This window comes from Microbacterium sp. NPDC091382 (assembly GCF_044757025.1).
Lineage (GTDB): Bacteria > Actinomycetota > Actinomycetes > Actinomycetales > Microbacteriaceae > Microbacterium.
In genome coordinates this window covers 473884-530380 of the sequence record NZ_JBIVUD010000003.1, presented here as the reverse complement: position 1 = coordinate 530380, position 56497 = coordinate 473884, and the positions used below count along the sequence as shown (strand labels likewise).

The window sequence follows — 56497 nt, the reverse complement described above, 5'->3', positions numbered from 1 at the left end:
CATCGGCTACGGCGTCGGACCCGAGGAGTTCGCCGGGATCAAGATCATCGATCCCGGCCTGTCCGACGTTCCGCCGTCGGCCCCGGGGGGCATGCTCGCCCGCGGGCTGACCCTTCACAATCGACTCTTCAGCGGTGACGCGACGGCCAACGGGACCGTGCTCACCGATGTCCGACTCCTGCTCACATCGCTCGCACGGAGCCGCGCGGGCTGATGATTCCTCGAACTGCCACGGCAACGGCGCTCGTCGGCATCCTCTCCCTCCTGCTCGCCGCGTGCACTCCGGCGCCCACGCCGACGTACGCGTCGGTGCGCACCGACGCCGAACAGGCCGTCGCTGACGTCGTGGCCGCTCTGCCGGACGGCACGCGATTCACCCGGAGCGGCGACGTCACGTCGACTCCGTGCGAGAGCGACGCCGGCGCGCCCACCGGTCCCGATGGGGCCGCCTTCGCCACGGTCCAGGGCGCAGCGGTTCTACCCGACGCTCAGGACGCCGCCGCGGTGGTGACCGACCTCCCTCTCGCTCTCGGTGAGGACTGGGCGGTCGAGCCCGCGGGGATCGACACCGCGGTCGCGACCGTTCGCCTGAACCGAGCCGGGACCGGGGTGTCGGTGGACGTGACCGAGCAAGCCGGTGACGGTTCGGCGACGCTCGACATTCTGGCCGTCTCGCCCTGCGGCCAAGTCGACTGACGGGTCGCGCCGGCTGTCCTCTGGGCAGCTGAGCATCCGTCGTGTAGTCAGGAACAACCGAAAGGGACGCCATGCGCTACATGATCACGATCTTCACCGACGACGACGCCCGGAGCCAGTGGGATGCGGACCCCTCGGTCTTCGACGACGCGCACCGGCGGGTCTTCGAGGACCTGCGGGCGTCCGGCGAACTCGTCGACGGCAACGAGCTCGACCCCGACGACGCCGTCGTCATCGGGACGCACCGAGGTGAGTCGGTGTCCACCCGCGGACCGTTCACAGAAGGCGTCGAGATCATCGGCGGCTATTACATCGTCGACGTCGTGAACCGCGAGCGGGCCGTCGAGATCGCCGAGAGCCTCGGCGAGACCCGATTCTCGCCCGTCGAAGTCCGTCGGTTGATGCACTGAGCGAGATCTTCGCCACGAAAGTCCTCGGGGGCGCCGTGCCTGCGTCGTCCCTGACAGATCGACCTCGAAGGAGACAACCATGGAGTACTTGCTGTTCATCGTCAGCGATCCCGCCGCCCCGACGTACGTGCCGGAGGAGGACGACATCGAGGACTGGGCCGCGGACCTGGACCGTCGCGGCGCGGCCCGCGTGGGCAACCGCCTGCGACCGCCGTCCGACGCGACGACCGTCACCGTCCGCGACGGTCGCACCATCCTCACCGACGGTCCCTTCACCGAGACGAAGGAATGGATCGCGGGCTTCGATCTGATCGACGTCGCTGACCTCGATGAGGCCATCGAGATCGCGGCGCGGCATCCGATGGCCCGCTTCGGACGTGTCGAGGTACGCCCCGTGTGGCCACTCGGATGAGCGTATGACCGGAGATCCGGCGGCCGTCGCGGTGGGCACGGTGCTCGCCGAGACGGTCGCCGCCGAGCGTCTGCGAATCGTCGCGAACCTGATCGGTCGCACCGGCGACTGGGAGCTCGCGCAGGACGCGATGCAGGATGCCGCGGCCAGCGCCCTCACCGCGTGGGTGCGCACCGGCATCCCCCGCAATCCGGCGGCGTGGCTCACGACGGCCGCGCAGAATGCCGCCATCGACGGTCTCCGCCGGGCATCGACGCGGCGGACCACCGCGCGCAGAGCCGCGGTCGAGGCCGCGGTGGATCTCGATCAGGCACGCACCGCCGCGTGGGAGGACCCCGACGCGCACACCGAGGCGGCCGTCGACGACGATCGCCTTCGCCTCATCTTCACCTGCTGCCATCCCGCGCTCTCGATGGAGGCGCGGGTGGCGCTCACCTTGCGCACCGTCGTCGGGCTCGATGTGAACGAGGTGGCCCGGGCCTTCCTCATCTCCCCCGCCACGATGCAGAAGCGGCTCGTTCGCGCGCGAGCGAAGATCCGGGATGCCGGCATCCCCTACCGGGTACCGGCACGGGAACAGTTGCCGGCGCGCACCGACGCCGTCCTCGCCGTCCTGTACACGCTGTTCACAGAGGGGTACTCCAGTGGCGGGGACCTCGTGCGCCCCGCTCTGGCAGATGAGGCGATCCGTCTCGCGGGACTTCTCGATGTCCTGATGCGGGACTCACCGCACCTTCCCGAGGTGCGTGGACTGCTCGCGCTCATGCTCTTCCAGCACTCGCGCACCGCGGCGCGACTCGACGCCGAGGGCGACCTCGTTCTGCTCGCCGATCAGGACCGCACGCGCTGGGACGCGCGGATGATCGCCGACGGTGTCACGGCGCTCGCTGCGGCTCGGTCCGTGCGGCGCCGCATCGACGGCGTCGAGGGGCCCTACCTGCTGCAGGCCGAGATCGCGGCGCTGCACGCGACCGCCCCGTCGCCGGCCGAGACGGACGTGGCGCGCATCGCCGACCTCTACGGTCGCCTCTCGCGTGTGGCGCCGTCACCGGTCGTGGACCTCAACCGTGCGGTCGCCGTGAGCTTCGCGGAGAGCCCCGAGGCGGGGCTCGCCCTGCTCGCAGAACTGCGGGGCGGCGCACTCGACAGCTATCACCTGCTCCACGCGACCGTTGCGGACCTCTTGCGTCGGGCGGGCCGGAGCGGTGAGGCGGCGGCCCACTACGGGCGCGCAGCGGACCTCGCTCCGACGGACGCCGAGCGCCGGTTCCTGCGACGACGGGCCGCCGAGTCCGCATGAGGCGAGGCACTCGCCCTCGCTGACCGTGCTCCGATGCAATGGATCCGAGGCGACACGCCGTTCCCCGCGCCCGCGGGCCGGCGTGTCACGTGCGATCTATTGCATCCGTCACCGGGGCAGACTGCCGGAACGAGAAAAGACCCCCGGCATCCGCTCGTGTGAGCAATGCCGGGGGCCCCGTCGGGTCTCCGTGCTATGGGGCGTCAGACTACTTGATCCCGATTTGACTTAGTTGAGCCATGCAAACCCTAGCTCGTGGTCCGCCCCCACGCGCTGAACGCGTCAACTTACTTGACCTCGTGCGCAGTGCTTAGAGATTGCGTTCAACTCAAAGGCCACTCACCCGTTCAAACGGGGCGTAATCCTCTGATGAAAGGCGCCTCCGTGATCGCCACGCACCAGGCAACAAGATGTCGCCCGGTCCGCAAGAGTTCGGAGTGACTGCTTGATGGCGGCTCTTGTCTCCGCCCTCCGAGTGCATATCGCCGAACCACGGGCCGCCCTCGTTTCCCCGAACCCATAGCCAGCGCCTTTTGGCCCAGTACACGAGCAGCGCCGGGCGAGGCGGATACCAGAGCACGCCCGCTTGCGATGGATGAAGGAGCGGTGCGTTCCTTTCCCGCCGCCGAGGCGTATTCGTGATCTCCAGGTATCGGAGTGGTTCCTCGAACCCGGCATAGAACTCCACCGCAGCCCAGTAGGACACCGCCCCCTCGCGCTCCTCGAATAGCGCGAGCGCCTCAACGGTCAGATCGTCGTACTGTTCGCGAACTCGAGCTAAAGGCTCTGAGGTGTTGCTGATCCACGCTTCCTCATAGAGCCCGTCTCGCACGGCGCGGACAACGAGGTTCTCGGCGCGCCCCATCAGGGTGACGATCTGCATCCGTCGCCGGCGACGAGAGGCGATCGAGCCTCGGACCGCACGGAACGCCTCCGCCGCTAGCCACAAGCCCACTCCGACCGAGAGCGGTGCCCAAAACCAGCTGATCAGGTTCTCAGAAAAGATCTCGCCCATGCCCCGGACGATAGTCGGTGCCACCGACGCCGTTGAAGCGCAGCCCGACGCCGGCGCGCGAGCCAGCGCTCAGCTGGCAGGACTTAAGGATGCTGCTAGACGTCGCCCCCAGGGATATACGCCGCCAAATGACCTCTGACAAACTCGTCCCTTTGCGCGTCGGTCACCCAAGGGGACGGCAAGTCGTCGCGGGGGACGTGCTCGCCCGTAACTTCAGCTTGCGCGCGGGGAGCATGTCTTTCACGGACGGCTTCGGTGACCGCCACCTCCAGCGCATTTCGGTTGAATGCAAGTTCCCAGGTCCGAGTGCCGCCTAGCACCTCGGTGAACATGACAAGGGACTTCGCGAGTGAAAAGTATCGCTCGTAGTCGTCTACCTCGTCCGAGAACATAGATCGGACATGGTCGTCACCACGGACTCGTGCGATGAGTGCGATCAGATTCCCCAGACCGTTGGGGTGTGCCTCGATCGTCGCCCGGACCGCCGCGAACTCTTCAAGCAGGACGTCCACAACCATCCGCTCGATCGCGGCGCCGCGTTCCCCGTCTTGCAGCAGCGTTTTCGCACGAAATGCAAGGAAAATGAGCTCGATATCCGCCATTCGACCACGAAGGTCGCCCACTGTTAACACCCGAGATTCGAGAGCGATCGTCACTTCCCGATTGGCCCAGTTTCGCAAGACTGCTGCCGTCGACGTAACACCGCCAGCGCCGGCTTTCGCGACCCTATCGAGCACGTAGTCGACCAGCTCCTTCGAAGTCCCGCCCTCCTCGCGGCGGAACGCGTAGGCGCGATTCAAAGCGACGACGGACGCCTCGCTACCGGCGTCGATGAGCGCTGCGAGTTCTCGGGTTCTCAGAGAGGTTGATCCGTCCCGCAGTTGCCTCACAGCGTCCTCGATCAACTTGTCGCTGACATCATCCTCAGGGAGAGCCAAGAGCAAGTACCGACCTAGGTAGCCCCGCTCTGAGACACCGCGAGCGTGCGGAGTAAAGGCGGAGAACAAGCTCGCCTCTACGCCCTCGAACATATAACCGAGCACTTGCAGCACTTGAACGCTCGGGCGCATCGGTCGAGTCGTCTCGATGCGGGCCAGCCATTCATCGCGAGTGATCTTTGTTGACTCGAGGATGGCAGTCTGCGAAGGTGTCGTGCCAGATCTGAGCTCATTCTCCCAACGCGGAAGCATCTCCCAGACCCCGTGCGCGTGAAGCCTCAGCCACGTGAGAGCGAGGTAGTCGAGGACGTCGAGTTCTGCGGTACGAACGTGGTCTGCGAAGGTCAGTGCCTGTGATCGGAACCGTTCGAGATTTCGAGGCGTCCGCATCGTTGGCGCGATTATCCCGATCAACTCGGCTTCGCGCTGTTCGATTTCGTCGAGGAGGTTGAGCCCGGTTTCTGCCAGCACTTCCCGGACGATCACTCCTGTGCGACGAAGTGCAGCGGCGTGCGAGACCGGCGGGATCTCGAACGGGTATTGGACGATCTTCTCCATGAACGAGCCTGACCGCCCGACGGCTCCGCTGGCTCGCAACATCTCGGCCACGGTCGATTCGTCGTACGCGAGGAGGTAGTGCACTCCTCTGAATCGCCCCAAGAGCCTCACAATGCGAAGCAAGCTCGTCAGCTCGTCGCCATGAAGTCGATCGACATCGTCCACAACTATGAGAACCCGGACGCCGATACCGGAAACGAGGCTCGCGAGTTCCTCGAACTGCTGGTGCCACGGGGGGCGAGCGGCCAGCAGTTCAAGCGCCGCGGATGCACCACCGGCCGCAGCTGCCCCGACTAGCGGAACTGCGTTGAGGAGCGGCGCAGCTAATCCCGCGTAACGCGCAAACTTCTCTCTTCCGGCACCCCCCGGCTCGACCCCGAGCGCGCTCGCTAACGTTGAGGTGAACTCGGCAGACATGGCCGCGGAGTCTCCGGCAGACCACGGAGTGAACCACGCGATGTGCCACGTGTCGTCGAGGTCTCTCTCGATCTGCTCGATGATCGAAGTTTTCCCGGAGCCCCACTCCCCGACCAGCGCGAAGACTGTGCTTGGATCGGCGCTGGTCGCCCGTTCGATCTGCGATGCGACGGTCCGAACGAAAGGACCGCGCCCGTACTCATCGGGTCTTCCCTCGGCGATGGGGTTGTCGGACCATACGGAGCGATCGTCGTTCACCTGATCCACTCTGCCAAAGCATGACCCGCACGAGCGCCATTGCCTCAAGTTCTTCGCTGGTGAGAGCGCGCCATTCATCGGCGAGCAACGGTACAGAAGTGGATGATGGCGTCGAGCATGAGTCCGACCGTTTAGTCGGCACCTCTGCCTAACGCGTTGGTCATTCTCTCCTATGCGCGACGGTGCGGCTGCCTGGACTCAGCTCAAACGCACCGCAGGTCACCGCGTTGCGATGCAGATAGGACAGCCTCGACCCCTATTCGCTCGCGCGTCTCCGGTCGACTGCCATTCGTGGCCGCAGACGCCGCATTCCCAGTGAATATTGTGCCCCGTGCCGGCAACGACGTTGGCGGGTGACTTCGGCCCGTTCTTGCTTCGACTCATCTCGGCGGCGAGGTCCGGGTGGGTGGTCTGCATGTCGTTCCAGCCTGGCCACACCTTCTTGTTGGAGCAGAACGGACATCCCGTTCGCGACCTGACACGGTTGTCCCCGGTCGCCATCCACTCATGAAGACGCTCGCACTGCCACCACAGCCTCTTGCTCGTCCCGGCCACGAAGGTGTGAGCGGTAACGCCCGGGTTCTTCGTGGGATGCAGTTGGGCAGCGAGTTCGGGGTGGGTGGCAGCCATGCTGTTGTGACCCGCGACCCCTCGATTCGAGCAGAAGCGGCAGCCGATTCCCTTTGCGACGCTCGAGATCGCTGCGTCGTAACTGTGCCCGGCCGCTGAACAAACCCACCACGCCGCCTGGTTCGACCCTGCCATGACGACCTCGGGGGTGAGGTCGCCGTTGCGGGTGTAATCCCAGAGCGCTGCCACATCCGGATGCGTGGCCGCGAGGCAGGTTGATGGGTGGGGCTTCTGCCTCGTACAGACGTGACAACCTCTCCCCCGCGTTCGGTTGACCGGGGCGGTGACGAACGGGTGACCGTACTCTCGGCAGCGCCAGGCGACAGCTCGTTCGCTCCCCGCGAGGACCTGGTCCGGCTTGAGACTCCCGTTCGCTCCCCAGTCCCATTCCGATTCGACCAGGTCCGGGTGCGTTGCTGCCAGCGAGTTGACGTCGGCCGACAGGACCTTGTTGCTGCAGATGCCGCACCCTGACCCCTTGGTCGTTCGAGTGTTGGGGGTGGCGGAGTACCGATGGCCTGCAGCACAGATCCAGGCCCTCTGCCTACCGGACCCTGGGAACACGTCGCGCGGTGTCACACCGTCGTTCCGTTCGTAGTCCCACTCGGCCGCGAGGTCGGGATAGACGTCCGCCAGGGTGTTGTGACCGAGGAGCAGCCGCTTGTTGGCGCAGTAGCCGCACCCGCCGCGTTCCCCGCCGGCCGACACCACGCTCACGGCCGCCATGAAGCGGTGGCCGTTGAGGCACACGTAGTCCGCCTTGTCGTTGGACCGAAGAGACTGCGCGTAACGCGTCTGCCCTCGGTCGATACCGACCAGCTGGAGCAGCTGCTGATGGCGGGATCTCGGATAGGTGCTGGAACGCAGCTGCGAGAACCAGGGCCCGAGTGCTTCGGCACTCTCCTCCAGCGGGATTCCCGAGAGATCATGCGGTCCATCCGAGGGCCGCAGGGCCGTGGACCGGAGGAGCATCCACAGTGCGTCCGTGAGGACGACCGCGTCGGTCTCTTCAGAGAGGCGTGCCACGCCCGCCCGCAGCGTCTCATATCTCTTTTCGAGGGGCACGACGCTATCGAAGTAGGCAGGTATTTCCCGGGGATGGAGCAGGGTAGCCAGGACGCGAATGGAGAGGACGAAGACCCTGGCGTCGCTGTCACGGCCGTGGGCGTCCGGGCCGAGTGCTGCGCGAACACAGTCCGACACTTCTGCGAGCCGGTGCGCGTCGGCTGAGCCGTTTCGACGCAGTCGCCGGTGCTTACGGTCAGCACGAACGACGTCCATGCCGACAACGAACTGGTCACCGGTCACGGTGCCGGGGCCGACCCACATGCGGTGACGAGCGCAGACGCGGGGCCCGTCATGAGCGCCCTCGTCGATGACCTGACCGCGAGCGCAGAGCCTGCACGCGAAGCGGTCGCCGAGACCGGTCCAGCACTTCGGGCACGTCGTACCATCGCCGTGGTGGGCGGCGCGAGCCTGCTGGAAGTGGTTTTTGCGAAGTGCGCCGAGCTTCTCGAGCAGGCGTTCGCGGTCTCCATCCTCCTCGAGCTGGTGGTCGCGGATGACCGCATTGATGAAGGTGTTCCAGGCCCGCGCCGGGTAGGCGTTCGCTTCGCGAAGACGTCCCTCGAATGATGCGGGGACTTCGAACTGGGTCGGTCGCACGCGGACGAGGAGGGGCGCGATGTCAGGCAGCATCTTCCGCCTCCTGCTCGGAGCGGGTTTCGACTGAAAGTGCACGATTCAGGTTGCTTTCTGTTGTGAGGTCGAGCGAGATGGTGTCGAGAAGCTGCTTGGTGATCTGCTCGTCAGCAGGTTTGCCGGCGTCGATTAGGTCAGTGGCGGCCGTCGTCAGCAGGCTCGCGAGCGCGCCGATGGAGCCGCGGGTTCGCTTCCACAAGTAGTCGGCGAGGGGCAGCAGCGACTTCGGCTCGTGAGAAAGAAGACAGAGCTGACGCTCGAACGAGTACACGACTCCGCCCCACAGCCGCCTCTCGTCCGCCGTGCTCACCCCGAGCTTGCCGAGCCGCACCAGCTTGGAGCGGGAGGCGAACTGCGTCCCGAGTCCGTTCCCACCCAACAGAGACTTCTCGAGGTCGATGCCGACATAAAGGGGCACGCACGGAACCGCGTTCAGCAGGTTCTTGATGGCTTGCGATGCTTCGGAGTGGCCCCGGTTCGAACCGAGGTTCTGGAACTCGTCGATGCAGACGAGGGAAGTTCGTCCCCGGACCAGGGCCTCGGTGACGACCTGCGTTCGCTCCTCGAGCGTCATGCGTGGGTGACAGGGCAGGTCCATGAACCGCATGAACCGGCCCATGATGCTCTTCGCGGTCGCGCCGGGCGGTACCTCCAGATAGACCAGCGGCAGGTGGCCCATGCTTTTCCAGTCAGGGTAACGCCGCTCGTGACGGCGGAGGGCTTCGACCATCGCGTGGTAGGCGCCGGTGGTCTTCCCGGCCGTCGGTGGGCCACTCAGCACAACCCCTACCCGTCCGATGGGCCGGTGGGCGCGCGACGAGGCGCGGCCCACCTCTCGCAAGAGCTCGGTGAGAGCGGGGGTCTTCACGACCACGTCGGTGACCACGTGACGAAGGCGTCGCATGTCGTACTCGGCTCGCTGCTGCGGGCTGAAGGCTTCGTACTCGTCAAGGGTGACCGAGTCGAAGGCCGGGGTGACGAAGCTTTCGAGCAGGGGGATGAGGTTCGAGTGCCGGTCGAAGTGGCCGGCGCTCGCGTCGGATGACCAGAGCGTGTCCATCAGTTCTCCTAGAAGGTGTCGAGTTCCATGAAGTCGGAGTAGTCGTGGGGCGTCTTCGGCTTAGTCGCGCTCCCCCGGGTCTGCTTTCGCCGAGCGGCCGCATGCTGGGCGCGCGCCAGCTCGGCCTCGGCGGCGGTTCGCTCCCGCATCTCCCGAACGGCCTCACGACGCAACCGGACGGTGAGTTCGTCTGCCTCCCGGTCGGTGAAGCCGGTGTTCGCTTGTGACAGTCGGGCGGCTTGTTCGACGTGCTGTCGCTCGTGGGGGCGGGAGAGCCCGGCGTCGGACGACCACACGCAGGGGACCCAATGGTCGTCTTCCGTGTGACGCACCCAGACCTGCGAGAGGTCCTCCGGGTCGAAGTGCACGTCGTACTGCACCGGCTCGTCGTTGTCGTCGCGCTGGTTGCGCATGCCGGTCAAGTGGGGGCTGTCGTACTTGCGCCCCCGCAGTTCGATGCCGTCGGGGCGGATGGTCCGCTTGGCTCGGGGCATGAGGGTGATGAAGTCTTCCTCTTCGAGGGCAACGAAGAAGTGACCGGTGAGGTCGAGTGAAGCTGCGTACATGGAGTTTGGGGTGTGCCGGAGGGTGGGCTGATACGGGTCAACGAGGGCGGAGTGCTGCCTGTTCTGGTAGACCACCGCCACCCAGCGGTCGAAGAGCTGAGACACCGTTCGCAGGTCGAGGGGGCGCTCAGCCCACGCCTTCGAGCCGAGGTCGGCGATGTTGCTGCCCACGTAGGCGGGGAGGAACCGGGCGAACTTCTTGGAGATGGTGCCGAACAGCCGTTCCACGTGCGCTTTCGTCGTCGGGTTGTGGATGGGCGACTCGGTGAGGTGAATGCCGTACCGTTCGCAGGTCTCCCGGAGCACGACCGACCGGTAATCCGAGCCATTGTCGATGACGAGGCGGCGCGGGAAGATGTAGGGGCGGTGCGTATCCCAGTCGCCCTGCCTCATCTCGTCGTCGAGGTGCGGCGCCCACGGCATCTCTGGAAGCTCGAGCTCGGCATAGTGCTTGCTCCAGGGGCGCAACTTTCGCGGCACGAGGGTTCGGGCGATGAGGACAGCGTGGTCGGTGCCGGTGGGCGCGGACGCGGTGAAGTTGAACCCCATGATGGTCCGGGTCCGCTTGTCGACCATGACGGACAGGTGGGGACGACCGATAGAGCCGTCGGGGAGCAAGACCGCCGCATCGAACACGGTCGTGTCTATCTGGCACTCGTCGCCTGGGCTGGTGACGAGGCGGGGCCGGAACGGACGCTGCGGGGTGAGCGCCTCCTTCTGCCTCCGCGCGCCGCCTTTGGTGGGGTTCTTCTGGCCGGTAAGCATCGAGACGTAGCGTTCGATGCTCGACGGGGAGGGGAGCTTCGGGCGCTCGTCAGGGTCCGGGTAGTTTTCGATGAGCACCTCACGCAGCTCGGCTCGGATGGCGGAGTAGGAGGTCTTAGACCTGCCTTCGTAGGACGCCAGCAGCTTCGCGAGCTCCGCCAGCAGGTCGGGGTCGATGAGCTTCTCCAGCGGCTTGGCGTCTTTCGCGACGCGCCCGTCGACCAGCCCAGACGGGCCCTGCTCGCGATAGCGCTTCAGCTTCCGTTTCAGGGTCGGGAAGGACATGTCCAGGCCGAGCTTGTCGAGCTCGGCGAGCTTGCTCTCGAGACGCCGCTTCATGGGGAGGTGCGTCGCGTACTGGGCGCGGGGCTGCCCTCCGTCGGGGGCCGTACCATCGAGAATCTCCTGGAGGTGAGGGATGAGGATGCGGGCGTCTTCATCGAGGCGGTCCAGCTCTTCGGCGACCGAGCCGACAGGCTTTGCCGCGCTGGTCTCGAGCGGCTTCCCGGGAGGCAAGACACGGGCCAGCTCGGCGTGGTCGAGAACGATGTACTGGTTGGTGAATTGGTTGCGGAGCCGGAAGGCGCCGCTCGCGAAACCGACCAGGGTGTAATCGGCGTCGGGCAGCTCAATGGTCTGGCCGAGGGTGATGGTGCGGGGGGCGGTGGGCATGGTCTTTCCTTTCGGAAGCGAGCCGTCAGGCTGCTTCGATGAGGGTGTCGTCGGTGAAGGGGCGGTCGAGGGCGAAGATGATGTTCCTCTTCCACATCAGGTGGTAGATGGCCGGGAGCGCTGCGGCAGGGAACGGCCGATTCGCGGAGACACGGAGCTCTCCGAACGTGCGGCACGAGTTCGCGAGGGTGAGCAACCGACGCCGCTCCACTGGCGACGGGGCGAATCGGGGGTGTGCCCACCGAGCGAGTAACTCCAGGTTCCACCGCTCGGTGTTGGTAACGGCGTCGAGCAACTCGTAGCTCCAGCCCACGCGTTCGCAGAGGGCCGCGGTCAGCTTGAACTTCTTCTCATCCGACTCGGTGGTCATCGCCTTGATGTGCACGTCAAGGAGCCAGCGCGAGCCGTCAGCACCGGTGATGAGAAAGTCGGGGTGGTGGTGCGAGCCGTCGGCGAAGGTGAGCAGAAGCGGTTGCGCGAGAATCTCAGCGATTTCGTAGAGGTGGTCGACGAGCATGAGGCTCGTGAACTCCGTCATCGACTCGTGCCAGACGTGAGCCTGCATGCCGGCGCACCAGTAGTAGCCTTGGTGAGCCTGCTGCCCGACCCACTTACCGGCTCGCCGGCTCAGCTGTGCCGGTTTGATGTCTCGCACTGATTCCGGGCCAGCGACGCGGACGGAGTGGGTGCGGTGCTTCGCGTCGAGCCACTCGATGCGGTCGAAATCTGCGACTGTGCGCTTGATGTATCGGTTCTTCGTCATGATGTTTCTCCCATGCGTGCCGATTCGCGAAATCCGGGCCCAGAGCCGAAAAAGTCACGCCCTTGGCGGAAATACACGCCATTGGCTAGAGTCTTGTGGGTGCCCAGCCCGAAGTACGTGCCCAAACAGTTCCTGATCGACCCCGCGGACTTCGGGCGGAAGGGCGAAACACAGTGGGTCACCCCGGACGAGACGTGGTCGCGAGAGAGCCGTGGTCGGCTACGCGCGGCGCAGTTGCAGCACCGGGTGGCGCACTCTGTCCGGGTGAAGTTCCTGAGGAACCCGAAGGCTCCGATCCGGAAGATGTCGCAGCTCGCCGAGGCCCTTGAGATCCGTTACGGGAAGCTGCAGCCGATGCTGGCTGGCGATACGGTCATGCAGCTCGAGGACTTGGGGCGCTTGCTCGATCACTTCGGTCATTGGCTCGAGCCGGCGCTGCTGAGCGCGGACGCGGCGAAGGTCGCCGACGTGATCAAGCTCGCTCGGACACAGGCTGCGGAACGACGGCAGCCTACCCAGGCCACGCCAGCGCGCCCACCCCTCAGGTAGCTCGCCACCCGTCAGGGGGAACGGGATCGTAGAACTCGCAGTTTCATATGCGGCTTTTTACCCGCAACCGTGGTAGGGCGCAAGGGCTCCCTTGCGCGACAGGGCGGTCAGCCGATGACGAGTCCGGAGTCGTGGACCCTTGACAGGATTGCAATGCGCGCGGATTATTAGCCGCATTCGCCGTCGCGATAGCCGGCGATGGCCTCCCCTACCAAAGGCGGTCAGGCGAAACGACAGGAGCGAGCATGCTGGACAAAGTCTTCGAATCCGCCGCCTTCATGGACCTGCCCGACCGGAGGATCGCCATCTCTGGCGACTGGCACGGGAATCTGAGCTGGATCCGGACCGTCGCCCGTGCGATCGCGGTGCTCGCGCCCGACGTCACCACCGTGATACAGGCAGGTGACTGGTGGTCGGATGATCGCGACGTGGACACGGCGTTTCGTGAAGCCGGGGTGTCACGCGTCTGCACCGTGCTGGGCAACCACGAGCCTTGGGGCGCCATCTCTCCTCTATTCGCGCAGCACCCTGGAGAGGCGATCAGGATTTCGGAGCTGCAGTGGCTTCTCCCCCGGCCCTACCGACTCAACATCGGCGGGCGCAGCATCCTCTGCTTGGGCGGCGCCACATCGATCGACCGTCGTTACAGAACGGAGGGGGTCGACTGGTGGCCCGAAGAAGCCATCACCGAGGAAATGGTCGAGGCCGCGGCCAGTGGCGGCCCAGCAGACATCATGATCACGCACGAGTCACCGGCGGGGACCCCTGTCCGCGCTGTCCAGAACATCTTGCGGACCAACCCTCTGGGCATCCCCGAAGCGGAGCGGCTCGCATCGGCGGCGTCTCGCGTTCGCGTGAAGCAGGTATGGGACAGCGTCATGCCTAAGCTCCTGGCGCACGGTCATATGCACCAGCCCGGTGGTGGTGTTAGGGCCGACGGTCGACGAGTCGCGAGCCTCGGCTGCGATCTCCAGCAGGGCAACCTGGTCTTCCTCGACCTCAAGACTCTAGAACTCGAAGCACCTAGCCTGCGCGAGATTCGCGCCGCGGCGTTGTGATTCGTCATCAATGCGAGAGCCGAGGGTATCCGTGGTGAGCGCTGACCGCTACCGGCCCGTAGTCGCGATCGAGGTCGAAGGACTCCTCGCGGTCCTCAACGACACGGGCCGACTCCCGAGTTCAGACCGATGGCCCCTCAAGGTTGACGTCTATCGCGACATGATCCCCGAAGAAGCCTGGTACAGGCCGCGCTGGGATGAGGACGATCACTGGGTCCGCTGGTTCTGGATCTCCCGGACCGGCGTCGATTGGGTGAAGAGCCTTCTCGGCGACGGAATCGACGTCGTCTGGGCCTCACAATGGCACGGCGCCGCCAACACGTGCTTCGGGCAGCGGATCGGGTTGCCAGAACTCGACTCGGTGCGCCACCGAGCGCAACGCGGATTCTTTGAGACTTCCGAGTTCGAGACGTCGCCGCTGCGGGAGAGAAGTGACGGACGCCCTCTGCTCCTCATCTCTCGGATCGCATCGCGCGACAGCGGTGACGGACTGATGCAGCTCCGACGCCCCCGCGACAGAGCAATCACCGCCCTACGGACCATCAGCTGGGAGATGGGCCCCACGCCCGAGGTGCTCGCAGATATGGACGCGTGGCTCACCCTCGCCAGCGACCCCGCGGGACAGGAAGCCCTTCGCGACCAACGCCGCCGCGACCTTGCTCGCGCCCGACGCCGAGCAACGCCCTCGGACGCGATTCAGCATCGGCTCCCCCAGTGGGAAGCGGTCGAACGGATCATCGCGCGAGACCAGGCCATCAACGCGTGGGCCTTGGAGATCGTCGACTCGGTTCGGAAGGCGCTCTTCGACCTCGGCCTCGAGCTGAGTGACCTCGGCCCGCCGAGGCAGGCCGCCGATCAGATCGTCGACGCGTTGAAGACGGTCTACCGCCGCAACCACGACAATGGCGAATGACGCGAAGATGACTGAGCTGCAACGACCCGTCGTCGCCATAGACATCGACTACGTCGTCCGCATCCCGAACGCCAAGGCCGGCTTGGAGTTCCGTGAGGACGTGCGCACCGCGGAGATCGTCATGCGAGCCGGGGCCGTTCCGACCGTCCACCACAGCCAGCCCCCGTGGGGCTCCGATGGGCTCTGGAAAGCAACGCATTCGTTCTCAGGGATCGCCGTCGAATGGATCCTCAGCCTGCTCGCCCGGGGCATCGAGGTCCACTGGGCGTCGACCTGGGTAGAGTACGCGAACACCTACTTCTCGCCGGCCTTGGGGCTGCCTGCCCTGCCACTTGCCGTCGTCGACGACGGGTACCGGGACGAACGCATGGCTGTCTGGAAGGCAAGACAGATCATGGAACTTGCCCCCGGCCGACCGCTGCTTTGGGTCGACGACGCTGTGCCGCGACTCGACGCCGAGTACGTGATCCATCATCGGGCGCCCAGCCGACCCGAACTGACCCACTACCACCGCGTTCCCGACCGGAGTCTCGGCTTCACCCTGTCCGACCGTCGGGAATGCGACCGATGGTTGAGGTCGTGGATCACCCCGTAGGCATCGGCGAAGCTGACGTTCGTGTGCACCGAATCCCGCTAGAGACGGCTCGGAAATGGGGATACAGCTCCTGGCCGGGACTTTTCACAGCCGCGACCAAGACGGGGCGAGTCCTGCCAAGACGATGCCAAGCTGAAAAACGGCCTAATTCCCAGGTCAGGGGGCGTTTTGGCTACCACTGCCAAGATCGCCAAGTGCGGGAAGGTATGTATAAGGGGAAAGAGAGAGTACTTTCCGGCTCTCTACTTACTACTACTACTTTTTCTCATACATACAACATCTACTACTTGGCAGGGTTGGCAGGGGTCGCCGATCCCAGTCGACAACTGGCCTCCGACCTGCCAAGTACACCTTGGTCAAGCTTGCCCAGCTTGGCACGGGAGCGTTCCCAATGAACTGATCACGACTTATCGGGGCCCTTCTGCCTCGTTCAGGCGTCGGACCCTATCGAACTCGATAAGTCGGCCATGAGTGAAATGAGAGACCCGGTGACGCCCTCGAAGAGGGACATGAGGCGGAGCATATCGATCTCGATAAGCTCGAACTGTGCTGTCGATCACCGATCAAAGCTTCCTCGAACGTCGCCGGAGTGGGATATCCAAAGCTCGGGTAGCAGAGATGACTGGTGTCGCCGCTTCGAATGTGTCTGCCCACGAGAGCGGAGCGCGGAGACCGACGATTGCCACCCCTGAGACGATGGCTGACGCTCTCGACCTCCGCCTCCTGGCGTTGAACCTCAGGTCCCGGCGGACTGTGCTGGGCCATTCTGATGCTGTACGTCGCCAACCAGACTTTCTCGGGCTCCGACGCCTCCGCCGGGATCTCTCGTCCGTTGACCCAGCGACGGCGGTGCTGCTGGCGTTCACCGCACCGAAACACGTCTCTCCGGAATGGGACGCTGCGATCGCGGGTGTCGTCGAATGGTGCCTCGAGAACCACAACGCACCACTCCCCCGGTGGGTGAGCAGCTGGGGCTTCAGCCTGGACACCCCCTGGCACCCCGAAGGCACTTGCGAGCTCACCGATGGGGTAATTCCGGGCCCCCTACGTCGCCGGAACGTCTTTGTGACAGACGTAGAGCTGAAGGACGACCCGCAGCTCGAGGATCGGTTTTGGAGCGACCATCTTGCGGAGAGCGATCTGTGAGCTCGGAGGACCATCGTCTGGGGCCATGAGGAGGTTGCCCGATGGGATCGAGTGGCTGAATACGCCGGGGCCCAAGACGAAGATTCTCTTCAACCGACGACGACGTGTCCTCGATGATGCTCTCAACCGGGCCGGGGCCAGCGTCTCTGACCCGCTCGCTGTCAGCAGACGTTAGTGCGGACCGCGGCGCCATCACGGTCGACGTCGAGGTGGCAACACTGTGCGTTGCCTCTCCCCACCGCGAAAAGGGCAGGCGCTGAATCCCGCCCCCCTCCGCGGCATTTCACGAAGCGGGCTCAAAGTTGTACAGCGACGGAACAGTTTGGTAGGCCTGCGGCTCGACCTCGACCGACTTCTTGTACGCGTAGGTGCCGTCGATCCAATACCAGGGTGCGAACCAGCCGTTTTCGACGACCCAGCGATCAATGTCCTTGAAAGTCGACTCGGCCTCCGCCTCAGAGGCGGTGGGGATCGAGTCGAGCATCGCGGCGAGTTCGGGATCGGGGCTGCGAAGCGGGTTGAACACCGCTTGTTCCGCCAGGAGGGTCTGGCTGACCATCCAGTCCTTCTCGGCACCGAACTGTACCCAGGCCATGGGCCACTTCCCGGCGATGAGCTCGTTGAACTACTCCATACCCACGTCGGTCCAGTTCACCGTGATGTTCAGTTCGCCGAGGCCCTGCTCGATTGTCTGGACGACATCCCGCTGCATCATGGACAACGACAGCGGCAGATCAATCGTGAGCCCGTCGGCGCCACCCCGCCTCGCTCATCAGCGCCTTCGCTTCGTCGAGGTTGTACGAGAGATCATCGTTCAGTTCGGGCTGGTACGTGGTCGACGCTTCGTTGAACACTTGCCGGTTCGACTTGCCGAAGCCTAGCTGCGCCTTGTTCACCATCAGGTCGGTGTCGAACGCGTGCATGATCGCCGGGCGCACACGCACGTCTCCGAGTTCGGGAATGATGTCACCGGCACGGTCGAACATCATCAAGCCCTGCCAGTCGTGGCGGGTAGTCAGGATGGATAGATCCGATGCCTCGGCCTCGGCAACGTTCGCCTTCTGTGCAATGTACCCCGCGTCGATCTGGCCCGACTTGAGGGCGTTCAGCATGGCCCTCTCGTCGACGTAGAAGTTGTAGACGACCTTGTCGTACTTCTGGAGCTCGGGGCCCGGTAGTCCGGATTCTTCGTGAAGGTCCAGCTCGAGCCCGACACGGTCGCGGCGGCGTCCATGACGTACGGCCCGGTGCCAACTGGCACGGTCCTCAAGTCAGTCTCCGGCTACGAGGCCCACCGGGGTTGTGAGGTCACCGGTGGCGATGGGCCATCACCAAGAGAGCCGCGTGAACGGCCGCGATGACTGCTCCGCCGACTGCCAGAGCGATTGCTCCCCCACCCCAAGATGTTGAGACTCCGAGAACCAAGCCGATCAGGGCAAGGACGGCTCCAAGGGCGAATCCTGCCCACCTCTGAGTTGTAGTCATGATCCCAGGTCGTCGAAGCAGTAGAGGACGAGGCCCGCGCCGACCTCAACCGTGATCGGCGGCGCGGGTAAGAAGACTGTAGCGGCGAGGCTCGCATAACAACCACTAGCTGATCGTCTATTGGGGTCAGGGATGCCCTTTGCGTACACGTTTTCGCCCGTCTCGGGGTCTTGGTAGCAGCCGACAGACGACGAACGATACGCTCGACCGGTCGGGGCGTGTCGTTGATGGGTCGGCGCCGGCGAGGGCTGGCCGGCAGGAGACCCGCCGATACAAGAGTGATTATCGGTCTATGCGAGAAAGGGCGCGGAGGTGCCGCGTCCGTATGGAGTCGGCAGCCGCAGCCGGGGTCTACTGACTGCCCCGGCTCCCCACCGTCAGCAAGAGGGCACCTGCTACTGACGCGATCAGGGTCGGGATCACGATCGCCCACCCCCAAGCCTGGTCATTCGCGACCAGGATGAGTCCTGCAATCAAACCAGCGAGACCAAGTATCAGGCATGTCACGGCGAATGCTGCTCGCGTTCGCCGCGCCTCACCGCTTTGCGGTGCGCGAAACAGAGGCATCAACAATTCCCGTCCGATGCGAGGTAATAGATCCCGAGAGTAGCGGACGTCGCTCCACTGATGACCGATATGGCACCGAGCGCTCCAGCAGCAATTGGTATCGAGGCTCCCGCCGTAAATGGGGCTAGAGCAAATCCGGCGACCCCCGTTGCAAAGGAGACGAGCCCAGTAATTGCCGATGTCGCACCACACGCCGAGATAGCACGCCCCGTGGGGTCGATGTTGTTGATGGGGTCGGCGCCGGCGTAGGCGTATCGGTTGGCGTTGGTGGAGTCGAGGGGTGTGTCGAGGGTGTCTTGTTGGGTCCAGCGGCCGAGGGTGGGGTTGTACCAGCGGTTGCCGTAGTGGACCCATCCGGTGGCGCGGTCTTGGATGCCGCCCTTGAACACGAAGGGGTTGTAGGTCCATCCGTTGCCTTGCCCGCCGCGGGTGAGGACAGCGGTGCCGTAGGGGTCGAAGGTGTTGACGTAGGCGGCGGTGGCGTAGTCGGTGAGCATGCCGACGGGGGTGCCGAGTCCGTCGTAGACGTAGAGGGTTTGGACGCCGCCGGCGGTGGTGAGCATGAGGGGTTCACCGGTGACGGGGTCGTTGTCGATCCAGGCGAGGGCGGTACCGGCTTGGACCTGTTCGACGACGGGCAGACCGACTTGGTTGGTGCGACCGTAGACGAGTTTGTAGTCGCGGGCGCTGTATTCCTGGGCGAGGACTTCGACCTGACTGGTGCCGGCGTACCGGTAGTTGTACTCGTTGCCGCCGGGCTTGGTGACCTTGGTCATCTGCTGCGCACCGTTGTACGTGTAGGTGCCGGCGGTGTCGGCGGTGAGGTTGCCTGTCCCGTCGTACGTGTACCCGTTGGTGGTGAGCTGGTTGCCCGCATTGTAGGTCAGTGTCTGGGTGGAAGGTGAGGCCCCGCCGGTGACGTTGGCGGTGAGCCGGTTGCCTCGCGCGTCGTACGTGTACGCGAAGGTGGCGGGGTTGGTGCCGCCGGTCTGGGTGACGCTGGTCAACCGCCCGGATGTGTCGTACCCGTACGCGCTGACCATCCCGGAGATGTTGTCCTTCGACCAGTGCAGCTTCGACCGGTCGTTCGCCGTGGCCGTCCCGCACGTGGAGGTGCTGGCGGTGTTGTAGCAGTAGGACGCGTCGAATTGGACGGTGACAGTGCCCGCGCTGGTCCTGGTCTCACCGATCGCGCGAGAGACCCGCCCGGAAGTGTCGTACACCTGACGGGTGTGCGCGGTCCAGGTGGTGTGAGTGGCGTTGGACTTCAACCACGAGTCCGTCCGGCGGCCCTGATCATCCACGCCGAACAGGAGGACGTCGCCTGCCCCGTACGTGATCTGGGTGGGTACACCCGCGTCATCGAACGCGTTCGTGGTGGTGCCGCGGCTGTCGGTGACGGTGGTCAGGTTCGAGGATCGGTCGTAGCCGTAGCTGATCGTCCCGCCGAAGAAACTGTTCGCCCGGGCGACGAGGCGACCGAGCTGGTCGTAGGTGTAAGTAGTGGTCCCGTTCCCATCGACGCGCGTAGCGGGGAGCCCCCGGTCGGTGTACGTGTTCGTGACCGTCGCGGTCCCGTCCGAGAACGCCGTGGTCAGGAGCCGGTCCTGCTTGTCGTACGCGTACGTGGTGGTCGTACCCGCCCCGTCGGTCTCAGTCTTCAACCGGCCGAAATCGTCGTACGTGAACGCCCGCGCACCGAGGGATGAGCCGGTGACGGGGGTCATCGAGGTGAGCTGCTTGTTTGCGTTGTACCCGTACAGGGTTTTGTTCGACCCGTTCCCGGGCGCCAACGCCGTCGCCACCGTCCCATCCGAGTTGTACGTCAGGGTCGCCGTGGCGGCGTTCGCGTCGGTGCTGGTGAGCTGGTTACCCGCCCCGTTATATGTGTACGTCGACGCGTTTCCCGCGCTGTCCGTCGACGACGACGCCAGGTACTGCGTCGACGCGGCGGTGTTCGCGAACGCCTGCGAACTGGTCTGCCCGCCCGGTGCCTGCAGCGACGTTAAGGAGTCTCCCCCGTTCGCCCCGTACATTGCGGTCGTGGTGCCGGCGGTGGAACCGGTCCCGGCGGTTACCGTGGCCGTGTCCCCGTTGGGGGTGTAGGTCTTCGCCTTCTCCCGGCCCATCTCATCCACCGACTTGGTCACCAGACGGGTGGAACTGTTGATCGTGTACGTGATGTGCGGCACCGACGCGACCGAGGCTGCCTGGTCCGTGTTCGGCCGTGCCAGGTACCGGCTCGTTGACGACGGGTACGCGAACCGTGTCACGCTCGTCCCTGGCGACCCCGCGGTCGTGTTCGCCTGCGACACCGACACCACCCGGGACGATGTCGACGACTCGTACCCGAGAGTGACGACCGCACCGGTGGGGCCGGTGATGCTCGTCAGCTGCTGCCCGGTGTACCCGAACGCGGTGGTCTTGTTCTCCCCGTCCACGATCGAGGTCAGGTTCTGCGAGGAATCCTTCACCCACTTCACCGACCGCGACAACGCACCCGATGTCTGCGACGCGGTCAGGGTGCGGGTGGTGCTCGAGTACGTGAACGTCGCGGTGCGCGCCGCGGTCGGGCCGGCGCTGCTGACCACCGTCGCGACCGTGCCGTACGGGTCGTACGTGAGCGTCGTGGTGTTGCCGTTACGGTCCGCGATCGAGGTCGCGCGCCCGTCGCTGTTGAACGTGATCACCTGACGCGACTGGCGGTCGGTGAGCTTGTACCCGCCCGTGACCGACACGAGATCCGCCTTCGCGCCGGCGGGGCTGTTGAACGCGCTCCCGGTGCCGGTGGTGTACTTCCAGGTCGACCCGTCGCCGGCGGTGTAGGTCAGCCCTCCCCCGCCATAGGTGGTCGCGAGGAACCCCGCACCCTGCGCCGTGAACACCCACCGGTTCGCCGCCGCAGTGTTCGACGCACCCGCGCTGGTGCTCAACGAGTTGTACGTCTGCCCGATACCCACCTGACCGGTCACACTCACCAACGACAAGCTGCGGGTCGACACCCGGAGGTTACCGGTCGCGACATCAACCCCCACGCCGACCTGGTCGGAGACCTGGAAGGGGATCTCGGTGGCACCTGGACGAGAACCCGTTACTCCGACCGTGACCGGGCCCGCTGGGAGCGCGGCATACGCGGGAGCCGCAACGCCCACCAGCAACGCTGCGCTAAGCAGACCGACCGAAACAGCAGACATCAACCGCTTAGCCGAAGAACGCACCCAGGCCCCAACCTGTCGTCACGAGGCCGCAGCAACACTGCCCGCGGTTGCTCGAACCTTAGCGTTTCCTATGTCAAACTGAAAGATAAAGATTCTCGCCGCCCAACCGGAGGATTAGCGCTTAGTCCATAGACGACGGGTTCGACGACGCAGTTCAACTTCGATGCGAGCGCTGCGGGACGGTCATGCGGGACTGGGTCGGCGGCTACAAATGCAGCCACTGCGACGTCATCGTGCTGCGAACCGCGGCTCGCTGATCAGCCGGTAACCCTAAAGGGGCGGCCTACCCGCGAAGCTTGCTCGACAATCCGCAGCTCGAATCGGATGCGCGCTGCACAGACGCGCGGATACCTATTTCCGGGTGGTGACCTTCAGGGTCTGCGCCTTTGACAGAGTCTTCGACTTTGACCACACGGAGCCGGTGAGCTTCATCGATTTGGCCGTGACCTGCCCGATCGCTCCGAACTTCTCCCCGGCTTTCGGCGTGAGCCAGTCTTCGGCGAATGACTCGATGGTGAAAGCGCCGTTGGTACTCTGCCCGCTCCAGAACGACGCCCCATCGACAAACTCGTCCCACGAGCAGAGGTGGTCCAGATAAGAGTCTGCGTCGCAGTACACCCACTCCATGTCGACCGTGAATGCTTGTGAGCCCGGGAACTCGTCGGAAGTGCAGGCGATGGCCATGCGAGCTTCGACGACGTCGTCGGTGATGACCTTCACCACCTTGCAGTCGGCGAAGAACACCTCGTACTGAGCCAACGTGGTCGATCGGCGCTCTTTGACCTGGTACCTCACGGTCTGGGTGAGCTTGTACGTCCCGGCCTTCAACCTCAGGGACGTTTTATTCTTCAGGTTGACGCCCTTCGCTGTGGCCGTGAGCGTCTTGGAGATGATCTTCACGTCCGAGCCGCGCGCCTTGACCAACGGCTTGATGGCGACCGTTTTCCCCTTCGCCACCGTCTTACTCGCAACCGTCTCGATCACAACAGGAGGCTTAGCCGCGTTCGCAGCCTGGCCACCGCCGACCATCATTGCCGTGACTAGCGCGATCACGGCGAGAGTGGCGGGGAAGCGCCTCATCATCATCAGCTCCAACGTCTTGCGCAATCAGATCGCGCCGGCGGCTCCCGGTCGCAGATGAGAACTGTCTCATCTAAGTCCGAGGCCGGCAAGGAGCAGTGCGCATGGCGAAGCTCGACGGGAGATCATGCTCCATCGTTGGGGAACTCAGCGGACTGCCGAAACGCGGTTGACTGTCTCCATGCCCGCGTCCTCCCCCACAGCCCTCACGCTCCTTCGACGAATCATGCGCACCGTGTGGGTCCGGGCCGTCGTCTTTACGGTGGCCGCGGTGCTCTTCGCCCTAGCCGCCGGTGTTGTCGGATCCATCATCCCCTTCGAACTTCGCGTTGAGCTCGGGCAGAACTCGGTCGACTCGCTGCTGCAGATCGTCGCCACCGCGATGCTGACGGCGACGACATTTTCGATCACGGCGATGGTGACGGCATATTCCTCGGCCACCACGATCGCCACTCCTCGGTCGACGAAACTCCTGATCACCGATCCGACATCGCAGAATGCGCTCTCGACATTCGTGGGCGCATTCGTCTTCGCGCTCGTTGGGATCATCGCTCTGTCGACGGGGTACTACACCGAGCAGGGACGCACGATTCTTTTCTTCGGAACCCTCATCGTGATCGCGCTGATCGTCGTCACGCTTCTCCGCTGGATCGGCCACCTCGCCAGGTTCGGTCGGATGGCCGACGTGATCGACCGGGTCGAGGATGCCGCGACGCGCACCCTCGTCGCATACGCGAAGCATCCCACCCTCGGCGCTCGCGAGCTTCAAGCGGTACCCGCTGACGCTTTTCCCGTCGCCGCCCTCGAAGGCGAGTACGTCCTCAGCGTCGACGTTGCAAGGCTGGACGCGCTCGCGGCAAAACACCGGTGCGACTTTTTCGTCACCGCGATCCCGGGCACGATCGCGGACCGTCGGCACCCCCTCGTGCACGTACGCGGCGTCCTCACGGACGAAATCGAGAGCGGCATCCGCAGCGCGTTCGTCCTCGGGCGCCACCGCGACTACGACCAGGACCCGCGCCTCGGGGTGATCGCGCTGGCGGAGATTGGCAGCCGCGCGCTGTCCCCGTCCACGAACGACCCGGGCACCGCGATCGAGGTCCTCGCCGCCCTGCAGCGCGTGTTCACCGCCGCCATGAGGTCCCGCGAACGCAACGAATCGATCGATCATCAGCACGTGTGGATGGCGCGGCCTCGCGTGGACGAGCTGGCGGAGGATGCCTTCCGCCCCCTGGCGCGCGACGGGGCAGGACTCGTTGAGGTCCAGATTCGCCTCCAGAAGTGCCTTCTCGCTCTGCGTGACATCGCGCCCGACGAGGCCGACGCCTTCAATCGAATGGCTGCGGACGCATCGCGACGCGCAGCGACGAGACTCGACCGTTCCGAACGACGCGCGGTACGGTCGGCATTGTCGTCGCAACCGGTCCGCGATGTGAGCTCGTAGCGGCGCAAGCGCACGTCGAGGACGCCGCCGGCGCGATGTCGCATCCGGCGGCCCGGGTCGGCAATCAGGCTTCGTCGGCGGGGAACTCAGCAATCCCATGCTGGATGCGGAGCCAGTGCTCCGCGGCGGTACCGTCTCGCGCGAGGAGCGCGGCCTTGATGTGTTCGTATGCGACGAGCCTGCGATCGGCCGGCAACACTGTTACCCGGGTGTGGCGGATGTTCCTCTCCATCGCGAGGCCCGCTTCGCGGAGAATTCCGATCAAGACCGAGTTCCGAGCGCCCCGAGCGAGGATTCGGGAGAACTCGCGCGCTTCGGTGTACAGCCGATCGAGGTCGTCGTTCTTGGACGCCTCCATCATGTTGTCGAGCCGTTCTATCGCATGGGTCAGCTCGTCAGGTGTCATCCGGCGCGCGGCCATGTTGGCCGTGATCCCGATCTGATAGCCGGTGTACTCGAAGGTGTCGACAGCGGCAGTCGGTGGCGGCGTTGTCACCCTCGTCTCGCGCGAGGCGACGATCTCCACGAGGTGCAGTCGGGCTAGCCGTTGAAGAGCTTCGCGAACTGGGGTCCGTGAAACCTCCATCGCTTCCGCGAGCTCATTGATGCGGAGCCTCTCACCGGGCGGAAGTGAACCGTCGATGATGGCGTGCGCCAGCTGGTCGTACACGGCGTCCGCCAAACCCGCCGTGGATGCCGGAATGGGCATGAACGCAGGAGGGCGCACCTCTTCCCTGAGATTCCGCATAACCGGAGATTAGCACCGCGCGGTCATGCCGATTTGCGCCCTGAGACAATGTGCTCCAGCTGGCTCAGTAGCCGCTGGATCACCACATCATCGAGGGAGAGGCTCGCTTCCGTTCCTTGCTTTCGCGAGGCCCTGGGAGGGTCGCCGATGATCACTCCGTGGGCCTCGAGTTCTCGCACTCGGGACGCGACTGTCGAAGGGCCGATTGCCAGCGCCTCGGTCAGATCTCCGAGGGTCCTAGGCGAATGACGCTGGAGCTCGCGGATAATCGAGAGGTTGACAGCGCTACCGAAGACTGCGGCAAGTTCTTGTTCGTCGTCGCTGTTGGCGGGGACGGCGTAGCGCGGCACCGGCTCAGCCCCGGCCCTGGATCTCGCCGGTCATGGGCTGATATCGCCGGGGATAAAACCAAGGGTGAAGACAACGACGGCGGTGACGGCGAGGAAGGCGCCGACCGACCACCAGGGGCTTGGTTCCCAGCCCTCGGGCTTCCTGACGCGAAGGAGTACGTCGGCTCGACGCGCGGGGTCCTCAAGCACGAGTATTGCCCCGTCAACGAGGTGCGAGGGATTAACTCGAGTACTCGTGCTCTCCAAGCCGTTCTCCTCAGACCTAGATGCTGAAAGCGCTGCTACGGGGGTGTCGCCCAAGTCCATTCGGGCTGGGAGGTGGAGATTGTGGTGACCGTGTCCGGATTTCGATATACCGATATGTTACGCCCGCAGGGGCATTCGGCCGAGTCGGCCCCCGCAGCGGAGTCGCCATCCTGAGGGCGTTCCCGAGGCCGCGAAGGTGGCCCCGGGAACGCTTGCTTCAGCGACGCGTCCGATCGAGCAGCGTCCTGTGAAGGAGGCCGGCAAGGACGGCGCCGACGATGGGGAACACGATGAACACCCACACCTGTGCCAGCGGATCGACACCGCCGAATACTGCAGCCGCGATCGAGCGGGCGGGGTTGACGGACGTGTTGTCGACCGGAATCGTCACCAGGTGGATGAGAGTCAGAGTGAGGCCGATGACGAGGCCGGCGAACGCCGGGTTGCCGCGCGTCGGGTGGGTGACTCCCAGGATGATCAGCAGGAAGATCGCCGTGAATAGCACTTCCACCACGATCGCGCCAAGGATGCCGAATCCGCCGGGGGAAAGCTCGCCGAAGCCGTTGCTGGCAAATCCGCCGGCGTGGGCGGCGTCGAACCATCCAGGGTTGGATGAACCGATGAGCGCCAACAGCGAGGTCGCTACGAGACCGCCCACGATCTGGGCGGCGATGTAACCGCCGGTGTCTTTCCAGGGGAAACGGCCCGCCGTCGCAAGACCGATGGTGACAGCCGGGTTGAAGTGCCCTCCTGAGATCGGACCGAACGCGTAGGCACCAGCCACAACTGTGAGTCCGAACGCCAGCGAGACACCTACAAAGCCGATGCCGAGCGAGGTTCCGTTGTCGCTCGCCCCAAAATTAGCGGCGAGGAGCGCGGATCCCACACCGCCGAGGACGAGGAGGAAAGTGCCGAGTGCCTCCGCGATCAGTATCGCGACGCGGGACGGGCCCTGAGCGGTCGCGGTGGGAGTGTGCTGAAGTTCTGTTGGTTCAACCGGTTGCTCCGGATTGGGATCGGTCATGATGCTTCCTTCCATGGGGGTTGGGGATCTGTGTCGAGCTCGTGATGGCCACGTATGGCGTACTCGGCGTATTCGCCGTCTCGCTCGCGGACGGCGTCGCGCAGCTTCTCGAACCACTCCCGCCGCTGTTTGGGCGTTCCGGGCACGCAACCTTCGCCTTTGAGGTTTCGCTCGACCAGGAGCCGAGTCTCTCCGAGCACCCGCCGGAGGATCCGGTTCCCGACGTGGTCAGCAACGTGAGCATTGAGCCGCCTGGTCACTGCGATGAGGGCTTGGGCGTCGTCCCGGTCGTTTGCGTCTAGTAATTCAGCGATGAGCTCATCGGTGACTTTGAGGGCCCGGGCCGACATTCTCGGGACGGCCAGACGGAGCGCGAGGCCCGATTGAAACCCCACGAATTCGAGCGTCTCCTTTATCAAGCTGTCGTCGACGACAGTCACCCTGGTGTATCTGCTCGGAGAAATCTCCACGAGTCCCAACGCGGCGAGGCGAGCGAGCGCCTCCCGGATAGGGGTCCGCGAGACGCCCATCCATCGCTCGAGGTCTCGTTCGCGGAGCGCTTCACCCTCAACCAGGATGCCGTCCGCGATGGCGCGCCCGAGCACATCGAACACCGACTGACCGAGGGCGTTCGGCGACTCCGCGGCTATCGCCGAAGGTTCGCTCGGTATCGGCATCGCTCCCCCAGACTGAATGTTACGACTCCGGTATAGCGGTATACCGGTGTGCTGTGCAATCTTTAACTCGAGCAAGTGAGGACGGGGTGGGTAATGGCCGGTAACGGTGAAACGGCGGCACGGGAGGGCGAGGCGTCGGTCCGTCAACCGAGGCGGCGGATCGGTCTAGGCATCCAATCAAAGCTGCTGATCATGTTGCTCGCGGTCAGCCTCATCGCGTCCGCGGTCGTAGGAGTGATCGGATACCTCAACGGCCGAGAATCGCTCCGGGCGGCGGCGTTCGATCAGCTCACAACCGTACGAGAGCTGCGGGCCGAAGAGATCCAACGAGAAATCTCGTCGGTTCAGCTCGGCGTGAAGCTCGACTCCAGAAATGAGAGTGCGGTCCAAGCGACGCAGGCGTTTGTGGACGGGTTCGAGGCCCTACAGGAGAGCGAGCTCACGTCCGCACAACAGGAACAGATCGATGCCTTCTACAAGGAGGGCTTCATTCCCGCGCTGGAGGCGCGATCCGGTCAGGAATACTCTGCCGAATCGTTCGTACCTGCCACACGCGCTGGTCGGTACCTTCAGGCGAACTACACAGCGGGTCGCGCCTTCGATGACTACGACGCCGCTCTCGCCCTCGATGACGCGGGGGATGGCAGCGCGTGGTCAGCTGCGAATGCCCGGTACGGCTCCTACTTTGCAGGCCTCGTCGACGACCTCGGGTACGAGGACGTACTCATCCTCAACAAAGAAGCCGATGTCGTCTACTCCGCGTACAAGTCCGTCGACCTGGGCGTCAACATGAAAGAGGAGCCCTACACGACGTCCGCACTCACACGCGCCTACGAAGAAGTGCTCCGGACCGGAAGCCTGGACGCCGTCGTGACGACCGACTTCGAACGCTACCTCCCCTCCCTGAATGTGCCCACGGCATGGATACTCTCCCCCGTCGGCACCGCCACCAACATCATCGGCGTGATGGCTGTCCAGATCCCTATCGACCAGATCAACGCCGTCATGACGGGCAACGAGACGTGGGCAGATCAGGGCCTTGGGGACACAGGCGAGGTCTACATCGCAGGCCCGGACCTTCAAATGCGAAGCGTCTCCCGTCTTCTCGTAGAACACCCAGACGAGTACGCGGAGACCGCTATCGCTAACGGAACCGCACCGGCGACAGCAGAGCGGATCGTCGCGGTGGGGGGCACTGTCCAGCTCCAGACCGTTGACTTCACAGCCGCCGAAAACGCCCTTCGCGGACAAACCGGAACCGCCATCACGGCGGACTACACGAACCCGGAAACACTCGTCGCATACTCGCCACTCACCCTGGACGGTCTCAACTGGGTCATCGTCGCGAAGATCGATGCGGACGAAGCGTTCGCACCTGTAGCGGAGTTCACGCGAAACCTGCTGCTGTCGACTCTGGCCATCCTTATCCTCGTCAGCATCCTTGCGCTCCTACTCGCGCAGGTCTTCACCCGACCGGTGAAGCGGCTCGTCGAGGCCGTACGTCGCGTTGCCGGTGGCGACCTAGCCGTGCAGGTACCGCAGCGGTCGCGGGATGAGTTCGGGGACCTCGGCAATGCGTTCAACGAGATGGCTTCGAGCCTCCGCGTTAAGCAGGAGCTGATTGACGAGCAGCGGGCTGAGAACGAGCAACTCCTCCTCACTCTGATGCCGGAGGCGATGGCCGAACGCTACAAGAAGGGAGAAGAGGCGATTTCGGAAGAGCACGACAACGTGTCGGTCGTCTACGCCGAGCTTGTGGGCTTCGACGACTACGCCCGTTCACTGAGCGGCTCCGACGAGATTGCCAAGCTCAACGAGTTGATGCGCGGATTTGACGAAGCTGCGACGAAGGCAGGCGTGGAGAAGGTCCGATCCCTCCGGAACGGGTATCTGGCTAGCTCGGGCCTCATCGTCCCTCGCGTTGACAACGTCCGCCGCGCAGTCGAGTTCGCCCACCAGATGCGCGCAGCCGTTTCGCGCTTCAACTCTCAGCACGGCGCCAACCTCGACATCCGTGCCGGTGTGGACACGGGCACGGTCACAAGTGGTCTCGTCGCCCGAACCAGCCTCGCCTACGACCTCTGGGGCGACGCCGTCAGCCTTGCCTACCGAGTCGGTGCGGTGACCGCTGAACCGGGCGTCTTCGTCAGCGACGCCGTCCGGGAGCGACTCGCGGACTCCGTGCCGCTCGAGCAAGCCGGGATGATCGAGCTGCGAGGAACATCACAGCCCGTCTGGCGGGTCGAAGCGAAATGAATCTTCTGCAGGAAGGGTGGGTCTGGTGGGCCGCCGGCATTGCCGTGGGACTACCCGTTCTCCTCGTGATCTTGACGGAAATTGTCGCGGTCCTGGCTCGCCGCGGACATCCTGCGGCCGGACCCGTCCGGTTCCTCCGCAACTGGGTTCTTCCCGTCGCGGGCGTGTTCGCGTTGATGATCTTCGCGTTCCGCTCACCCGCAGACCAAGTGTGGGTTCGTGTTGTAGCAACGCTTCTCGGGTTCCTCGTGATCCTGCTCGTCCTGTCGAGCTTCAACGTTGCCTTGTTCGCACGCGCGGAATCAGGCTCATGGCGCGAACGCATACCGACGATCTTCGTCGAGATCGCCCGCCTCATTTTGGTGGTCGTAGGCCTTGCGATCCTGTTCCAGTGGGTATGGGGCGCCGATGTCGGAGGCCTGATCGCCGCCCTCGGCGTGGGATCGATCGTCATCGGTCTTGCACTCCAGAACGCTGTCGGTGGTGTCATCTCGGGCTTGCTGCTCCTGTTCGAACAGCCTTTCCGAATCGGCGACTGGCTTTCGGTGGGCGGCACCGCGGGAAAGGTTGTCGAAGTCAACTGGCGTGCTGTTCACCTCGACACCGGTGCGGGGATCCAGATCATCCCTAACTCGTCACTCTCCGGCGCGTCCTTCACAAACCTGAGTCAGCCGGTAGGGAGTTACATCGTCGCGACCGACGTGAAGTTCACGACCGACGATCCGCCCCACGAAGTGATCTCGCTCCTGGTAACCGTCGCTGACGCACTCCCCATGAAGGTCGCGAGCGAACGCCCGTCGGCTGAGTACTCCGGTAATGGAAGCTACAGGGTCAGTTTCGCCGTCGAACGCCCCGGCCTGCGCGAACACGCCCTCAGCCTCTATCTGGCCTGGCTCTGGTACGCAGCCCGCAGGCAGCACCTTGCGCTAGACGGCGACGCGACTGACCCCATTGCAGAGCCGCACCACCTCGAGGCGGCAGTGGCTACTGTGTCGCCCACACTCCACCTTCGGAACGAAGACGGAGATACTGTCCGCTCCGCCTCCCACTTGGAGCGCTACGGAGCTGGCGAAGTCGTACTCCCCACAGGCGTCGTACCAGACCACATGTGGTTCGTCGTATCAGGATCGGTACGCCTCGCCGTCGAAACCAGCGCGGGGCGAATCGAATTCGCCACCGTTGAGCGTGGGGACTACATCGGGCAGAGCGCACTCACTCGAGAAAAGACGATCGTCACCGCGGTGGCAGGTGAAGTCGTCACCCTCCTGAGCGTTCCGCTCGCCACACTGGACGCGATCGTCAGCAAGCGCCCCAAGCTCGCCGCTGAGATCGGAGCCTCAATGGAGCTGAAGAGGAAGAGCGCGGCGGAAGCGCTCGCCAACGCAGGCATAGTCCGGTCCGGCCTCGCACTGGGCAATTGACCACAAGACCCCATCGAATACATCGATGGAAAGAAAGGGGAACGGTATGGGAATCGACGACATCGTCAACAAGGCGAAAAACTTCCTCGACGACAACAAGGAGAAGATCGACGACGTTCTTCACGGGGAACAGGCCGAAGAGGTTAGCGACAAGGTGCTCGATGCGAGCGCCGAGTTCGTGAAGAAGGTCGCGCCGGACCAGTTCGACGACAAAGTTGACGGGCTCCGCGACCAGGCCGACAAGGCGATCGGAAACGAGTGAAGTCCTGGTGCTGACGATCCCTCAGTCGCCGGCGCCAGCGTCGATACCGGTGAGCGTCGCGAGGATCTTCTTCGCGGCGCTCACCGCCGTCGCCATCGTGGCGACGTTCTTCGACACCGCCAGCCGGTCCCAAATCAACCCGTTCAACTTCTTCGGCTACTTCACGATCCAGTCGAACCTGTTCGTGGCGGTCGTGTGGGCCATTGCCGGCATCTCCGGCCTCCGCAACCGCACCCCTTCCCGCGCGCTCGTCCTCGCCCGAGCCTTCGCGGCGACCTACATCGTTGTCGTCGGACTGGTGTACGCCGTGTTCTTGGCGCCGCTGGGTGCAGCCGGCGGAGTAGCGCTGCCTTGGGCGAACGTCGTCTTGCATCTGATCACACCTGTGCTTGCGATGGCGGGCTGGCTAGTCGCAACCGACCGTGCCCCCATTCGATGGCGGCTGCTCCCCCTTGTACTCCTCTACCCGCTCGTGTGGATCTCCGTAGTGCTCGTGCGCGGAGCCACAGACGGTTGGGTTCCCTACCCATTCCTCGATCCGGATCGCGGCTATGCGCTCATCGCTCTCGTCTGCGTCGGCATCGCGGCCGCCGTCACGGTCATCGCCACGATCGTCTTCTTCATCGCTCAGCTTCCGCGCAGAGGAGCTACACCGCGACGCCAGCCCATCCAACGTTCTCTCTAGTATTCGGAACGCGCTCGAACCCGAACAGGCGCCAACCATGACCTTCCGCGTGAACATCCGCCGCAATGCAACCGAGACGACAGTGGTCGCCGACGAGATCAGCATCGTTCTGAACAGCGGCGCCGAGATCGTCGTCCTTCCCTCTACCTCTCCTTCGGAGCCCAGTGACTTGATCCTCATGCTCCCTAGCGAGTTCGAGTCCGCAACCGCACACCGGTTCGTTGTTCTCCCGGGGGCCGCGAACGTGATCGGCATCGCCGTACAGCGCTCGCCAGAGGGCACATCCGCCAGAATCGACCCATGACGTCACCTACCGCACGCTCGGCCGGGGTTGCGGCCTGGATAGCGTTCGCTGCTGGAATGACGCACGCGGCCGTCAGCGCCTACTGGGCGCTGGGTGGGCGGTTGCTACTGGACACCGTGGGGCCCTGGGCTGAAGAGCTGGGTGCGGAGGCGCCTATCCTGAGCGGGCTTCTCCTGGGAGTGATCGCCATCGCGAAGATCCTCGCGTCCGTCTTCCCCATCCTCGTCCTACATGACCGACTTCTTCCGGTTCGGCTGTGGCGAGCCGCTTGCTGGGTAGGCGGCGGCATCCTTCTGGCTTACGGCGGCGTCAACGCGCTAGTCGCTAACGCAGTCCTCCTCGGCGCCGTCAGGACTGGGTCCGGTTACGACCCACCGGCGATGATCGGCCATGCCTACCTATGGGATCCGCTTTTTGCCGTTTGGGGCGCCGCCGTGATCACTGCGATGTGGTTCTCCAAGCCCATTCGCAACGTCACCAGGTGACGTCGCGCGAGGTGGATACAGTGACGAGCGTGACCAGGTCAAAGCCTCTCGACGTATACGACGACAACGGCGCGCTGGACCCGGTCAAGGTGGTTTTGCACTCGCGGCGCGCAAGCGAGCAGGCGGCGGTGATCGCTCGCGTCCGACCGACGTGGGCGGACCTTTCGGTTGCCGTCGGCGCGCTTCGATCGGATGCGAACACTCACCTGTTCGAGGGCGCCGACGATCGCCAGTTCGCGCCACGAAGACTCCTGGCCTGGGCACCCGGGTCTCGGGCACAACGCGATCACGACGATCAGGTCGGGAAGCATCTCAACAACCGGAACCGGCTACTGATCGACCTTCTCGAGGATTACCTCGTTGCGACATCAGACCACACGTGGGCCTTGACAGTCCTACTCGCGTCGAACCCACCCTTCCGTCCGCTACTGGCGGCTGGACGCATCCTGCTCGACGCTGGTGCGCACATCCGCTACCTATTAGACGAGTCGGCGACTCTCGACGAAAGAACCGGTCGCGCGGCTAACGTCGAGCTGCTCGCGATTCATGAGGAACTGAAGGACGATACCGCGGCGCCCGACCGTGACGTCGAAGTCTTGACCGAACGCCGAGCAGAGATCCTTAAACAGGGCGACGCGGATGACCTCCCGCGCGGCCGTTTCAAGAGTGGTGAACCGCAACCTTGGTTCGCGCCCGCTCTGCTCCAGATGCCTCAGATGGCAGACCTGGTCTTAGGAAAAGACTACGGACGACAAATTTGGAGGCTCGCGTCTTCAGTGGTGCATGCGCAAGATCGCACGGTCCTCCGCTTCGTGGCCGGTCGAGGCGACGTTGACCTCTCCGGCCCGGGGCTTGGGCACACGATGAGCGTTCCCTTCGTCGGGTCGTGCCTGGCGGTCATGGCCGAAAGTTACCGCGACGTGGCGACGTACATCGGACGCGCCTCCGCAGAGCTCGACGAGCTCGTTAATCAGGTGTTTTGGACCACTGAGGCCATGACCGGCCACCACGACGAAGAGCTCCTCGACCGAGCCGGCGTGGACCGTACCGGCTGGGTGTAGGCATACCCTGCCCGGTTGTGCATACACCTGGCATGCACTGCGCGAGTCAGAAGAGGTGGGTGCTCGCCTGGGCACCCACCTCTTCAGCGTTGACTCAGCCTCGTGGACGGAGGCGGCGGCGCACGAGCATCAGCCCAAACCCGATCATCGCGAGCGCGATCAGGCCGGCGACCGTCACGGGCAACAGGGAACCACCCGACACGGGCAGCGTCCCCGGGTTGTCGGCCGATTCGTTCCCCGCGTCGACCCCTCCAGGTGGGTTAGGGGTCGCGGTGTCATCAGCAGCGGTGAGTTCGTTCTCCAGGGAGACGGCTGCGGTCGTCCCCGGGCCGCCCGTCACCGTCACAACGGCGACGGGCGATCCGGCGTCACTCCTGAGGTCAACGTTGGACGATCCGGCTTGCCATGTGGCTGCGCTCCAGGTGATGCCAGCGGGGAGAGACGAGGGGAGCTCCTCGACTCGGACTTCGGCGCCCAGAGGAATGCTGCTGACATAAGCCGCCTCACCCACCCGGACCGATATGTCAGACGACTGCGCAGAGCCGGTGAGGTCCGTCCAGGAGAGCCGGATCGGGAAGCGCACATTGGTGGCCTCGGCGGCGCCAGAACCCGTTGTTGCCTTGGTGATGGACAGCTCGCCCAGCGAAGCGATCGCCGTGTTCGATAGCGCTACCTGGACGTCCGACGCTGCCCCGATGATGATCACTGCTCGTGCACCGTCGGAGGTCACGCCTTCGCCGGTCCACGCCGGACCGCTCCACGTGAAGCGACCGTCCGATGCAGGTGTCGCCTCGGTCAGGATCACTTCGGTGCCCCTAGGCAGTTCCGTTCGGAAGGCGGTCCGGCTTCCGTCGGTGGGAACAGAAAGCTCAGCCGATTCAGGTCCAGCGTCACCGACCCAGCTCGCTGTGACCGTGACGTCATCGCCAACCGCGGGGTCATCAAGGTCGATACCGACGACAGTCTTCGCGATCGAGAAAGTTCCCGGTGCCCACGTCGCCTCGTTGACGACAGTCACGAGAGTGACATCGTCCTGCTGATCCGAGACCACGATGGTCGCTGAGCCGTCGCCGTTATCGGTGACGCCGGTTCCTGCGATGACGACGGAACCCCAGATGACCGTCTCGACAGCAGGCCTGGTGCCCTCGGTGATCGTGACGACTGTGCCAGCCGGGAGCTCAACGCCGAGGGATGTCGGCGCGCCGGCGTTGATGGTCAGTTCCTTTGACTGCAGTGACCCGTCGCCGTCGGTCCACGACGCCGTGACTGGGAAGTCGGTTCCAGTCGGCACTTCCGACGCCGCCGCTCCCCCGACGCCCTTCAACAGACTGATGCCGGCTGTAGAGGTGGCGGCGTAGTTCGTGACGCTGACGCTCGCATCTGCATCCCGCCCAACAGTAACCACGGCCGCCGTACCGTCGAGGGAGACGCCATCGCCGGACCAGGTGGGCGATCCCCACGCGATCCCGGACCCGTCAGAGAGGGGTGTCTCTCTCAGGGTGACATCAGTGCCGACGAGCAAATCCTCACCCAGTGGCACGGCGGTCCCGTCGGTCGGCAGCGTCAGCGTCTTCGACCCACCGTCCCAGGCGGCTTCGACCGTCACCGTCTCCGGGACGGCTGCGTTCTCAGCTTGATCGCCAGCGACGGTCTTCGAGACCGAGAACGTACCCACCGTTCGCCTAACGGTGTTGGTCACCGTGACCTGGGCGGGGGTTGACGCCTCGGCGGCAGTTATCGTCAAAGACTCCGGGTCGATAGCCGGCGTACCCCATGTGAAGGTGTCGTCATCGACGGGTTGTGTCTCTGTGAATGAGACGACGGAACCGATTGGGAGGCCATCCAGGACAACGGGCTCATCAGCCGTGACCTGCACCGTCCGGTCCGGCTGCACGGGGAACGAGGAGCCGAGTGCGCTCGTGTCGACGGACGCGGTCACTTCGAACGCACGATCCGTGGCCACCTGGCCAGCTGCGTCGCCCTCTAGCGTCTTTTCGATCGAGACGGCGCCCAGCCTCGCTTCGTTTGTCAGCGCGACCGCGATGTTGTTGCCGGGGGTGATCGTTGCTGTAGCCGTTGCGCCGCCATCGGAGATCACCACCCCGGATCCGGGTGCGAAGACCGGCGTGCCGAAGGTGACACCCGGGATGGAAGGGAAGGTCGGCTCCGTGAGTTCGATCGTCCACCCCGTTCCGCGAGCGTTGAGGCCGCGAATAGGTTCGCCGTTCAGGGGTACCTGCCGGTCGTACTCGTTCACGACCGAACCGGACGGATCGATCTCGCGGACGTGGACGGTGAAGGTGGTGTCGACGGGAACGAAGTCGGCCCCGGCGGTGTCAGCCAGGGACTTCGTGATCGCTACGGATCCCCGAGTGACGCCTTGACCAGTCCCGCTACCTCGGTTGTTCTGCGTCACGGAGCTGGTGAACGACACACCCGACCCGGTGATGGCGTTGCCGTAGGAGGTGCCGGGGGCGTCCATCCCGCCGGAGGCTGTACAGGTCGTGTATCGGAGCACGTACTGGTACTCCCGGCTGAACCCGTCGCTGACGCCGCCCGGGATGGGCAGGTCCGTGCTGTCAAGTGAGAAGGTGATGTTCTGGCCCGCTGCGGACACGTCCGTCTGATCCGTCAGGTTCACGGTGGCGAGCCCACCACCGCTGATCTGGTCACGAGCCTCGACGCGGAGGTTCAGTCTGGCCGCGAGCCCGTTAGACGGGTCACCCGCCTGGCAGATCGCCTGCGAGGCGCTCAACGTGTCGGTGAGCGTGAGAACATCCTCGACGGTTTCGATCCGTTCCCCCGGGATTGTGACAGTCCAGTCGATAGTGGTCTGCGGGGACTGCTCGACGCCGTCGATGGTGACGGCGGAGGTGCTGATGCGCCCGCTCTTGCCGGCGCTGCGGTTGGGGACTCGAGCCGTTTCGCTCGCGACCTGACCGTCCACGTCCACTTCGTTCGCGAAGGCTGTCCCGCCAGACGGGAGCTCGTCGGCACTAACGCACGTCGTGTAGGTGACGACGTAGCGGTAGTCGGAAGCTCGGAACTGCAGGGCGGGGTCCGCGACCTCGAACCGAATTCCGAAGGCCTGGGCGGACGATGAGACCGTCGTTGCCGTCAGGAGCCCGGTGATGTCCCGTTGAAGCTGGTTACTCGGACCGTATCGCTCGCTGACTCTGATCCCGCTGATGGTGTCGTCGCAGATATCATGGCCCGCGCCGAGAGATTCAGCAAAAGTGAAGGCAGTCTTGTTGAGCAATTGATCGCCCGGCACCGTGACGGTCCAGCGGACCTTGCCGTTTCGCTCTCCCCCTCCGAGGACGCTCCCCACCTTGGTGAGGTTGAGCTGCCACGGCTTGTTCTCCACTGTGCCGACCCCCCGACCAGCGTCTCCCCAACCCTGAATCTGAGCCGAGTTATCGTACGTCGTCCCCGGAGGGTCGATCTGCCCGTCGGGGGTGCACGTCAGGTAGGTCAGGCGGTAGGTGACGTTGGCGTCGAACCCCGCCGAGGGGGCGCTGAGGAGGACATCGAACGCGGCAGCACCCGCAGCCGGCGTCGAGCTGATCAGGTTGCTGACGTCCGCTACGGTCGATCCGCGCACCGACTGCAGCTTGATGCCCGTCGGGTCGCAGAGACGGTGTCCCGTCCCCAATGTGTCCCGGAGAGTCACCGTGGACTGGCCCACCATGTTGGCGCCGGGGATGTCCACCGTCCAGGTCATGGACCAGTTGTTGTCGTTCATCACCCCAGACTTGGTTACCTCACCGGGGAGTTCGATGCCGTCGTTGATGCCACCGGTGCCCGGGAGGTCGACTGCGACGGATGGGCCGTTCAGATCGAAGTTGACAGTTTCCGACGTGGTCGCGCGTGCTGCGTTGACGTCGAACTCCCACGTACCCTGAACGAGCTCCGGGGCGGCTGTCACGGCCTCGGTGAGCGTGCAGGTTGCCCGGGCGGTCGCGGGATCCGTGAGGCAGTTGCCCCAGGTGACCGGGTCGCCGCTCGCGTCCACACCCCGCAGGGGGAAGGGGATGGCCTGCTCAAAGGCGAACTCCGGTGGCAACCCGATCGTGAAAGTGTCGCCCTCTTGAGGGTCGGCCTCAGTTGCGTCCCACGCGCCCGAGACGGTCACCGTGTCGCCCACCGTGAACTGCTCGCCACTTGGCGCGAGGGTGACGCCGCCCACCAGGATGGCCGGGTTGGGAGCCGCTACGGCCGCGGGCGCGACGGTCAGCGCCAGCGCGGTCGCGACCGTAGCCACCAGACCGGCCGCGAGCGCCCTGAAGGCCCGGCGAGCAGTCAGTTCGCGAGTGTGGGAACTAAGCGGTGCCTTCAAAGACATGGCGTCGCCGATCATTTCGTGAGGGGCAGGGAACGCGTCAGACCGCCACCCCGTTCCGATGCGAAGCTGGCTGGAAGGTCTTTGATCTGCGTCGCAACCTGTCCGCCCACCCCGGATCGTCACCAGCTACGACGATGCCGAACGCGGCCAGCATACTGGTATATCGGTGTGTCGTCCGCGTGATGTTACCGAGTATTCACATTTGGCAGACCGGGTGTATACGTCGACTGACAGACGACGCTCTCCATCTCGCACCCGGATGGAACGACTATTGCGCCGGCTTCGCGCCGGAAATGTCTGATCCCACGCCGTCCCGCGATCTGGCTAACATCACGACCAACGACGACGTTCGGCTAGCCCCGGGAGGCACAGTGAGATTCTCAACAGGACCGACAAAGTCAGGCGCTCATTCATGGTGGCTGTACGCGACGAACGGCGAGCAGGTCGCTTGGGCCGGTGAAACTTTCGACAGCCCGTCGAATGCTAGACGGGCGTGCGAAGCATTCAAGCTCGGCGCGGCCACCGCACGCTTTGAGGTCTACACAGACGATGGCGGTAAGCCTAGGTGGCGGGCATGGCGAGGTAGCGATCGGGTCGCAGCCTCCGGGGAGCATTTCGCCTCGACATCGAATGCCCAACGAGCTGCCGAGAACGTTCAGCGCAACGCCGGCTCAGCCACAGGACCCTGATCCACCCACGCAGGTGCCGCCCAAGTCCACGTGGCCTCGGGCTTGGGGTCTCCAACCCGAATGCACGCTTAGGGATCGGGGAGCAGCTGGCAAACCCATGGCGGGCAGATGGCGGTGTCGATCCCAGCGCGATCTTGTTGCTCGCCGGTCTCAACGAGCCGCCTGGGGCGCCATGTGCAACACCCTGTGTCGGCGCTCGATGAGATGCTCTCGGTCGGAGGAAGGATCACCGGCATTGGGAACGAACCGACGCTACGCTACCGCGATCAACGCGCGTATGGACGCTCGCATCCTGCAGGGCATCGCGCGCGACGCGCCCCTGCAGTCGCTCACCCCCGACGAGCTCCGGCTCCATGAGGTCACGCTTACGATTGACCCGAAGAACCTCCGGAAGGTGAAGGCGTGGGTCCGGTTCGGTGAGACGCCCGTCCGCGTAGACGCTGTCGCCGCGCGGTGGACACCTTCAGCCGTCGGCATCACCTTCGTCGTCGACGGCCACGAGCACCGGTGCTGGGTGTGGGTCGGCGCCGTCGACGAGCAGCAAGATGCTTGAGTCGGGCGGAGCGCGAACGGCACCTGGGCTCAGCCACGTTCTTCCGGTCCGGGCTCAGGTCCAAAAATGTCGGTGCCCCGCTCGGACACTTTGTCTACAAACTCATTCCACGCCACCGAGTCCGTACCGTTCTCAACCGCGATGAACGTCCCCTGCACGTACATGTCGATCAACATGAGTATCCGGCTGATAGGTACGAGCTGCCCGTCAGGAGTTCTGCAACAGAGAGCCACCGACAGATCGGTTATGGCCGCGTAAGAGACTGGTACTGCGGGCCGCCATGTCGCGAAGACCTCCCCATGGCCGAGAGCTGTCTCATCAGTGGTCCATTCTATTTCGCCCATGGGGTCAATGCCGTCGGGGACGTCTTCAGCAAACGCGTTCATCAGCCCCCACCCCTCCTCTACGTTTGGCTTGAACGTGAGCTGCAGGGCCTCGCGATGCTTGTCCTCGATATCGAGATCATGAAGGACGACACCTATCGCGCCGTCGGTGTCGCCTCGGTTGAAAGGCTGAGTGGCAGCGAGTCTCGGGAGCATGTCCGCTGGGACGCTAGCGAGTGCTCCACTTGCGGCCTTGCGCCATTGCGTTCTCGTCCTGGCGAACGGAAAGTAGACCCGGGTCGGGTTCTTCGGGGTTCGGCCATCCAGATGCGCAAGAGACCAAGCTAATGCATCTAAGGCGGATCGGTAGTTGTGAATGATGTCCCCGAAAAGGAGACTCCATTCGTGTATCGGTGCCTGGTGATAATTCGCCCTGAAGGACACGGAAAGGCCGTCGTCAGAGACTTGTCCGTCCCAGGGGAAAGGGGTGCTCCTCACGAAAAGCGTGACGCTCCCGTGCAGCTGGTCCTGAAGTTGACCAGCGCGACCTAACTTCAGAGTTGGCCATACTGAATAGCCGTCGCGGCCGGGGATCAGGTGACGTGACCCGCCGTCATGAGGCTGCGACCATCCTCGATACACGTACCGATCGTCTCCCACGGCTTCACCTTAGAACCACGGGGTCGCGCGCGCCTCGAAGCGAGTCACAACAATCGCCTTCCAATTCGTTGAGCCAGGCAAGAGCGGTTCGTTAAGCCCTACGCTCGGTCAACTGCTGCGATCGGCTCCGGTACGACGCTCAGCCCGGCGGGCGAATTCGCCGCCGCGAGCAGCGCGCGGAACCAGTCGTGGTTGAGAGGCACCCGTGGGCCCCGGAACTTGAAGACCAGAGCGGTGTCCCGGTTCACCCAGACGGAAGTGCGCCCGCTCCCGTCGACCGGCCGAGTGGGCACGGTCATCATGAACGGTTCATCGCGACCCAGCTTCGCTCGGATCACGGCTTCCAGATGAGTCAGCGCTCGAGCGTCGAACTCGAAGATGGTGGTCTTTTCGTAGACGAGGGTCCCCATGCGTACCTCCGGTACGTTCAGTACTCCGTCCGGGCGCTGACCGTCAAGGCGGAGTGGATCGAATCGCAACGGGGCAGTTGAGAAAGACGCGCCCAGCCTATTGGATCTGCGAACAGCCGCGCATCCGCGCCGCCGGTGATGCGTTCTGGCCGAGATCGGTACCGAAAGCGCGGAGTGACCGTCCTCGGACGGCGCCCTCTAGAACAGCGGGATGAGATGCGTCGCCGAGGCCCTCTTGATGGAGGATGGCCGCGCATCTGAGGACCTCACGCTGATCGTCGCTGATGCGGATCCCTATCCTTCGTCGATGCCGACTCCGTAATCCTCAGGGTTCTCTACGAAGTGGCGAACTTCGTCCAGCATCCGCTCGAGGTTGTGAACGACCGCTCGAGAATCGACCTCCCACGGCCCGCTGCGCAGAAACCAAACTGCGAACTCGCTTTCATATTCTCGTGTCTCGCGGAAGACTTCGTCGATCACTCGCTCATCGCCTTCCATAGACACATGCAGTTCGCGGTCATCGAAGTGAAGGAGCTCAACCGTTTCTTTCGTTGAAACCTCGTCGAGTACCTCATCATTCTCAATTCTGGCAAGTTCCCATACGGCCCTACAGTGAGGCTCAAATGGGGAGAACTCCTCGAGCTTCACCTCAAGTACCAAGGTCAAGCTTCTAGTCTTCATCGTTTGCTCCATCGCCTTCAGGCCTTCCCAATATTGGCTCTTGGTGGCGGGTCGGCCAGCGCGGATAGAGCGGAACCTGCAAAGCACGCTCAAGCCTCGCCACCGTTCGAACGTCAGGGTAGGTCGCGCCCGCAATGATCTGTCGAAGGGTCTTCTCGTGGATTCCTGCGTCTCGCGCGATTCCCCGCATCCCCCGCCCCTGCCCAGCAGCGAGGAGATTCACGACAATCAGTCGTGCAACTTCGGCATCTTCAGATGAGGCTGGCTTTGTTGGCCAACGCTCCGTGTGATCTACGGGCGCGCCCCTTTTCGAAGGCTTTCTCGCGGGTGGCTCCAATGAACTCATGGCTCAACTACTTCAGGAGGATCAAGTGACCTGACGAGAGATCAGGTCGCCTTGGAGAAAGCTCATGTTCGCTGACGCCCAATACGTGCGTCAGAAGTCCCAGTCGTCGTCCTCGGTCGCGACGGCCTTGCCGATGACGTAGGACGAACCCGACCCGCTGAAGAAGTCGTGGTTCTCGTCCGCGTTGGGCGAGAGCGCCGACAAGATCGCCGGGTTCACATTGGTGACGCTTGCGGGGAACATGGCCTCGTAGCCGAGGTTCATGAGCGCCTTGTTGGCGTTGTAGTGCAGGAACTTCTTGACGTCCTCGGTCTGGCCGATGCCGTCGTACAGGTCTTGCGTGTACTGCACCTCGTTGTCGTAGAGCTCGTAGAGCAGCGAGAACGTGTAGTCCTTGAGCTCGTCGCGCTCGGCCTGGCCGAGGGTCTCGAGTCCGCGCTGGAACTTGTAGCCGATGTAGTAGCCGTGCACGGCCTCGTCGCGGATGATGAGGCGGATGATGTCGGCCGTGTTCGTCAGCTTCGCCTTCGACGACCAGTACAGCGGCAGGTAGAACCCCGAGTAGAAGAGGAACGACTCGAGCAGGGTCGAGGCGACCTTTCGCTTGAGGGGCTCGTCGCCACGGTAGTAGTCCATGACGATGCGGGCCTTCTTCTGAAGGTTCTCGTTCTCGACCGACCAGCGGAACGCGTCGTCGATCTCGGGCGTCGAGGCGAGCGTCGAGAAGATCGACGAGTAGCTCTTCGCGTGCACCGACTCCATGAACGCGATGTTCGTGTAGACGGCCTCCTCGTGCGGCGTGATCGCATCGGGGATGAGCGAGACGGCGCCGACGGTGCCCTGGATGGTGTCCAGGAGCGTCAGACCGGTGAACACGCGCATCGTCGTCTGCTGCTCCTCGGGGGTGAGCGTCGCCCACGACTGGATGTCGTTGGACAGCGGCACCTTCTCGGGCAGCCAGAAGTTGTTGACGAGGCGGTTCCACACCTCGAGGTCCTTGTCGTCCTGGATGCGGTTCCAGTTGATCGCCTGGACCGAGCCGAGGAGCTTCAGGGGTTCGGGGGTCATGTCTTTTCTCTCTCGAATCTCAGCCGGTCAGAGCATGCAGGAGACGCACTCGGTCATGTCGGTGCCCTCGAGCGCCATCTGACGGAGGCGGATGTAGTAGATCGTCTTGATGCCCTTGCGCCAGGCGTAGATCTGCGCCTTGTTGATGTCGCGCGTGGTGGCGGTGTCCTTGAAGAACAGCGTCAGCGACAGGCCCTGGTCGACGTGCTGGGTGGCGGCGGCGTAGGTGTCGATGACCTTCTCGTAGCCGATCTCGTACGCGTCTTCGTAGTACTCGAGGTTGTCGTTCGTCATGAACGGCGCCGGGTAGTAGACGCGGCCGATCTTGCCTTCCTTGCGGATCTCGATCTTCGACGCGATCGGGTGGATCGAGCTCGTCGAGTTGTTGATGTACGAGATCGAGCCGGTCGGCGGGACGGCCTGCAGGTTCTGGTTGTAGATGCCGTGCTTCTGGATGGATGCCTTCAGCTCCAGCCAGTCCTCCTGCGTCGGGATGTGGATGCCCTCGAAGAGCTCCTCGACGCGGGTCGTCGCCGGCGTCCACTCCTGCTCGGTGTACTTGTCGAAGAACTCGCCGGTGGCGTACTTCGAGTCCCAGAAGCCGTCGAAGACCTGGCCGCGCTCGATGGCGATCCGGTTCGAGGCCTGCAGCGCGTGGAACAGCACGGTGTAGAAGTAGATGTTCGTGAAGTCGACACCCTCCTCCGAGCCGTAATGGACGTGCTCGCGGGCGAGGTAGCCGTGCAGGTTCATCTGGCCGAGGCCGATGGCGTGCGACTTGTCGTTGCCGTCCTCGATGGAGCGGACCGAACGGATGTGGCTCTGGTCGCTGACGGCGCTGAGTGCGCGGATGCTGGTCTCCACCGTGCCGGCGAGGTTGCGGCCGTCCATCGCCAGGGCGATGTTCATCGAGCCGAGGTTGCAGGAGATGTCCTTGCCGATCTGGTCATACGAGAGGTCCTCGTTGAACGTCGTCGGTGTGTTGACCTGCAGGATCTCCGAGCACAGGTTGGACATGTTGATCCGACCCTTGATCGGGTTGGCCTTGTTCACCGTGTCCTCGAACATGATGTACGGGTAGCCCGACTCGAACTGGATCTCGGCGAGGGTCTGGAAGAACTCGCGCGCCTTGATCTTCGTCTTCTTGATCCGGGCGTCGTCGACCATCTCGCGGTACTTCTCGGTGACGGAGATGTCGCCGAAGGGCACGCCGTAGACCTTCTCGACGTCGTACGGCGAGAACAGGTACATGTCCTCGTCGTTCTTCGCGAGCTCGAACGTGATGTCGGGGACGACGACACCGAGCGACAGCGTCTTGATGCGGATCTTCTCGTCCGCGTTCTCGCGCTTGGTGTCGAGGAACTTCATGATGTCGGGGTGGTGGGCCGAGAGGTACACGGCACCGGCGCCCTGACGCGCACCGAGCTGGTTCGCGTAGCTGAAGCTGTCTTCGAGGAGCTTCATGACGGGGATGATGCCCGACGACTGGTTCTCGATCTGCTTGATCGGGGCACCCGCCTCGCGGATGTTCGAGAGGAGCAGGGCGACGCCGCCGCCGCGCTTGGACAGCTGGAGGGCGGAGTTGATGCCGCGCGCGATCGACTCCATGTTGTCCTCGATCCGCAGGAGGAAGCACGAGACGAGCTCGCCGCGCTGCGCCTTGCCGGCGTTGAGGAAGGTCGGGGTGGCGGGCTGGAAGCGGCCCGAGAGGATCTCGTCGACGAGCTTGGTGGCGAGGTCCTGGTCGCCGGCGGCGAGCGCGAGGGCGGTCATGACGACGCGGTCCTCGAAGCGCTCGAGGTAGCGCTTGCCGTCGAACGTCTTCAGCGTGTAGCTCGTGTAGTACTTGAACGCGCCCAGGAAGGTGTCGAAGCGGAACTTCGCGGCGTATGCGCGGTCGTGGATCTGCTGGATGAACTCGAACGGGTACGCCTCGATGACGGCGCCCTCGTAGTACTCCTTCTCGACGAGGTAGTCGAGCTTCTCCTTCAGGGAGTGGAAGAAGACCGTGTTCTGGTTGACGTGCTGCAGGAAGTACTCCCGCGCAGCACGCTTGTCGGCGTCGAACTGGATCTTCCCGTCCTCGCCGTAGAGGTTCAGCATCGCGTTGAGCGCGTGGTAGTCCATGCCCTCGAAGCGAGCCTCGGTCTTGAAGGCCATGTCGGTCACTGCAGCTTCCACCAGTTTTCCAATCCGTCGCTCACGCGGTCGACGTCCTCAGGCGTGCCGAATACTTCGAGCCGGTACAAGTGCGGCACACGACACTTGCGGCTGATGATGTCTCCCGCAAGGCAGAACGCCTCGCCGAAGTTGCTGTTCCCCGCGGAGATGACTCCGCGCAGCAGATTCCGGTTACCCTCGTCGTTGAGGAAGCGGATGACCTGTTTGGGGACCGCGCCCTTCTCTTCTCCCCGACCCTGGCCGCCCCCGTAGGTGGGGGTGACCAGGACGTACGGCTCTTCGATGCGGAGAGCGGGTTCGGAGGAGTGAAGCGGGATGCGGCGAGCCGGCATCCCGAGCTTCTCGATGAACCGCGCGGTGTTACCCGACACGCTCGAGAAGTAGACGAGCAGCGGCGCGTTCGTCATGACGGCCGCGCTCATCGATCAGACCAGGCGAGACGCGAGCTCGTCGATCTTGTCGGGACGGAAGCCCGACCAGTGGTCCTCGTCGGTGACGACGACCGGAGCCTGGAGGTACCCGAGCGACTTGACGTGCTCGAGGGCCGCAGGGTCCTCGGAGAGGTCGAGGACCTCGTAGTCGATGCCCTTGGAGTCCAGCGCGCGGTACGTCGCGTTGCACTGCACGCAGGACGGCTTCGTGTACACGGTGATCGCCATCTGTCGACCCTCTCTCTGCCATGGGAACCCGCCGCTGCGGGTCCGCTTTACGTTCGTGAAATCCGATTGCAGGACAGGGCGTGATCCGCCCGTTCGCCTGGTTCCGAGGGGGAGGACCCCGCCGGGAGCTCAATACTACATATGGGTACGGACACCAGGAAGCACCACAAGGGGTAGTAGTTACATCCGTGTAGTTTTTCCGCATCTCTCCACAGATACAACACAGGTTGTCCACCGATTCATCCCCAATCCGAGAAGTTCCGAACGGGGTCGAAAAGGCCGGGATTCCGGCCGAAACGACGGACCGCCCCACGGGTTGTCCACAGGTCGGACGATAGGAGGAACCTCCGACATCGGATCGCGGTCGAATCCGATGCCCCGGCGTGTCGTCGGCGTGTCGTCGGAGGACCGGCACCCCACATCCGGGATGTCGGCCCACGACGGTAGATTGGTCGGGTGGCGGGATACTCGGAGCTCCTGCGCGCACCGGGTGTCGCGCGCATCATCGCGGCACAGCTGACGGCCCGCTTCCCCAGCGGGATGACGAGCCTCGCGGTCCTCCTCCACGTCGAGCAGTCGACGGGGTCCTACGGCTACGCCGGCGTCGTCCTCGCCGCACTCTCCATCGGACAGGCGATATCCGGCCCCGTCACCAGCCGGTGGATGGGCATCTGGGGCATGCGCCGCGTCCTCACGCTCACCGCAGCCGTCTGCGCGGCCGCCGTCCTCGCCCTCGCGATCAATCCGTTCGGGATGCCGGGGTTCATCGTCTTCGGGTTCGTCGCCGGTATCGCCAATCCCCCGGTGCAGCCCGCCGTCCGCACGATCTACCCGAAGATCGTGACGTCGCGCCAGCTGACCCCCCTCTTCTCGCTGGACGCGAGCCTGCAGGAGATCATCTGGATCTTCGCGCCGGTGCTCATCACGCTCGTCGCGACGCAGGTGGGCACGGTCCCCGCGCTCTTCCTGATCGTGATCATCCTCATCGGCGGGTGCACGTGGTTCATCGCCTCGCCCGAGGTCGGACGCGTCCGCATCCCGCGCAGCCGCCGCGGTTTCGGGCGGGTCCTCGCCAAGCCGGTCGTGCTGCTGTCGACCGTGACCGGCTTCCTGCTCATCGGCGCGTGCGCGGCCGTCGAGGCCGGCGTCGTCGCCTCGTTCGGCCACGAGGGGCTCGAGGCCGGCATCGTGCTCGCCGTCTTCGCCGTCGGCAGCCTCGCCGGCGGTCTCGGCTTCGGCCACATCCCGATCGGCCGCTGGGCGATGGCCCGACGCCTCGCGATCGTCGCCGTCGGCGTCTCGCTCGTGATCATCAGCCTCAACGCCTGGTGGATGGGCGCGTCGCTCTTCGTCGCCGGGCTCGGGATCGCACCCGCCCTCGCGGTCATGTTCGCGATCACGAGCGCCAGCGTCCGCTTCAGCGAGACGGCGGAGGCCTACGGATGGATCGGCACGGGTCAGCTCATCGGCGCGGCGGCGGGTTCCGCGGTCGCCGGCTTCCTCATCGACGGCGTGGGCTCGGTCGGCGCGTTCATCGCGGCATCCGGGTTCGCCGTCGCCGGCGCGCTCGTGGCCGCGGTGTTCGTCCGGGGCTTCCCCGACCTCCGCGGCCGTGACGCGAGCCCGATCCCCGACACGGAGCCGGTCCCGCTCATCACCTGAGCCGCCAGGTCAGGCGGCGCGACGGAGCAGGAACAGGACGGCCTGGGCGTAAGCGTCGGCAGGCTGCGGATGCCGGAAACGGTGAGGCGCGGCATCCACTTCGATCTCCACTTCGTGGATGTCGGGGAGTCGCCGCAGCGACCGGAACGTGCCGCGGAGCATCTCGCGCAGCTGCGCCTCCGAGGGCAGCCACAGCGCATCCTCGAGCGCGACGGAATCCAGCGCCCACTCCGTCGTCCCGTTGAAGGCGAGGAGGTCCCCGGTGGGGTAGCTGCGGGCCTCGACCGTCATCTCGCTCACGGTGTAGACGTCGGCTTCGAACTCGGGTTCGTCGAGCTGGAACCTGTCGCCGGAACGGGGACGCCAGATCAGGCCGCTCGCGCGCAGCTCGCGTGCCAGGTCGGTGGAGATCATCACCCCATCCTGGCCCGCCTCGGCGGCCCGGGACCCGTCCTAGGCTGAGAGCATGCCCTCACCCGTCACCCTCCCCCGGCTGAGCTGGGGGGATCCCCGTAGCGACCGCCACGCGCTCCTCGTCCACGGCGTCGGCTCGAGCGGCGCCCTCATGTGGCGCTACGCCGTCGCCCTCGCCGACGCCGGCTGGCACGTCGACGCCGTCGACCTGCGCGGCCACGGCACCGCCCCGCGCACCCTCGACTACACGATCGGCGCCTATGCCGCTGACCTCGAGCACACCCGGCCGACTGGACACGGGCCATGGGATCTCGTGCTCGGCCACTCGCTCGGCGGCGCCGCGGCGACGGTCGCCGCCGCCTCCTCCCCCGCGTGGACCCGCCATCTGATCCTCGTCGACCCCGCGATCCACCTCGCCGACGCCGACCGAGACGCCGTGCGGGCGAGCCAGGAGCAGGCCTTCGCCGACACCTCCGAAGCCGCGGTCCGCGCCGCCCACCCCGAGTGGCTCGACCTCGACATCGAGCTGAAGGCGGTCGCCGCCTCGCAGGCGAGCCGCTTCGCCGTCGAGCAGACCGGGCTCCAGAACACGCCGTGGGATGTGCGCGAGGCGGCCTCCCGTCTCGCGGCCCCGACGCACGTCATCGCCGGCGACCCCGCGGTTTACTCGATCTTCACGGGGGATCTCGCCGCCGAGGTCCTGAAGAACCCGGCGATCACGATGTCGGTGGTTCCCGGCACCGGCCACTCGCCGCACCGCGATGCTCCGGATGCCTCGGCCCGGGCACTGCTCGATGCGATCGCCGCGTGGGGGCTCCCGTCATGACGTTCGATCCTGCCGCCCACCTGCCGGACGATCTGCTCGAGCGCATCCGCTCACGCGCCGCCGCGGTCGACGCCGAGAACCGCTTCCCCGACGAGGACCTCGCCGAGCTCCGCGCCGCGGGTTACCTCGCGATCCTCGTGCCGGACGCACTCGGCGGCGCGGGACTCGGGCTCCGCGAGGCATCCATCCTGCAGCAGCGCCTTGCGGGTGCCGCTCCCGCGACGGCGCTCGCGATCAACATGCACCTCGTCTGGACGGGCGTGGCCAAGATCATGGCCGACCGCGGCGACGACGCGCTCCGGTTCGCGCAGGAGGGCGCCGCTCGCGGCGAGGTCTTCGCGTTCGGCATCAGCGAGGCGGGTAACGACCTCGTCCTCTTCGGCAGCGATACGGATGCCGCGCCCCGCCCCGACGGCTCGTACGCCTTCACGGGCACCAAGATCTTCACCTCGCTCGCGCCGGTGTGGACGCACCTGGGGCTCCACGGCCTCGACACGTCCGCCCCCGAGGATCCGCGGCTCGTGTTCGCGTTCGTTCCCCGCAGCGACGCCGTCGTGACCCGCGACGACTGGGACACCCTCGGGATGCGGGGCACCCAGTCCCGGACGACCGAGCTGCACGGTGCCGTCGCTCCCGTGGACCGGATCGTTCGCCGCCTGCCCGTCGGGTCGAGCCCCGACCCGCTCGTGTTCGGGATCTTCAGCGCCTTCGAGATCCTGCTGGCCTCCGTCTACACCGGCATCGCACGTCGTGCCCTCGACCTCGCCGTCGAGACCGCCCGGACGCGCACGTCCAAGAAGACGGGTCGGACCTACAGCCAGGACCCCGACATCCGCTGGCGGGTGGCCGACATGGCGCTCGCGTACGATGCCCTCCCGGTGCAGGTCGAGTCGCTCGCGGCCGACGTCGACGACCTCGCCGACCACGGCGCGATGTGGTTCCCCAAGCTCTCCGCCATCAAGCACCGAGCCGCGACGACGGCGAAGCAGGTCGTCGACGAGGCGATGCTCGTCGCGGGCGGCTCGTCCTTCTTCACGCGGAACGAGTTGAGCCGTCTCTACCGCGACGTGCTCGCGGGCCTCTTCCACCCCTCCGACCCCGAGTCGGTGCACAGCGCCCTCGCGAACGCGTGGCTCGGACCGGTCGAGCCGTGAGCCGCCACGGCTCGTGAGAGGCGCCGTGGCAGGATGGCCGAATGGCCCGCATCCCGTACGCCTCGCTGAGCACCGCTGACCAGCAGCGGTATCGCGGGCTCCGCACCATGAAGGCGGTCGCGCTCGGCGCGCTGCTGTTCATGGCGATCGTCTTCGTCGTCGCCTTCGTCCTCGAGAAGGACCTCTCGGGCTGGGGCTACGTGCGCGCGGCGGCCGAGGGCGGCATGGTCGGCGCCCTGGCGGACTGGTTCGCGGTGACGGCGCTGTTCCGGCATCCGCTCGGCATCCCGATCCCGCACACGGCGATCATTCCGCGCCGCAAGGACGAGATCGGACGGACCCTCGGCGAATTCGTCGAGACCAACTTCCTCGAGGGCGGCGTCGTCCGCCAGAAGCTCGAATCCACGCACATCGCCCGCACCGCGGGCGCCTGGCTGCAGGATCCCGCTCACGCGAAGACGGTGGCGGCCGAGGCCTCGACGATGGCCTCCGGCATCCTCACCGCGCTCAGCGACGACGAGGTGCAGGACCTCATTAGCGACCTCGCGCACGAGCACCTCCTCTCCCCGTCGTGGGGCCCCTCGCTCGGCACCTGGCTGTCGCGCGTGGTGGATGCCGACGCCCACCGCGGCGCCGTGGACCTGGGCGTCGACAGCATCGCCCGCTGGCTCGACGCGAACCGCGAGGCGTTCGACGGCCTCGTCTCGCGTCGCCTGCCGTCCTGGGTTCCCTCGGTCGCGATGCGCCTCGTCGACGACACCGTCTACCACGAGGCCACGAAGTTCGTCGCGGCCGTGCAGCGCGACCCGGAGCACCCGGCGCGGAAGGCACTGGATCAGTACCTCGAGCGCCTCGCCGACAACCTGCAGCACGACCCCGAGACCATCGGTCGCCTCGAAGGCGCGAAGAGCGCCGTCTTCGACAGCCCGCGCGTGCGCGCCCTCGCCGCCGACGCCTGGAACACCGCGAAGGCGGGCCTGCTCCGCTCGCTCGCCGACGAAGGGAGCCCGCTCCGTCGCCGCGTCACCGCCGCCCTCGGCGACCTGGGCGACCGTCTCGCCACCGATACGGCGCTGCAGGAGCGCGTCGACAAGCGCATCGCGGACGCCGCCGTCTTCCTCGTCGATCGCTACCGCCACGACATCGCGTCGATCATCACCGACACCGTCGAGCGCTGGGACGCCGACGAGACGAGTCAGAAGATCGAACTGCAGGTCGGCCGCGACCTGCAGTACATCCGCCTGAACGGCACGATCGTCGGCGCCCTCGCGGGCCTCGTGATCTTCACCGTCGCCCACCTGCTGCTGCCCTGACATGGCGCTCTCCGTCGACCCGCTGTGGCCTCGCGCCGGGGACTGGCCCGCACCCGAGGGGCGAGTGGATGCCGCCGTCATCGGGCTGCCGGCCTTCCGCACCTCGCTCTCGCCCACCGGTGCGCACACCACGCCGGCAGCGGTCCGCGAGGCGCTGCGCCGGTTCAGCCCGATGCTGCTCGGGCCTCCCCCGATCGACCTGAACGCGGCCCTCCGGGTCGCGGATGCCGGTGACGTCGACGATCCGGACGGCCCCGAGGGCGAGGCCCGGGTGCGCGAGCGTGTTCGCGCCCTGCGCGCCGAGGCGGACCTCGTGATCGCGCTCGGCGGCGACAACTCCGTGACCTACGCGACCGCCCAGGGTGCGGGTGTCACGGGTCTCATCACCCTCGACGCGCACTTCGACCTCCGCGACGGCGTGTCCAACGGCTCCCCCGTCCGCCGCCTCGTCGAGGAGGGACTCGACCCGCGGCGGATCGTGCAGATCGGCATCGCGGACTTCGCCAACTCCGTCGCGTATGCGCAGCGCGCGGTGGACCTCGGCATCACGGTCATCACCCTCGACGAGGTCCGGCGCCGCGGCGCGGAGGACGTCATGATCCAGGCGCTCTCGATCGCGGGCGCGTCGGGCGATGTGCACCTCGACATCGACGTGGACGTCTGCGACCGCTCCGTCGCGCCGGGGTGCCCGGCATCCGTCCCCGGCGGACTCGAGGCGTGGGAGCTGCGCGCCCTCGTCCGCGCCGCGGCCGGGGACCGGCGGGTCGTGAGCGCCGACATCGTCGAGGTCGACGCGACGGCGGACGCCGCGGACGGCCGCACCGTCAGACTCGCCGCACTGTGCGTCCTGGAATTGCTGGCCGGAAGGGCACTCTCATGATCACCCTCATCCTCGTCCGTCACGCGAAAAGCGACTGGGGCACCGGGCAGGACGACCATGAGCGACCCCTCAACGACCGCGGCCGCCGCGACGCGCCGATCATGGCGCGGCGCCTCGCGGCGACGGGCGTACGGCCCGCTCGCATCCTGTCGTCGACGGCGGTGCGCGCACGCACGACGGCGCAGGCGTTCGCCGATGCGCTCAGCGCCCCCGTCGAGACCGATGAGGGCCTCTACGGAGCACCGGGTTCGCGTCTGCTCGCCGCCGCTGTGCGCAGCGGGGCCACCGACGTCGTCGTCGTCGCCCACGACCCCGGCATGACGGTGCTCGCCGAGCAGCTCTCCGACGGAGGCATCGGCGCCATGCCGACGTGCGCCGTCGCGACCTTCGTGTGGGACACCGACGACTGGGACGTCGCTACGGCCACGCCGCCGGCGCGCTGGAACCTCGACACTCCGCGGGACGTCAGCGAGGCCTGAGCACCTCACCGCCGCGGTAGACGCGGTGGACGAGCGGCACGCCCGGCCGGTAGGCGAGGTGCCGCCGGCTCGGCGCGTCGAGCACCACGAGATCTGCGCGAGCGCCGGTGGCGAGGTGGCCGACGTCGCCGCGGCGCAGGGCGTGCGCTCCCCCGGCCGTGGCCGCCCAGACGGCCTCGCCGACCGTCATGCCCATCTCGCGCACGGCGAGCGCGATCATGAGCGGCATCGAGCTCGTGAAGGACGAGCCCGGGTTGCAATCGCTCGCGAGCGCCACCGTGACCCCCGCGTCGATCAGTCGGCGCGCATCGGGGTACGGCTGGCGCGTCGAGAACTCGACCCCCGGCAGCAGGGTGGCGACGGTGTCCGATCCCGCGAGCGCCGCGATGTCGGCATCCGTCAGGTGGGTGCAGTGATCGACGGATGCCGCGCCCACCCGCACCGCCAGCTGCACGCCGGGCCCCTCGCCCAGCTGATTGCCGTGCACGCGGACGCCGAGGCCGACCGCCGCTCCGGCGCGGAGGATGCGCTCGCTCTCGGCCTCGGTGAACGCGCCCCGCTCGCAGAACACGTCGACCCAGCGGACGTGGGGGCGGACGGCGGTCAGCATCCGGTCGCAGACGAGGTCGACGTACGCGGCGCGGTCAGCCCCCTCTGGAACGACGTGCGCGCCGAGGTACGTGACCTCATCGGTGACCTCGGCCGCCAGTCGGGCGAGGCGCGCTTCGCCCTCGACGGTGAGGTCGTAGCCCGTCTTCACCTCGAACGTCGTCGTCCCCTGCGCGTGCAGTTCCGCCACGAGCGACGCGAGTCGCGCGCGCAGCTCGTCGTCGCTCGCCGCTCGTGTCGCCGCGACGGTACGACGGATGCCGCCCGCGGCGTACGGCGTGCCCGTCATCCGCGCCTCGAACTCGTCGCCCCGGTCGCCCGAGAACACGAGGTGCGTGTGGCTGTCGACGAACCCCGGGATCACGGCGCGCCCGCCGAGGTCGACGACCTCGATCTCCGACCGCGAGACAGCAGCCACAGCTCCAGACTGCGGCAACAGACCGCTGTCTCGGGCACCCACTGCAGTCTCGGCGTCAGCGGCGGCACCCGACCACGCGACACGCCCCTCGTGGACGAGGAGGGCGGCGTCGGCGATCGTCGCGGTCGGGGCCGCGGCATCCGCATTCGTCGTCAATTCGGCGATACCGGTGAAGAGGGTCGCCATCAGGCGTCCAGCATGGGGACGGTCAGGCCGCGCTCGCGCGCGACGTCCTTCGCGCGGTCGTAGCCGGCGTCGACGTGTCGCATGACACCCGTGCCGGGGTCGTTGACGAGCACCCGTGCGAGCTTCTCGGCGGCGAGCGGCGTGCCGTCGGCGACGGTGACCTGGCCCGCGTGGATCGAGCGACCGATGCCGACGCCGCCGCCGTGGTGGATCGACACCCACGCCGCCCCCGACGCCGTGTTGAGCAGCGCGTTCAGCAGCGGCCAGTCGGCGATCGCATCGGAGCCGTCGGCCATCGCCTCGGTCTCGCGGTACGGACTCGCGACCGAGCCGGCGTCGAGGTGGTCGCGACCGATGACGATCGGGCCCGACAGCTCTCCCGACGCGACCATCTCGTTGAACCTCAGCCCCGCGAGGTGGCGCTCCTGGTATCCGAGCCAGCAGATGCGTGCGGGAAGTCCCTCGAAGTGCACCTTCTCGGCGGCCTTCTCAAGCCATCGGTGCAGCGCGGCGTCCTCGGGGAAGAGCTCGGCGACGGCGCGGTCGGTCTTCGCGATGTCCTCGGGATCGCCCGACAACGCCACCCAGCGGAACGGGCCCTTGCCCTCTGCGAACAACGGACGGATGTACGCCGGGACGAACCCCGGGAAGGCGAAGGCGCGGTCGTACCCGCCGAGCTCGGCCTCGCGGCGGATCGAGTTGCCGTAGTCGAAGACCGCGGCCCCGGCATCCTGGAAGCCGACCATCGCCTCGACGTGGCGCGCCATCGACGCCCGCGAGCGCTGCGTGAAGCCCTCGGGGTCGGCGGCCGCCTCGACCTTCCAGTCCTCGAATGCGACGCCCGAGGGCAGATACGCGAGCGGGTCGTGCGCGCTCGTCTGGTCGGTGACGACGTCGATCGGGATGCCGCGGCGGAGGAGTTCCGGGAACACGTCGGCCGCGTTCCCCACGACGCCGATCGAGCGCGCCTCTCCCGCGGACTTCGCCGCGAGAGCCCGCTCGATCGCCGCGCCGAGGTCGGCCGTGTGCTCGTCGAGATAGCCGTGCTCGACGCGACGGCGCAGACGGGACTCGTCGACGTCGACGACGAGCACCGCTCCGCCGTTCATCGTGACCGCGAGCGGCTGAGCCCCGCCCATTCCGCCCGCGCCGCCGGTGAGCGTCAGCGTGCCGGCGAGCGAGTCGCGGCCGAGGGAGCGCGCGACGGCGGCGAAGGTCTCGTAGGTGCCCTGCAGGATGCCCTGCGTGCCGATGTAGATCCAGGACCCGGCCGTCATCTGCCCGTACATCGTGAGGCCGAGGTGTTCGAGCCGCCGGAACTCGGGCCACGTCGCCCAGTCGCCGACGAGGTTCGAGTTCGCGATGAGCACGCGCGGCGCCCACTCGTGCGTGCGGAAGACGCCGACCGGCTTGCCGGACTGAACGAGCAGCGTCTCGTCGGGCTCGAGCTCGTCGAGGGTGCGGACGATCGCGTCGAACGCCTCCCACGAGCGGGCGGCCTTGCCGGTGCCGCCGTAGACGACGAGGTCCTCGGGGTGCTCGGCGACCTCGGGGTCGAGGTTGTTCATCAGCATCCGCTTCGCCGCCTCGGCCCCCCAGCTCTTCGCGGTCTTGTGGGCGCCTCGGTCGGCGCGGACAGTGCGGGTCGTGGTCGTGTCGGTCATGCCTGTTCTCCTTCGAACGATGCGGCGTCCGCGCGGAGATCTGCGCTCGGGCGGACGGATGGGGTGTCGTTCGTCCGCGCGACGGCGGATACCCGCTCGCCGGCGGCTCCGAACGCGGTGCGGGCGACCTGGCCCGAGACCACGAGCTGCGTCGCAGCCTCGAGATCGGGGGCGACGAAGCGGTCGGGCCCGGGCCCGTCGACGACGGTGCGGACGAGGTCGCGGACGGACCCGGTGACCGGCCCGGGCTGCAGCGGGGCGCGCAGGTCGAGGGCGCGGCATCCCGTCACCACCTCGATCGCGAGGACGCGCGCGAGACCGTCGATCGCGCGGCGCAGCTTGCGGGCCGCGGCCCAGCCCATCGAGACGTGGTCCTCCTGCATCGCCGACGACGGGATCGAGTCGACCGATGCCGGCACCGCGAGGCGCTTGAGCTCGGAGACGATGCCCGCCGCAGCGTACTGCGCGATCATGAGGCCGCTGTCGACGCCGACCTCGTCGGCCAGGAACGGGGGCAGGCCGTTGCTCCGCGCACGATCGAGCGCCCGGTCGGTGCGGCGCTCGGAGATCGAGGCGACGTCGGCGACCGCGATCGCGAGGAAGTCGAGCACATATGCGACGGGGGCGCCGTGGAAATTGCCGTTCGACTCGACACGACCATCCGGTGTCACGACAGGGTTGTCGACGGCCGATGCGAGTTCGCGCTGGGCGACCATCCGGGCGTGGTCGAGAGTGTCGCGTGCGGCGCCGTGTACCTGCGGCGAGCACCGCAGCGAGTACGCATCCTGTACGCGGGTGCAGACCGCCGGGTCGCGGTGGCTCGCCACGATCGGCGAATCCGCGAGCGCATGGCGGAGGTTCGCGGCCGACACGGCTTGACCCGATTGCGGACGGAGCGTCATCAGGTCGGCGGCGAAGACGGCGTCGGTTCCGAGCTGACTCTCGACCGACATGGCGGCGGCCAGGTCCGCCGTCGCCAGGAGGGTGTCGAGGTCGGCGAGGGCGAGCGACAGCATCCCGAGCATCCCGTCCGTGCCGTTGATGAGCGCGAGGCCCTCCTTCTCCTCGAGGACGAGGGGACGGATGCCGGCGGCCGCCAGCGCCTCGACGGCCTCGACCCTTGTGCCGTCCGCCGTGCGGACCGGACCCTCGCCGAGGGCCGCGAGCGCGATGTGCGAGAGCGGGGCGAGATCGCCCGAGCAGCCGAGCGAGCCGTACTCGTGCACGATCGGGGTGATGCCC

53 protein-coding genes (2 of these 53 running past the window's edge) are annotated in these 56497 nt (G+C 65.7%); 26 read left to right on the top strand and 27 right to left on the bottom strand.

From position 1 onward, the window contains the following. From ACIQLK_RS14085 to ACIQLK_RS14065, 5 genes are all read left to right on the top strand, one after another. On the top strand, positions 1-214 hold the final stretch of the coding sequence (locus tag ACIQLK_RS14085; RefSeq protein ID WP_400365555.1) for a hypothetical protein. Its footprint begins 935 nt before the window's first position; only the last 214 of its 1149 coding nucleotides appear in the window; its start codon lies beyond the left edge, outside the window; the stop codon is at positions 212-214. Continuing rightward, complete coding sequence (locus ACIQLK_RS14080; protein WP_400365553.1) at positions 214-696, top strand: hypothetical protein; 483 nt, start codon at positions 214-216, stop codon at positions 694-696. Before ACIQLK_RS14085 ends, ACIQLK_RS14080 begins: the two co-directional genes overlap by 1 nt. A 71-nt stretch (positions 697-767) precedes the next feature. Beyond that, the gene (locus ACIQLK_RS14075) at positions 768-1106 is read left to right on the top strand and encodes a YciI family protein (RefSeq protein WP_400365551.1); all 339 of its coding nucleotides are present in this window, start codon (positions 768-770) and stop codon (positions 1104-1106) included. 79 nt (positions 1107-1185) lie between these two features. After that, positions 1186-1518 carry a YciI family protein gene (locus ACIQLK_RS14070; protein ID WP_400365549.1) on the top strand — a complete coding sequence of 111 codons (333 nt, stop codon included), beginning with the start codon at positions 1186-1188 and terminating at the stop codon, positions 1516-1518. A gap of 4 nt (positions 1519-1522) precedes the next feature. Then, positions 1523-2818: an RNA polymerase sigma factor gene (locus ACIQLK_RS14065; RefSeq protein ID WP_400365547.1), complete on the top strand. Its 1296-nt coding sequence runs from the start codon at positions 1523-1525 to the stop codon at positions 2816-2818. A 328-nt stretch (positions 2819-3146) separates the two neighbouring features. On the opposite strand, the gene ACIQLK_RS14060 is transcribed toward ACIQLK_RS14065, so the two are convergent. The 6 genes from ACIQLK_RS14060 to ACIQLK_RS14035 form a co-directional block, all read right to left on the bottom strand. Next, on the bottom strand, positions 3147-3833 hold the full coding sequence (locus tag ACIQLK_RS14060; RefSeq protein ID WP_400365545.1) for a hypothetical protein: 687 nt from the start codon (positions 3831-3833) through the stop codon (positions 3147-3149). Positions 3834-3928: 95 nt separating this feature from the next. Next, positions 3929-6004, bottom strand: coding sequence for a P-loop NTPase fold protein (locus ACIQLK_RS14055; RefSeq protein WP_400365543.1), 2076 nt, complete (start codon positions 6002-6004; stop codon positions 3929-3931). 219 nt (positions 6005-6223) lie between these two features. Beyond that, positions 6224-8332 carry a zinc-ribbon domain-containing protein gene (locus ACIQLK_RS14050; RefSeq protein WP_400365541.1) on the bottom strand — a complete coding sequence of 703 codons (2109 nt, stop codon included), beginning with the start codon at positions 8330-8332 and terminating at the stop codon, positions 6224-6226. Further along, entirely contained in the window at positions 8322-9395 is a 1074-nt protein-coding gene (locus ACIQLK_RS14045) for a TniB family NTP-binding protein (protein ID WP_400365539.1), read from the bottom strand. The genes ACIQLK_RS14050 and ACIQLK_RS14045 overlap by 11 nt, the downstream gene beginning before the upstream one ends. A gap of 8 nt (positions 9396-9403) precedes the next feature. After that, entirely contained in the window at positions 9404-11398 is a 1995-nt protein-coding gene (locus ACIQLK_RS14040; RefSeq protein WP_400365537.1) for a Mu transposase C-terminal domain-containing protein, read from the bottom strand. 25 nt (positions 11399-11423) lie between these two features. Beyond that, entirely contained in the window at positions 11424-12161 is a 738-nt protein-coding gene (locus ACIQLK_RS14035) for a TnsA-like heteromeric transposase endonuclease subunit (RefSeq protein ID WP_400365535.1), read from the bottom strand. 99 nt (positions 12162-12260) lie between these two features. On the opposite strand from ACIQLK_RS14035, the gene ACIQLK_RS14030 reads away from it, so the two are divergent. The 5 genes from ACIQLK_RS14030 to ACIQLK_RS14010 all read left to right on the top strand — a co-directional run bounded on the left by ACIQLK_RS14030 (position 12261) and on the right by ACIQLK_RS14010 (position 16422). Beyond that, the gene (locus ACIQLK_RS14030) at positions 12261-12710 is read left to right on the top strand and encodes a hypothetical protein (RefSeq protein ID WP_400365533.1); all 450 of its coding nucleotides are present in this window, start codon (positions 12261-12263) and stop codon (positions 12708-12710) included. A 245-nt stretch (positions 12711-12955) separates the two neighbouring features. Beyond that, positions 12956-13768, top strand: coding sequence for a metallophosphoesterase (locus ACIQLK_RS14025; protein WP_400365532.1), 813 nt, complete (start codon positions 12956-12958; stop codon positions 13766-13768). A 34-nt stretch (positions 13769-13802) separates the two neighbouring features. After that, positions 13803-14681, top strand: a complete 879-nt coding sequence (locus ACIQLK_RS14020) for a hypothetical protein (protein ID WP_400365530.1) — start codon at positions 13803-13805, stop codon at positions 14679-14681. 7 nt (positions 14682-14688) lie between these two features. Then, positions 14689-15276 (top strand): hypothetical protein, encoded by a 588-nt coding sequence (locus ACIQLK_RS14015; RefSeq protein ID WP_400365529.1) that lies wholly within the window; start codon positions 14689-14691, stop codon positions 15274-15276. Between the two features lie 546 nt (positions 15277-15822). Then, entirely contained in the window at positions 15823-16422 is a 600-nt protein-coding gene (locus ACIQLK_RS14010) for a helix-turn-helix domain-containing protein (RefSeq protein WP_400365527.1), read from the top strand. Between the two features lie 283 nt (positions 16423-16705). On the opposite strand, the gene ACIQLK_RS14005 is transcribed toward ACIQLK_RS14010, so the two are convergent. The 4 genes from ACIQLK_RS14005 to ACIQLK_RS13990 form a co-directional block, all read right to left on the bottom strand. Next, on the bottom strand, positions 16706-17017 hold the full coding sequence (locus ACIQLK_RS14005) for a hypothetical protein (RefSeq protein ID WP_400365525.1): 312 nt from the start codon (positions 17015-17017) through the stop codon (positions 16706-16708). A 139-nt stretch (positions 17018-17156) separates the two neighbouring features. Continuing rightward, on the bottom strand, positions 17157-17624 hold the full coding sequence (locus tag ACIQLK_RS14000) for an ABC transporter substrate-binding protein (RefSeq protein WP_400365602.1): 468 nt from the start codon (positions 17622-17624) through the stop codon (positions 17157-17159). An 849-nt stretch (positions 17625-18473) separates the two neighbouring features. After that, complete coding sequence (locus ACIQLK_RS13995) at positions 18474-21476, bottom strand: RHS repeat domain-containing protein (protein WP_400365523.1); 3003 nt, start codon at positions 21474-21476, stop codon at positions 18474-18476. Positions 21477-22043: 567 nt separating this feature from the next. Next, entirely contained in the window at positions 22044-22778 is a 735-nt protein-coding gene (locus ACIQLK_RS13990) for a hypothetical protein (protein ID WP_400365521.1), read from the bottom strand. Between the two features lie 175 nt (positions 22779-22953). On the opposite strand from ACIQLK_RS13990, the gene ACIQLK_RS13985 reads away from it, so the two are divergent. Then, the gene (locus tag ACIQLK_RS13985) at positions 22954-24216 is read left to right on the top strand and encodes a DUF2254 domain-containing protein (protein WP_400365519.1); all 1263 of its coding nucleotides are present in this window, start codon (positions 22954-22956) and stop codon (positions 24214-24216) included. A gap of 64 nt (positions 24217-24280) precedes the next feature. Here ACIQLK_RS13985 and ACIQLK_RS13980 read toward each other — a convergent pair whose 3' ends face one another. Together ACIQLK_RS13980 and ACIQLK_RS13975 are read right to left on the bottom strand one after the other, a co-directional pair. Next, the gene (locus tag ACIQLK_RS13980) at positions 24281-24925 is read right to left on the bottom strand and encodes a GntR family transcriptional regulator (protein WP_400365517.1); all 645 of its coding nucleotides are present in this window, start codon (positions 24923-24925) and stop codon (positions 24281-24283) included. A gap of 62 nt (positions 24926-24987) precedes the next feature. Further along, positions 24988-25314 carry a winged helix-turn-helix transcriptional regulator gene (locus ACIQLK_RS13975; RefSeq protein WP_400365516.1) on the bottom strand — a complete coding sequence of 109 codons (327 nt, stop codon included), beginning with the start codon at positions 25312-25314 and terminating at the stop codon, positions 24988-24990. Between ACIQLK_RS13975 and ACIQLK_RS13970 the strand changes: the two genes are divergently transcribed. After that, a complete protein-coding gene (locus tag ACIQLK_RS13970; protein WP_400365604.1) occupies positions 25210-25587 on the top strand; it encodes a hypothetical protein in 378 nt (125 codons plus the stop codon). The genes ACIQLK_RS13975 and ACIQLK_RS13970 overlap by 105 nt on opposite strands. 190 nt (positions 25588-25777) lie before the next feature. Here the strand turns inward: ACIQLK_RS13970 and aqpZ are convergent, their stop codons facing one another. Together aqpZ and ACIQLK_RS13960 are read right to left on the bottom strand one after the other, a co-directional pair. Continuing rightward, entirely contained in the window at positions 25778-26584 is an 807-nt protein-coding gene (gene aqpZ / locus ACIQLK_RS13965; protein ID WP_400365514.1) for an aquaporin Z, read from the bottom strand. Continuing rightward, positions 26581-27261 carry a GntR family transcriptional regulator gene (locus ACIQLK_RS13960; RefSeq protein WP_400365512.1) on the bottom strand — a complete coding sequence of 227 codons (681 nt, stop codon included), beginning with the start codon at positions 27259-27261 and terminating at the stop codon, positions 26581-26583. Before ACIQLK_RS13960 ends, aqpZ begins: the two co-directional genes overlap by 4 nt. A 192-nt stretch (positions 27262-27453) precedes the next feature. Here ACIQLK_RS13960 and ACIQLK_RS13955 point away from each other — a divergent pair, with 192 nt between their 5' ends. From ACIQLK_RS13955 to ACIQLK_RS13925, 7 genes are read left to right on the top strand one after another with little or no spacing between them, the layout of a single operon-like run. Next, positions 27454-29517, top strand: coding sequence for an adenylate/guanylate cyclase domain-containing protein (locus tag ACIQLK_RS13955; RefSeq protein WP_400365510.1), 2064 nt, complete (start codon positions 27454-27456; stop codon positions 29515-29517). Beyond that, on the top strand, positions 29514-30938 hold the full coding sequence (locus ACIQLK_RS13950) for a mechanosensitive ion channel domain-containing protein (RefSeq protein WP_400365508.1): 1425 nt from the start codon (positions 29514-29516) through the stop codon (positions 30936-30938). The genes ACIQLK_RS13955 and ACIQLK_RS13950 overlap by 4 nt, the downstream gene beginning before the upstream one ends. Before the next feature lie 46 nt (positions 30939-30984). After that, the gene (locus ACIQLK_RS13945) at positions 30985-31200 is read left to right on the top strand and encodes a hypothetical protein (RefSeq protein ID WP_400365506.1); all 216 of its coding nucleotides are present in this window, start codon (positions 30985-30987) and stop codon (positions 31198-31200) included. 49 nt (positions 31201-31249) lie between these two features. Continuing rightward, the gene (locus tag ACIQLK_RS13940; RefSeq protein WP_400365504.1) at positions 31250-31885 is read left to right on the top strand and encodes a Pr6Pr family membrane protein; all 636 of its coding nucleotides are present in this window, start codon (positions 31250-31252) and stop codon (positions 31883-31885) included. A gap of 37 nt (positions 31886-31922) precedes the next feature. Next, positions 31923-32189, top strand: a complete 267-nt coding sequence (locus ACIQLK_RS13935) for a hypothetical protein (protein ID WP_400365502.1) — start codon at positions 31923-31925, stop codon at positions 32187-32189. Continuing rightward, complete coding sequence (locus tag ACIQLK_RS13930) at positions 32186-32674, top strand: DUF3995 domain-containing protein (RefSeq protein ID WP_400365500.1); 489 nt, start codon at positions 32186-32188, stop codon at positions 32672-32674. The genes ACIQLK_RS13935 and ACIQLK_RS13930 overlap by 4 nt, the downstream gene beginning before the upstream one ends. Before the next feature lie 29 nt (positions 32675-32703). Continuing rightward, entirely contained in the window at positions 32704-33735 is a 1032-nt protein-coding gene (locus ACIQLK_RS13925; protein WP_400365499.1) for a hypothetical protein, read from the top strand. Between the two features lie 94 nt (positions 33736-33829). Here ACIQLK_RS13925 and ACIQLK_RS13920 read toward each other — a convergent pair whose 3' ends face one another. Next, positions 33830-38095 (bottom strand): DUF5979 domain-containing protein, encoded by a 4266-nt coding sequence (locus ACIQLK_RS13920; RefSeq protein ID WP_400365498.1) that lies wholly within the window; start codon positions 38093-38095, stop codon positions 33830-33832. 951 nt (positions 38096-39046) lie between these two features. Between ACIQLK_RS13920 and ACIQLK_RS13915 the strand changes: the two genes are divergently transcribed. Continuing rightward, a complete protein-coding gene (locus tag ACIQLK_RS13915) occupies positions 39047-39322 on the top strand; it encodes a hypothetical protein (RefSeq protein ID WP_400365497.1) in 276 nt (91 codons plus the stop codon). 29 nt (positions 39323-39351) lie between these two features. Here the strand turns inward: ACIQLK_RS13915 and ACIQLK_RS13910 are convergent, their stop codons facing one another. From ACIQLK_RS13910 to nrdH, 8 genes are all read right to left on the bottom strand, one after another. Then, positions 39352-39861 carry a hypothetical protein gene (locus ACIQLK_RS13910; protein ID WP_400365495.1) on the bottom strand — a complete coding sequence of 170 codons (510 nt, stop codon included), beginning with the start codon at positions 39859-39861 and terminating at the stop codon, positions 39352-39354. Between the two features lie 542 nt (positions 39862-40403). After that, positions 40404-40715 carry a hypothetical protein gene (locus ACIQLK_RS13905; protein ID WP_400365493.1) on the bottom strand — a complete coding sequence of 104 codons (312 nt, stop codon included), beginning with the start codon at positions 40713-40715 and terminating at the stop codon, positions 40404-40406. A gap of 294 nt (positions 40716-41009) precedes the next feature. Next, a complete protein-coding gene (locus tag ACIQLK_RS13900; protein WP_400365491.1) occupies positions 41010-41381 on the bottom strand; it encodes a hypothetical protein in 372 nt (123 codons plus the stop codon). A gap of 4 nt (positions 41382-41385) precedes the next feature. Next, positions 41386-41586 (bottom strand): helix-turn-helix domain-containing protein, encoded by a 201-nt coding sequence (locus ACIQLK_RS13895; protein ID WP_400365600.1) that lies wholly within the window; start codon positions 41584-41586, stop codon positions 41386-41388. A 246-nt stretch (positions 41587-41832) separates the two neighbouring features. Further along, positions 41833-42810, bottom strand: coding sequence for a class 1b ribonucleoside-diphosphate reductase subunit beta (nrdF, locus tag ACIQLK_RS13890; protein ID WP_091354938.1), 978 nt, complete (start codon positions 42808-42810; stop codon positions 41833-41835). A gap of 27 nt (positions 42811-42837) precedes the next feature. Next, on the bottom strand, positions 42838-44970 hold the full coding sequence (gene nrdE / locus ACIQLK_RS13885; RefSeq protein ID WP_400365598.1) for a class 1b ribonucleoside-diphosphate reductase subunit alpha: 2133 nt from the start codon (positions 44968-44970) through the stop codon (positions 42838-42840). Positions 44971-44975: 5 nt separating this feature from the next. Then, on the bottom strand, positions 44976-45413 hold the full coding sequence (gene nrdI / locus ACIQLK_RS13880) for a class Ib ribonucleoside-diphosphate reductase assembly flavoprotein NrdI (protein WP_400365489.1): 438 nt from the start codon (positions 45411-45413) through the stop codon (positions 44976-44978). 3 nt (positions 45414-45416) lie between these two features. Continuing rightward, complete coding sequence (nrdH, locus tag ACIQLK_RS13875) at positions 45417-45650, bottom strand: glutaredoxin-like protein NrdH (protein ID WP_018188439.1); 234 nt, start codon at positions 45648-45650, stop codon at positions 45417-45419. 456 nt (positions 45651-46106) lie between these two features. On the opposite strand from nrdH, the gene ACIQLK_RS13870 reads away from it, so the two are divergent. Further along, the gene (locus ACIQLK_RS13870; protein ID WP_400365487.1) at positions 46107-47312 is read left to right on the top strand and encodes an MFS transporter; all 1206 of its coding nucleotides are present in this window, start codon (positions 46107-46109) and stop codon (positions 47310-47312) included. Between the two features lie 9 nt (positions 47313-47321). Here the strand turns inward: ACIQLK_RS13870 and ACIQLK_RS13865 are convergent, their stop codons facing one another. Continuing rightward, positions 47322-47726 carry a pilus assembly protein CpaE gene (locus ACIQLK_RS13865; protein WP_400365485.1) on the bottom strand — a complete coding sequence of 135 codons (405 nt, stop codon included), beginning with the start codon at positions 47724-47726 and terminating at the stop codon, positions 47322-47324. A 52-nt stretch (positions 47727-47778) separates the two neighbouring features. On the opposite strand from ACIQLK_RS13865, the gene ACIQLK_RS13860 reads away from it, so the two are divergent. From ACIQLK_RS13860 to ACIQLK_RS13840, 5 genes are read left to right on the top strand one after another with little or no spacing between them, the layout of a single operon-like run. Beyond that, a complete protein-coding gene (locus ACIQLK_RS13860) occupies positions 47779-48552 on the top strand; it encodes an alpha/beta fold hydrolase (protein ID WP_400365483.1) in 774 nt (257 codons plus the stop codon). Then, positions 48549-49706 carry an acyl-CoA dehydrogenase family protein gene (locus ACIQLK_RS13855; RefSeq protein WP_400365482.1) on the top strand — a complete coding sequence of 386 codons (1158 nt, stop codon included), beginning with the start codon at positions 48549-48551 and terminating at the stop codon, positions 49704-49706. Before ACIQLK_RS13860 ends, ACIQLK_RS13855 begins: the two co-directional genes overlap by 4 nt. 41 nt (positions 49707-49747) lie before the next feature. Then, positions 49748-51019, top strand: a complete 1272-nt coding sequence (locus tag ACIQLK_RS13850; protein WP_400365480.1) for a DUF445 domain-containing protein — start codon at positions 49748-49750, stop codon at positions 51017-51019. A 1-nt stretch (position 51020) separates the two neighbouring features. After that, positions 51021-51899: an agmatinase family protein gene (locus ACIQLK_RS13845; protein ID WP_400365478.1), complete on the top strand. Its 879-nt coding sequence runs from the start codon at positions 51021-51023 to the stop codon at positions 51897-51899. Then, the gene (locus ACIQLK_RS13840; RefSeq protein WP_400365476.1) at positions 51896-52378 is read left to right on the top strand and encodes a SixA phosphatase family protein; all 483 of its coding nucleotides are present in this window, start codon (positions 51896-51898) and stop codon (positions 52376-52378) included. The genes ACIQLK_RS13845 and ACIQLK_RS13840 overlap by 4 nt, the downstream gene beginning before the upstream one ends. Here ACIQLK_RS13840 and hutI read toward each other — a convergent pair. The 3 genes in view from hutI to hutH are tightly spaced (each overlapping or abutting the next) and all read right to left on the bottom strand, a layout consistent with a single transcriptional unit that may run on beyond the window. Continuing rightward, positions 52365-53591, bottom strand: coding sequence for an imidazolonepropionase (gene hutI / locus ACIQLK_RS13835; protein ID WP_400365475.1), 1227 nt, complete (start codon positions 53589-53591; stop codon positions 52365-52367). The genes ACIQLK_RS13840 and hutI overlap by 14 nt on opposite strands. After that, the gene (gene hutU, locus ACIQLK_RS13830) at positions 53591-55255 is read right to left on the bottom strand and encodes a urocanate hydratase (protein WP_400365473.1); all 1665 of its coding nucleotides are present in this window, start codon (positions 55253-55255) and stop codon (positions 53591-53593) included. Before hutU ends, hutI begins: the two co-directional genes overlap by 1 nt. After that, positions 55252-56497 carry the 3' portion of a histidine ammonia-lyase gene (gene hutH / locus ACIQLK_RS13825; protein ID WP_400365472.1) on the bottom strand. The gene runs 395 nt beyond the window's last position, so 1246 of the gene's 1641 nt are visible here — the last part of the coding sequence; its start codon lies off the right edge, out of view — the gene reads right to left on this strand; the stop codon is at positions 55252-55254. The genes hutU and hutH overlap by 4 nt, the downstream gene beginning before the upstream one ends.

Bases quoted from the DNA above. Each gene is read 5' to 3' on its own strand.
- ACIQLK_RS14060 (WP_400365545.1), bottom strand. From the start codon at position 3,833: ATGGGCGAGATCTTTTCTGAGAACCTGATCAGCTGGTTTTGGGCACCG.
- hutU (WP_400365473.1), bottom strand. From the start codon at position 55,255: ATGACCGACACGACCACGACCCGCACTGTCCGCGCCGACCGAGGCGCC.
- ACIQLK_RS13915 (WP_400365497.1), top strand. From the start codon at position 39,047: ATGGACGCTCGCATCCTGCAGGGCATCGCGCGCGACGCGCCCCTGCAG.
- ACIQLK_RS13960 (WP_400365512.1), bottom strand. From the start codon at position 27,261: ATGCCGATACCGAGCGAACCTTCGGCGATAGCCGCGGAGTCGCCGAAC.
- nrdH (WP_018188439.1), bottom strand. From the start codon at position 45,650: ATGGCGATCACCGTGTACACGAAGCCGTCCTGCGTGCAGTGCAACGCG.
- ACIQLK_RS13865 (WP_400365485.1), bottom strand. From the start codon at position 47,726: ATGATCTCCACCGACCTGGCACGCGAGCTGCGCGCGAGCGGCCTGATC.
- ACIQLK_RS13945 (WP_400365506.1), top strand. From the start codon at position 30,985: ATGGGAATCGACGACATCGTCAACAAGGCGAAAAACTTCCTCGACGAC.
- ACIQLK_RS14065 (WP_400365547.1), top strand. From the start codon at position 1,523: ATGACCGGAGATCCGGCGGCCGTCGCGGTGGGCACGGTGCTCGCCGAG.
- ACIQLK_RS14070 (WP_400365549.1), top strand. From the start codon at position 1,186: ATGGAGTACTTGCTGTTCATCGTCAGCGATCCCGCCGCCCCGACGTAC.
- ACIQLK_RS13845 (WP_400365478.1), top strand. From the start codon at position 51,021: ATGGCGCTCTCCGTCGACCCGCTGTGGCCTCGCGCCGGGGACTGGCCC.
- ACIQLK_RS13930 (WP_400365500.1), top strand. From the start codon at position 32,186: ATGACGTCACCTACCGCACGCTCGGCCGGGGTTGCGGCCTGGATAGCG.
- nrdI (WP_400365489.1), bottom strand. From the start codon at position 45,413: ATGAGCGCGGCCGTCATGACGAACGCGCCGCTGCTCGTCTACTTCTCG.
- ACIQLK_RS13855 (WP_400365482.1), top strand. From the start codon at position 48,549: ATGACGTTCGATCCTGCCGCCCACCTGCCGGACGATCTGCTCGAGCGC.
- aqpZ (WP_400365514.1), bottom strand. From the start codon at position 26,584: ATGACCGATCCCAATCCGGAGCAACCGGTTGAACCAACAGAACTTCAG.
- ACIQLK_RS13905 (WP_400365493.1), bottom strand. From the start codon at position 40,715: ATGGGGACCCTCGTCTACGAAAAGACCACCATCTTCGAGTTCGACGCT.
- ACIQLK_RS14040 (WP_400365537.1), bottom strand. From the start codon at position 11,398: ATGCCCACCGCCCCCCGCACCATCACCCTCGGCCAGACCATTGAGCTG.
- ACIQLK_RS13970 (WP_400365604.1), top strand. From the start codon at position 25,210: ATGACGCTGGAGCTCGCGGATAATCGAGAGGTTGACAGCGCTACCGAA.
- nrdE (WP_400365598.1), bottom strand. From the start codon at position 44,970: ATGGCCTTCAAGACCGAGGCTCGCTTCGAGGGCATGGACTACCACGCG.
- nrdF (WP_091354938.1), bottom strand. From the start codon at position 42,810: ATGACCCCCGAACCCCTGAAGCTCCTCGGCTCGGTCCAGGCGATCAAC.
- ACIQLK_RS13840 (WP_400365476.1), top strand. From the start codon at position 51,896: ATGATCACCCTCATCCTCGTCCGTCACGCGAAAAGCGACTGGGGCACC.
- ACIQLK_RS13980 (WP_400365517.1), bottom strand. From the start codon at position 24,925: ATGCCCATTCCGGCATCCACGGCGGGTTTGGCGGACGCCGTGTACGAC.
- ACIQLK_RS13920 (WP_400365498.1), bottom strand. From the start codon at position 38,095: ATGATCGGCGACGCCATGTCTTTGAAGGCACCGCTTAGTTCCCACACT.
- ACIQLK_RS13910 (WP_400365495.1), bottom strand. From the start codon at position 39,861: ATGCTCCCGAGACTCGCTGCCACTCAGCCTTTCAACCGAGGCGACACC.
- ACIQLK_RS14015 (WP_400365529.1), top strand. From the start codon at position 14,689: ATGACTGAGCTGCAACGACCCGTCGTCGCCATAGACATCGACTACGTC.
- ACIQLK_RS13950 (WP_400365508.1), top strand. From the start codon at position 29,514: ATGAATCTTCTGCAGGAAGGGTGGGTCTGGTGGGCCGCCGGCATTGCC.
- ACIQLK_RS14035 (WP_400365535.1), bottom strand. From the start codon at position 12,161: ATGACGAAGAACCGATACATCAAGCGCACAGTCGCAGATTTCGACCGC.
- ACIQLK_RS14005 (WP_400365525.1), bottom strand. From the start codon at position 17,017: ATGGCCTGGGTACAGTTCGGTGCCGAGAAGGACTGGATGGTCAGCCAG.
- ACIQLK_RS13850 (WP_400365480.1), top strand. From the start codon at position 49,748: ATGGCCCGCATCCCGTACGCCTCGCTGAGCACCGCTGACCAGCAGCGG.
- ACIQLK_RS13860 (WP_400365483.1), top strand. From the start codon at position 47,779: ATGCCCTCACCCGTCACCCTCCCCCGGCTGAGCTGGGGGGATCCCCGT.
- ACIQLK_RS14045 (WP_400365539.1), bottom strand. From the start codon at position 9,395: ATGGACACGCTCTGGTCATCCGACGCGAGCGCCGGCCACTTCGACCGG.
- ACIQLK_RS14080 (WP_400365553.1), top strand. From the start codon at position 214: ATGATTCCTCGAACTGCCACGGCAACGGCGCTCGTCGGCATCCTCTCC.
- ACIQLK_RS14025 (WP_400365532.1), top strand. From the start codon at position 12,956: ATGCTGGACAAAGTCTTCGAATCCGCCGCCTTCATGGACCTGCCCGAC.
- ACIQLK_RS13955 (WP_400365510.1), top strand. From the start codon at position 27,454: ATGTTGCTCGCGGTCAGCCTCATCGCGTCCGCGGTCGTAGGAGTGATC.
- hutI (WP_400365475.1), bottom strand. From the start codon at position 53,591: ATGGCGACCCTCTTCACCGGTATCGCCGAATTGACGACGAATGCGGAT.
- ACIQLK_RS13935 (WP_400365502.1), top strand. From the start codon at position 31,923: ATGACCTTCCGCGTGAACATCCGCCGCAATGCAACCGAGACGACAGTG.
- ACIQLK_RS13895 (WP_400365600.1), bottom strand. From the start codon at position 41,586: ATGCGGGGAATCGCGCGAGACGCAGGAATCCACGAGAAGACCCTTCGA.
- ACIQLK_RS14050 (WP_400365541.1), bottom strand. From the start codon at position 8,332: ATGCTGCCTGACATCGCGCCCCTCCTCGTCCGCGTGCGACCGACCCAG.
- ACIQLK_RS13990 (WP_400365521.1), bottom strand. From the start codon at position 22,778: ATGATGATGAGGCGCTTCCCCGCCACTCTCGCCGTGATCGCGCTAGTC.
- ACIQLK_RS14075 (WP_400365551.1), top strand. From the start codon at position 768: ATGCGCTACATGATCACGATCTTCACCGACGACGACGCCCGGAGCCAG.
- ACIQLK_RS13985 (WP_400365519.1), top strand. From the start codon at position 22,954: ATGCCCGCGTCCTCCCCCACAGCCCTCACGCTCCTTCGACGAATCATG.